Consider the following 55,587-nt stretch of genomic DNA (forward strand, 5'->3'; position numbering starts at 1 on the left):
TACGCGTGTTCGATCTGGGCTCGGGTTACCTGAACCAGACCGCAGGCGGTGCGCCCTCGGACATCGCCGAGCGCTTCGCCGTGAACGTGGGCCGCAACCCGACCAGCATCAGCTACGTCAAGGAAAAAGCGGCGTTTGGCGCCACGGTCATCAAGGACGTGTACCCGAACGGTGTGGAAAAAGAGCTGATCGTGACCTCGCGCGGCGACCGCAAGCTGCAGTGGGTCCGCTTCGACGCAGGCATCACGTCGGGCACGATCGCGCGCACCTTCCAAGAGAGTCGCATGATCGACCCGATCTCGACGGAAGACACCGACAACCACGGCACCGAAAGCTACATGGTGAGCGTCGCCGACTACGCCGGCAAGGGCATCCACAACTTCCTGTACGGCCCGATTGTCTGGCACACCTACGACGCATCGAAGGCCTGCTCGGATGCGAAGGGCGGCTGCAAGCTGCTGAACAACGCGGCATTCGAATACGGCGGCACGTTCAAGGTCCCGGGCAAGCCCTTCCACGCCATGGGCGCGAACATCAACTGATGGTGTGGCCTTCGAGGGGCCAGGGGCGATGACGGCAGAGTAGGGGGTCGCTGCCGGTTTCAAGGACACTTGTAAAGGTGTGAAATGAAACCGGAGGTCGTGGATAGGAACGAGAAGGCAATACAGCCAAGAGTTCACGCTGAGACAGTCAAGCTGGGCCTCGAGGGCAGGGTGTTTGCCATTGTTTTGGATCGACTTCGCTGTCAGTATTTTCAGAATGTGGCGCAGAGTGGTGCTGTCCTTGCTCGCGGCCTGGTCGCTGAGCGTTGTGCTTGTGCATCCCATCGAAGTTCTAGATGGGCAGTCAAGACATTTCCTGCAGGCGCTCACTCTGCATCACCATCATGTCGACGGCACTGTCGTGTTTGATCAGTCGCACGAATCCGTTTCGCATACGGCCGAGCATGACCTGCAAAATTCGGCACTCATTGCCGCCTTGCGCATCTACAACGCAACTTCCGCGAAATCAGCCCCTCTGAGTTCGCAGGACTCTCGATTGGCGGAGCTGCTGCTGCCGCCGCATCGTCGCCCCCCCTGACACCCCTAAACAGAGCAAGTGCGAGCGCCGGCCTGACCGCTGGCTGGCGTTACCACGTCCGCAGATGTACTGCGTACATCAGCGTTCCTCTTCCACGGCTCACGTCCCCGGGTGAAGGCTCGCGGGTGGCACGCCGGTGCAATTAAACATGCAAGAGCGAGCTCTCAAGGGGGGCTTTCATGAATCACCGTTCGAACGAACAGGGCCGACTGAATGCGGATGTATCGGCATATCTCCAGAAATTTCTGAGTAACGAGAAGGAGAATCTTTTTTTCGGCTCATATGCCAGTTTTGCAGCTGCGGAGGCCGCCGTGCCTTCAGGAATTCACATCGGCTACGACGGCGCCCCTGCGGCGGAAGCTATGTACAGCCCCCAAATCTGCACATGGGACTATCCGACGATTTTTTGGATGGCCGATGCGTTCCGCAATGGCATGACGACCGTTTTCGATCTAGGTGGACACGTCGGCATCAAGTACTACGCTTTCCGTCGCGTCATTACTTATCCCGAGCACCTGAGATGGACCGTGAGCGACGTCCCAACTGTCGCGGCCGCAGGTGAGGCTCTCGCGGCCGAAAGGCAATGCAACCATCAGCTCAAGTTCTGCAAGGATTTGGCGGGTGCCAATGGGGTGGATATCCTGCTGTTGTCTGGGAGTCTTCAGTATCTTCCCGTGGAAATGTCCGAAATTCTTAGCCCTTTGACTCGAAAGCCAAGGCGTGTGATTTTGAACATTACCGCTGCGCATGCCAAGCAAACCACCTACACACTCAACAGTATTGGATGTGCCATTTGTCCGTATCGCGTTCAGCTTTCTGACGAAATCATCAGCGAGATTCGGCAACAGGGATATCGGAGAAGGGACATCTGGCGCAACGATGGCAAGCCGATCAAAATTCCGTTTGTTGATGGCGGTGATGAGGCCTTCTACTTTGGCTGCTGTTTCGACCGGATCGACGATCACTGACTGCTGTCGGGCGGGTTCGCGGAGGGCAATCAACGGTGGGGCTTGGACTTCCACATAGGTGTCGGCCTGGCACGGCCGGCGCTAGTGGCCTTCGTCATCGATGTGTCCGCCCGGCGCATTGTGAGCTGGCGCGTGAGCAGCGCTATCCGGGCTCTGATCATGTGGCTGGCTCAAAGGCCCAGCGATTTAACATAATATACATTGTATAAATATCCGCGAGCGCCGGACAAGCGGATAGATCGGCCTGTCCAGCGTCCAGCTACCACTTCCCATCGCTCGGCCGCTTCGCGCGAATCGCGACAGACAGCAGTTCCACCGCATCCGGCCGCTGTCCACGTCGTGCGAAATCGACGGCGGTCATGTTCTGCTGATTTTTCATCAAGGGATCGGCTCCTTCGTCGAGCAGCAGCTTGACGCTTTCCGGCGAACCGTACATGGCCGCCATCATCAGTGGCGTGGTGCCGTTGGGCGACTGCGCGTCGATGAAGGCGTACTTCTCCAGCAGCAGCTTCATGATCTCCACCTGGCCGCTGCTGGCTGCGTAGTGCAGTGCCGTCCAGCCGGGCTTGTTGATGTCCGCATCGCGGGCGATGAGTTGCTTGACCAAGTCCATCTGGCCTTTGATCGCAGCCAGCATCAGCGGGCTCTCATCATTGCCGTTGCGGATTTCCACGTTGATCTGCGGCGACGACAGCAACGCCTCGATGACCCGCGGCGACGGTTCGCGGATGGCGATCAGCAACCCGGTCAGCCCGTGCTCGTCACGCGTATTCGGATCAAAGCCGCGCCGCAGCAAGGACTGCACGCCGCTGGCGTTGTCGCTCCGAACGGCGCGGAAAAAGTCGCTGAAAGAGTCTGCATGTGCAGCAGAAAACAGTGCTACAGCAAAGAGATAGAGGAAGAACCTCGCCAAATTTCTCATGTTCCTTGAACGCCTGCGAACAGGGTCTCGAAGTTGCGGCTCGTTGCCTCGGCGACCGCTTCCACGGACAGGCCGCGCAGTTCGGCGATTTGCTGGGCGACCAGCGGCACGTAGGACGGGTTGTTGGTCTTGCCCCGGTGCGGCACCGGCGCCAGATAGGGACTGTCGGTCTCGATCAGCATCCGCTCGAGTGGGACAAAGGCGGCTACGTCCCGCAGGTCTTGCGCCTTCTTGAAGGTCAGGATGCCCGAGAACGAAATGTAGAAACCCAGGTCGAGCGCCGCGCGCGCCACCTCGGCGGTTTCGGTGAAGCAGTGGAAAACGCCGCCTGCCGCAGCGCCCGACCCGACCTCGCCCTCCTCTTTCAGGATGGCCAGCGTGTCGGCCGACGCTTCGCGGGTGTGGATCACCAAGGGCATCCGCACCTGCTGCGCCGCCCGGATGTGGACGCGGAAGCGCTCTCGTTGCCATTCCATGTCGGCAATGCTGCGACCGCCCTTGCGCTCCTGCATCTGGTAGTAGTCGAGCCCGGTTTCGCCGATGGCGACCACCTTCGGCCGCGCCGCCCGCTGCACCAGGTCTTCGACGGTGGGTTCAGCGATGTCCTCGTTGTCGGGATGCACGCCCACACTGGCCCAGAAGTTGTCGTACTGCACCGCCAGGCGCTGCACATCGTCGAATTCCTCGAGCTTGGTGCAGATGCACAGCGCGCGGTCGACGCGGGCCTCGGCCATGGCGGCACGGATCGCCGGCATCTGAGCGGCGAACTCGGGAAAGCTCAGGTGGCAGTGGGAGTCGGTGAACATGGGAGGCGGCAATGGCAATGGCAATGCGGGCGCGCCGCAGCGCGTCGGCCGCAGGCGCTGCCACCGCAGGAATCAAATGGTTTGGGTGGGCCGGTCCGACGCCATCGAGCCGCCCAGCGCTTCCTCGATGCGGGCCTTCAGCTGGCGCGATTTCTCATCGGCCGGGAAGCGGACGCCGACGCCCGGCGCGCGGCTGCCGGCGGCGCGCGCCGGTGTGATCCAGGCGACCTTGCCGGCCACCGGGTAACGCTGCGGGTCGTCCGGCAGGGTGAGCAGCACATAGACGTCGTCGCCCAACCGGTATTCCCGTGCGGTCGGAATGAAGATGCCGCCTTCGGCGAACAGCGGAATATAGGCCGCATAGAGCGCCCCTTTTTCCTTGATCGCCAACTGGATGACGCTGGGGCGGGCGGGCGCGGGTGTGGCGGTGGGCGTGTTCATGGTCGGCGGCCCGAGTTTAGGGCGCTTCGCGCTTCGCTCACAAGCGCCTCGAGCATCAGGCCCGGATTGAAGGGATGCTCCGCGGTGCGCGCAGCTGCGGCGAGCGACTTGGACCAGCGCGCCAGCACCACCGGCGGCGGTGACGGCGGCAGTTCGGCTTCGGCGAAAAAGCGCGGTGCAGCACCGCTGCCGACCGCCATCAGGTCGTGGCAAATCTTCTGCAAGGCATCGATGGCCTGCGGTGGTGCATGGTCGCTCAAGGCCCCGACCTCGCCGCGCAGCATCGCCTTCGGCAGCAACGACCAGGCCTTGGGCGACTGGCCGCTGCGTGCCAGGCGCAGTGCGTCGTTCGGTCTTCCGCCGGCGGCGCGCAGCAGCGCCGGCGCGTCGGCGGCCGGCACCTGGTGCGCCACCAGCCAGTCGATCGCCTCGGCCTCGCTCGGCCACGGCAGCGTGAAGCCCAGGCACCGGCTGCGAATGGTCGGCAGCAGTTGCCAGGCCGCCTCGCTCGCCAGCACGAAGCGGACGTCCCCGACTGGCTCTTCCAGCGTCTTCAGCAAGGCGTTCGCCGTGATGGCGTTCATGCGCTCGGCCGGATAGACCAACACCACCTTGCCTCGGCCGCGCGCGCTGGTGCGCTGCGCGAAGCCGACCGCATCGCGCATCGCCTCGACACGGATCTCGCGACTGGGCTTGCGCTTCTTGTCCTCGATGTCGGCCTGCGACTTCTCGTCGAGTGGCCAGCCGAGCTCCATCATGGCCACCTCGGGCATGAGCACGCACAGGTCGGCGTGCGTGCGCACCTCGATGGCATGGCAGCTCGGGCAGTGGCCGCAGGCGCCTTGCCCGCTCGGCTGCTCGCACAGCCAGGCGGCGGCCAAGCCCAGGGCCAGGTCGTATTGGCCCAGGCCCGACGGGCCTTGCAGCAGCCAGGCGTGACCACGCTGCCGCAGCAGGTCCGCCAGCGGCCGCGCGAGCCAGGGGGACAGCGGCGTCATGCCAGCACACCCCGCGCGCGCAAGGCCGCCTCGACCTGTTGCCACACCTGCTCGCGGGGGCGATCGGCATCGATGCGGATGAAGCGCTTCGCCGACTCGGCGCGTTCGGCATAGCCGGCGGCGACCCGGCGGAAGAACTCGACCGGCTGCGCCTCGAACTTGTCGGGCAGGCGCGCACCGGCCAGGCGTTGCGCGGCGACCTCGGGCCGGAGATCGAACCACAGCGTGATGTCGGGCTGCAGCAGAACGTCGCCATCGCCGCCCTGCCCGGCCTGCGCCCAGCGCTCCAGCGTCGACAGCACATCAGCGTCGAAGCCGCGGCCGGCGCCCTGGTAGGCAAAGGTGGCGTCGGTGAACCGGTCGCACAGCACGACCTCGCCGCGCGCCAGCGCCGGCGCGATGACCTGCACGATGTGGTCGCGCCGCGCGGCGAAAACCAGCAACGATTCGGTCAGCGCGTCCATCGGCTGCGACAGGATCAACCCGCGCAGCGTCTCGGCCAGCGGCGTGCCGCCCGGCTCTCGCGTGCGCGTGACGCTGCGGCCCGCGGTGCGAAGCAGCGCCTCGATGGCATCGAGGTGGCTCGACTTGCCGGCACCGTCGATGCCTTCGAGCGTGAGGAACAGTCCGCTCATGGCCCGTTGTTCTTCGGTTTGGGCTCGACGCCCCGTTGGTAGCGGTTGACGGCGCGGTTGTGCTCGTCCAGCGAACTGCTGAACTGGCTGGACCCGTCGCCGCGCGAGACAAAGTACAGCGCCTTGCTCGGCGCCGGCTGCACGGCGGCGAGCAGTGCGGCCTTGCCGGGCATCGCGATCGGCGTCGGCGGCAGGCCGTTGCGGGTGTAGGTGTTCCAGGGCGAGTCGGTCTGCAGATCCTTCTTGCGAAGGTTGCCGTCGAAACGCGGCCCCATGCCGTAGATGACCGTGGGGTCGGTCTGCAGCGGCATGCCGACCCGAAGCCGATTGACGAACACGGCCGCGACCTCGGGTCGGTCCTTGGCCTGGCCTGTCTCTTTTTCGACAATGCTGGCGAGGATCAGTGCCTCTTCGGCCGTCTTGAGCGGCAGTTCGCCGGCGCGCGCGGCCCAGGCCGCCTCCAGCTTCTTGTCCATCGCCCGCATCGCGCGCTGCAGCAGGGCCACGTCGGTCGAACCCTTCGAGTAGCTGTAGGTGTCGGGAAAAAATCGCCCTTCGGGATGCATGCCGGGGCGGCCAAGCCGCGCCATCAGCGCCTCGTCGCTCTCGCCCACGGTGTCGGGCTTCAGCTGTTCGGCCTTGGCCAAGGCGGCGCGCACCTGGCGGAAGTTCCAGCCCTCGACCAGCACCAGGCTGCGGGTCGCTTCCTCGCCGCGCACCAGCGTGTTGAGCAGCGTGCGCGGGGTGACGCCGCGCTCCAGTTCGTAGCTGCCGGCACGGATCTGCCGGTCCTGCCCGGAAAAGCGAAACCAGGCATACAGCAACGGCGGCTGCACGCGCGTGCCGGTGGCGGCCACCGCTTCGGCCACGCCACGGGGTGTGGTGCCCGGTTCGACCGACAGGTCGACGCTCGGTGCCGGCAGGTCGAGCGGCCGGTGCACCCACCACAGGCCCCAGGCACCGGCACCCAGCACCACAAGGGCGGCGAGCAGAAAGAGGGTCAGGAAGAATCGACGCAAGCGAAAAACCGAGGGGAAAGAAGAGAAAGGGGACGGACCGAGCCGGCGCCGCGACGGTAGCCCTACAGGCGCCACGCACGGGTGCCGGCCATGATAATTCAGCGATGACCCCTGCCCTTCCGAATGGTGTAACTGCACTTTCCCACCTGGGCGTGATCCGCGCCGAAGGCCCCGATGCCGCCAGCTTCCTGCATGGTCAGTTGACGCAGGACTTCGCACTCCTCAAGCCCGACGAGGCGCGCCTTGCGGCGCTGTGCACCGCCAAGGGCCGGATGATTGCGAGCTTCATCGGCGTGCGTCCTCGGCCAGACCTGGTTCTGCTGGTCTGCAGCCGCGACATCCTGGCGGCGACGCTCAAGCGACTGTCGATGTATGTGCTGCGGGCGAAGGTGAAGCTGAGCGACGCGACGGATGCCGTCGCCCTGTTCGGCCTCGCCGGCACGGCGCTCGCTGCCAATGGCATCGATGCCACATCGCCGCCCGGCACGCGCATCGCGCGCCCTGTGGCTGGCAGCGAGGACGAGTTCGCCATCGTCCCGCTGTATCCCGCCGACGGCGTGCCGCGCGCGCTCTGGCTGGCGCCTGCGGCCGCGCCCCGCCCGGTCGGCGACGAACTCGACGCCGCGCTCTGGCAATGGGGCGAGGTGCGCAGCGGCGTCGCGACGCTGACCACGCCGGTGCTCGACGCCTTCGTTCCGCAGATGCTCAACTACGAGTCGATCGGCGGCGTGAATTTCAAGAAGGGCTGCTATCCCGGCCAGGAAGTCGTGGCCCGCAGCCAGTTCCGCGGCACGCTGAAGCGCCGGGCCTATGTCGCGACTGCCGATGCGCCGGTCGAAGCCGGGCAGGAAGTGTTCGCCGCCGGCGACGCCGACCAGCCGGTCGGCACGGTCGTGCAGGCAGCCCCGGCCCCCGACGGCCGCTGGGCCGCGCTGGTCTCGATGCAGATCGCGGCGCTGGACGGCGGGCCGCTGCACGCCGGCAGCGCAGGCGGCCCCGCGTTGCAGGTCGAGCCCCTGCCCTACCCGCTGCTGGCCGACATCTGAATCAGAGCGCGCGGCGCATGTCGATGTGCGCGATGCCGGCTTCCTCGAAGGGTTCGCCCTCGGGCCGGTAGCCCAGGCGCCGGTAGAAGGCCTCGGCGCTGCACTGCGCATGCAGCGTCACTTCGCGGTCGCCGCGTGAGCGTGCCGCGGCCTCCAACGCACGCAGCACGCTGGCGCCGAGGCCGCCGCCCCGCAGGCTGCGGTGGACTGCCATGCGGCCAATGCGGGCCACGCCGGGTGCTTCCGAAATCAGCCGACCGGTGGCGACGACGCGGCCGAGCCGGTTGCGGGCGACGGCGTGCAAGGCGGTCGCGTCGTGCGCGTCCCATTCCATGTCCTCGGGAACGCGTTGCTCCTTGACGAAGACCGCGCGCCGCAGCCCGCCGGCACCGCTGCCCAGCTTCTGCCAGTCACCCGTCTCGACCGTGTGCAGCGTCTCGCCGGCTTCGTAGCCTTCGAGGATCGTCCGGAGTTCGGCCGGCACCGGCTTCGACGTTTGCGTCGCCGGGTCGGCGAAGACGTAGATCAGTTCGCAGTGCACCAGCAACGCATCGCCGCGGAACAGGGCGCCGTCGAACGCGATCGACGAGGTGCCGATGCGCACGCACTTCAGCGCCACGTCGAGCACGTCGTCCATGCGGGCGGAGGCGCTGAACTCGACCGTGGCCTTCTTCACATACAGGTCACCGTCCAGCGCATGCATCGACTCCTCGTACGGCAGCGCCAGCGCGCGCCAGTAGTCGGTCATCGCGGTGTCGAAGTACATCAGGTAGTGGGCATTGAAGACGATCTTCTGCATGTCCACTTCGGCCCAGCGCACCCGCAGGCGGTGGAAGAATCGGAAGTCCTGGCGTTGTGTGGTCTCGCTCATGGCTTCAGCGCCTCCTTCAGCGCCTGGGCGGCGTCGGCATGTGCCTGCAGTGCCTCGGGAATCGCCCGTCCCATCTTGATGAATTCGTGGATCACGCCGCGGTAGACCTCGAGCTGCACCGGCACGCCGGCCGCACGCAGCTTGTCGGCATAGGCGATGCCTTCGTCGACCAGCGGGTCGGCCTCGGCCAGCCCGATCCAGGCCGGCGCCACGCCGTCGACGTCTTCCGCGTTCAGCGGCGCGAAGCGCCAGTCGTTGCGATCGGCCGGCGTGCGAAGGTACTGGCCGAAGAACCAGCTGATGAGCGGCTCGTCGAGCAGCGGACCGCAGGCGAAGCGTTCGTGCGAAGGCGTGTCCTGGTGCGCGGTGGTGCCGGGGTAGAACAGCAACTGCAGGCCGATCGGGATGCTGGCGTCGCGTGCCATCACGGCGCACACGGCCGCGAGCGTGCCGCCGGCGCTGTCGCCGCCGAGCGCCAGCCGTGTGCCGTCCAGCCCCAGCGATGCGGCCTCGCGCGCCACGAACTGCACGGCATCCCAGGCATCGTCGGCGGCCGTCGGAAACTTGTGCTCGGGCGCAAGGCGGTAGTCGATCGAGATCACGGCGCAGCCACTGCGGCTGGCCAGCACCCGACACAGCGTGTCGTGCGTGGCAATGCTGCCGACAGTGAAACCGCCGCCGTGGAAGAAGACGAGCACTGGCAGCACTTCGGCCGACGGGGCATAGAGGCGCGCCGGCAGCTGAAACCCGTCGCGCGCGGTGATGTGAAAGTCCTCGACCCGCGCCAGCGCCGGCTTCGGCACCTCGAGCACGCCCGCGCCCTTCTCGTACGAGGCCTTGGCTTCGGCTGCCGTCAGTTCATGGAACGGTGGGTGGCCTGCGCGCGCCATGCGTTCGACCACGCTCGCCATCTTCAACGTCAGCATGGGTTGCCTGGCACCGCAATTACGGCAGGAAAAGGTGTTCCTGCCGCGACATCGGCAAGGGTTTTGTTCATGGGCAAGATGGATTCCTGTTGCTAGATTCAGCGCTCCAAATCGTACAGCCCACGCAGACCCACATGGCCCTCATCCAGTACCTGACCCAGATCCAGTTCGAGTTCGGCGCCATCCGCCTGTTGAGCGCCGAGTGCGCGCGTGTCGGCATCGACCGGCCGATGATCGTGACCGACGCCGGCGTTCGCGCCGCGGGCATCCTGCAGACCACGCTCGACGCGCTGGGCGCTCGGGAGGTGTCGGTGTTCGACGCCACGCCGTCGAACCCGACGGAAGCGGCCGTACGCGCGGCCGTCGACCTGTACCGAAGCGGCCGTTGCGACGGACTCATCGCCGTCGGCGGCGGCTCGGCCATCGACTGCGCCAAGGGCGTCGCCATCGCGGCCACGCACGACGGCCCGCTCAAGACCTACGCGACCATCGAAGGCGGCTCGCCGAAGATCACCGAGAACGTCGCGCCGCTGATCGCGGTGCCTACCACCAGCGGCACCGGCAGCGAGGTGGCGCGCGGCGCGATCCTCATCGTGAACGACCACCGCAAGCTCGGCTTCCACAGCTGGCACCTGATGCCGAAAGCCGCCATCTGCGACCCCGAACTGACGCTCGGCCTGCCGCCGCGCCTGACGGCCGCCACCGGCATGGACGCCATCGCCCACTGCATGGAAACCTTCATGTCGGCGGCCTTCAACCCGCCCGCCGACGGCATCGCGCTCGACGGCCTGGAGCGCGCCTGGGGTCACATCGAGCGCGCCACGAAGGACGGCAGCGACCGCGAGGCGCGGCTCAACCTGATGAGTGCGTCGATGCAGGGCGCCATGGCCTTTCAGAAGGGGCTGGGCTGCGTGCATTCGCTCAGCCACAGCCTGGGCGGCGCCGATCCACGGCTGCACCACGGCACGCTCAACGCTCTCTTCCTGCCGGCGGTCATCCGCTTCAACGCGGGCGCCGAATCAGTGCAGAAGGAACAGCGGCTGCAACGCATGGCCCGGGCGATGAACCTCGATTCCGCCGGGGATCTGGGCGAAGCCATCCGCGACATGAGCGCGCGCCTGGGTCTGCCCACCGGCCTGGCCGAGGTCGGCGTGACACCGGCGCTGTTCGACAAGGTCATCGAGGGCGCGATGGCCGACCACTGCCACAAGACCAATCCGCGCCTCGCTACGCGCGAAGACTACCGGCAGATGCTCGAAGCGTCGATGTAGAGCGGCGTCAGAGCGACGCATCGCCGAGCGCTGTCACTCGGCCTTCACGCCAGCGGTCTTGATCACCTGTCCCCACTTGGTGGTCTCCGCGGCGATGAACGCATCGAACTCCTGCGGCGTACTGCCCGCGGGAAAGGTGCCCATCGCATCGAGCTTGGCACGCGTCTCGTCGCTCTTGATGATGCGCGCGATCTCCTCCGCCATCCGCTGCACCACGCCCGGCGGCGTGCCGGCCGGCGCCAGCATGCCGGCCCAGGTGCTGCCGGTGAAGCCCGCGAAACCCTGTTCGATGAAGGTCGGCACGTCGGGCACCGCCGGCAGCCGCTGCTCGCCGGCCACGCCGATGAGACGGACCTTGCCGGCCCGTGCCTGGTTGATCAGCCCGGTCGGCGCGTCGAAGAAGAGCTGGATCTGCCCGCCCATCAAGTCGGTCAGCGCCGGCACGGCACCGCGGTACGGGACGTGGACCATGTAGGTCTTGGTCAGCGCCTTCCACAGTTCGGTCGTGAGGTGTGCCGCGGAGCCGTTGCCCGACGAGCCGAAACTCACCTTGCCCGGATTCGCGCGGGCGTAGTCGATCAGTTGGCGGCCGGTCTTGAAGGGCGCATTGTTGTTCACTGCGGCCAGCAGCGGCGACACGCCCATCAGCGACACGCCCATCAGGTCCTTGCCCGGGTTGTAGGGCAGCTTGCCCGCGTAGAGCGAGGTGTTGGCCGCATAGGCCGCGATGACGACACCGAAGGTGCTGCCGTCGGGCACCGCCTTGGCCACCGCATCGACACCGATCAGGCTGTTGGCGCCAGGCCTGTTGTCGATCACCACCGGCTGAGCCAGGCGCTGCTGAAGGCCGAGCTGCACCAGGCGCGCCATCTGGTCGGTGAAGCCGCCCGGCGTGTAGGGCACGACGATGCGGATCGGGCGGCTCGGCCAGGCGTTCTGCGCCAAGGCAGGCAGGGCAAGCGATGCGGCAGCCGCCGCGGTGGTCAGATGAAAGCGGCGGCGGGTCAGCGATGAAGAAGGCACGAACGATGTCTCCGTTTGGGGAGCATTCATTCTGGAAGCCGAGCTCCCGCCCGCGGCTCGGGGTTTGCCCCGCCTGGGGGCCGATCCCGATCGACCTCGATCAGGGCGACGGTGCGATCGCCTCGGCGTACTCGTACAGCAGGCCCAGCAGTTCCTCGCCGCGCTCGTCGGCCGTCTCGGCTGCGGTGTCGATCTCGGCAAAGAACTGGTCGACGTTGCGGGCGCCGCCCTCGCCTTCCAGGAGCCTCGCGATGCGGTGCGCTTCCCAGCGCTCGGCCTCGTCGGGCGTGAGCGTGTCGCCGAAGTTGCGGGCGCGGTAGCGGAACAGGATTTCTTCGAGCCGTGCATCGTCGAAGCCGGTGCGGGCCAACGCCAGTTCACCCGGCGACAAGCCGCGCAGCTGGTTCAGCCGACGGCGGTCGGCATTGCCGACGAAGCCGCCGTACAGGTCTTCATCGACATCGGGCGCGGCCTCTTTCGGCCGCTCGTAGACCTGCGGCCAGATCGCGCTCATGTCCGGCAGCGACTGCGCGATGGCGGCATGCCGCATCGCCGTGTCGAGGTCGACGTTCCAGCGCGCCGCCATCTCCGGTGCGAGCGTCTTGAGCTTGCCCACCACCATCGGCGACTTGTTCAGGTGAATGCCCTTGATCGGCAGGCGCACCACCCCCTCGGGCAACTCGGCGCTGCGGGTGAACATGCGCTGGCGCAGCGTCGCCACGTCGAGGTCGCGCAGCTCGCTCGGGTCGTGGGCCAGGTCCCAGGCCAGCAGCTCGTTCTTGTTGGTCGGGTGGCTGGCCAGCGGCCACATCACCGCGAGGCAACCGCGCTCGGCCGGAAACATCCCCGAGACGTGGAGGAAGGGCTTGGCACTGTCGCGCGTGGCGGGCAGGCCGAGTTCGTTCGCAACCCGGTCCTTACGGTGCAGGCCGAAGGCGAAGTCGAACAGCTTGGGCTGCCTGTCGCGGATCAGCCGGGCCAGCGCGATGGTGGCGCGCACGTCGGACAGCGCATCGTGTGCCGCCTCGTGCAGCAGCCCGTTGGCGCGTGCCAGGTCGCCCAGCTTGAAGCTCGGCTTGCCGTCTTCCTTCTTCGGCCATTCGATGCCGTCGGGGCGCAGCGCGTAGGTGAGCCGCACCACGTCGAGCAGGTCCCAGCGGCCGCAGTCGTTCTGCCATTCGCGCGCATACGGGTCGATCAGGTTGCGCCAGAACAGGAAGCGGGTGACTTCGTCATCGAAACGGATCGTGTTGTAGCCCACGCCGATGGTGCCGGGCTGCGAGAAGGCCTGCTCGACCGCGGCGGCGAACTGGTGCTCCGGCACGCCGCGCTCCAGCGCCAGTTGCGGCGTGATGCCGGTGATCAGGCAGGCTTCGGGGCTCGGCAGGTAGTCGGGTGCCGGCTGGCAGTACAGCATGAGCGGCTCGCCGACTTCGTTGAGCTCGGCATCGGTGCGGATCGCGGCGAACTGCGACGGCCGGTCGCGCCGCGGCACGGCGCCGAAGGTTTCGTAGTCGTGCCAGAGGAAGGTGTGGGCCATGAAATGCTTGAAGTGGGACGGCGGCGGTCGCCGGCAGGCTGGGAGCCGAGGTGCGACGCGGGCCTGTATTCTCGGCCAACGGGCGCAGCCGGCGCCCGACACATCGAAAGAGCAGGCATGGACAAGTGGCTGGCCGCAGCGATCGACTACATCCCGCGCTGGATGGAACTGCAGATGCGGGTGACCGAGCGGCCGGGGGTCTCGATCGCCATCGACCACCGGCAGCGCCCGGTGCTGCAGCTGGCCCTGGGCCATGCCGATGCGCTGGCGAAGACCCGGCTCACGCCGCAGCATCGCTTTCGGATCGCCTCGCATTCGAAGACCTTCACCGCGGCGGGGATCCTGAGGCTGCGCGAGCGCGGCAAGCTGCAGCTGGACGATGCGGTGGGCCGCTACGTCGAGGGCCTCCATCCGCAGATGGCGGCTGCCACGCTGTCGCAGTTGCTGTCGCACAGTGCCGGCACCGTCCGCGACGGCCCCGACGCCGGCCAGTTCCAGGACCGGCGAGCCTTCCTCTCGCGCGACGAACTGATGGCGCAGCTCCGGGAGCCGCCCGCGCTGGAAGCCAACACCCGTTTCAAGTATTCGAATCACGGCTTCGCGCTGCTGGGCCAGGTGATGGAGGCGCTGACCGGGGAAGCCTATGGCGACTGGATGCAGCGCGAGATCATCGATGCGGCCGGGCTGCGGAACACGCACCCGGACGCAGGGACGGATGCCGCTCGCACGATGGCGCGCGGGCATTCCGGTCGGGTGCTCCTGGGCCGCCGCGTCGTGGTGCCGGGCGATCCACCGACCCATGCGATGGCACCCGCCGCCGGCTTCGTCAGCACCGCGGCCGACGTGTCCGCCTTTTACGCACAGCTGGTGCCGACTGCCCGGCGCAGCGTACTCACGCCGGCGAGCCGCCACGAAATGACGCGACGGCACTGGGCCGTGCCGCACAGCAGCACACCGGCCTGGTATGGCCTCGGCACGATGCAGGGCAGCTTCCAGGGCTGGGACTGGTTCGGCCACACCGGCAGCCTGCAGGGCTTCGTCTCGCGCAGCCTGGCCGTGCCGCAGCAGGCACTGGCGGTGTCGGTGCTCTGCAATTCGCTCGACGGTTTCTCGTGGCCGTGGATGGACGGCATCCTGCAGATCCTGCAGGCCTTCGAGCGCCACGGCGCGCCCACCGCCAAGACACGCGCCTGGTCTGGCCGCTACTGGAGCCTGTGGGGACCGACCGATCTGGTGCCGATGCGCGACCGCGTGTTCGCTGTATCGCCGACCCTGGCCGCCCCTTTCACCGACGCCACGGAACTCACGGTGAACGGGAAGGACCAGGCCCAGATGTCGCTTGCCAATGGCTATGCCAGCCATGGCGAAGCGGCCCGGCTGGTGCGCGACCCGGCGGGCGCGGTGCAGGAAGTCTGGCTGGGCGGCTCGCGGCTGCGGCCCGAAGCCAAGGCGGCGCGTGAGCTTCGCAGCCGCTATGAGCGTTGAGGTCGCCCCTTGCGCGCGGCGACGCGACTTCAGAGCAAGGGCGACGACAGCCGCGCCAGCGCATCGCCCAGGCGGCGCGGAAAACTCTGCGGCCGGTTCAGCCGCACGGCGGCGGCGCTGTGCAGGTCGGCTTCGAATTGGGTGGCGAGCGGGCCGGCCAGCGCCGGGCCGTACACCACCGCCATCACCTCGAAGTTGAGCCGGAAGCTGCGGTTGTCGAAGTTGGCGGTGCCGATCATCGCGCAGTGGTCGTCGATCACCAGCGTCTTGGAATGCAGCATGCGCGCCTTGTATTCCCACACCTTCACGCCGGCGCTGATGAGCTCGTCGTAGTACGAGCGCGCGGCCGCGCTGACGATCGCCGAGTCGCTGCGGCGCGGCACCAGAAGCCGCACGTCCACACCGCGCAGCGCTGCGCTGGTGAGCGCCATCAGTGCCGGTTCGCCCGGCACGAAATACGGCGTCGTCAGCCAGGCGCGCTCGCTGGCCGAATGGATCGCTTCCACATGCATGCGATGGATCGCCTCGAGTGGAGTGTCGGGCCCGCTGGTGACGATCTGCGCCGCGATGCTGCCGGCCTCGGTGCGCGGCAGCATGTGCTCCAGTGACTCGTCGGCCATGCGCCGCGCACTCTCGCCGGTGGCATAGCTCCAGTCTTCCAGGAAGGTGGTCTGGAGCCAGCGCACCGCACTGCCCTCGAGCCTTAGATGCATATCGTGGTACGCGTCGGGCCGGGTGCGGCGGTCTTCCTCGTCGGTGATGTTCACGCCACCGGTAAAGCCGATGCGGCCATCGACAACGACGATCTTGCGGTGGCTGCGGTAGTTGGTCACCGGCCGCAAGCGGCGGCCGATCTTGGTGTCATGGAACAGCGCGACGTGAATGCCGGCCGCGCGCATCGGCGCCATGAAGCGGCGGCCGATGCGCTTGGAGCCCAACGCATCGAGCAGCAGACGCACCGTGACGCCCTGCTGCGCCCGCTCGACCAGCAGGTCGCGCAGCGCGGTGCCGATGCGGTCGGGTTCGAAGATGTAGTACTCGAGGTGCACATGGTGCCGTGCCGAACGGATCGCTTCGAAGATGGCGTCGAAGGTGCGCGCGCCGCCGGACAGCAGTTCGACACTGGTCGCGCTCGACACCGGAATGCCGCAGGCCGCCGTGCCCAGCGCGGCCAGCTGGCGCAGGGCCGGCGGTGCCGTTTGGCTCGCCTCGTGCAGCAGCGCCAGATCGGCCGGCGCCTGGGCGATGGCGCGATTGCGCAGGCGCTTGAGGCGCTGCTTCTTCAGGCGCTGGGGGCCGAGAAAGTAGTAGATGACGAAGCCGGCGAACGGCAGCAGCGCGAGCGACAGGATCCAGCTCATCGTGGACACCGGCGCCCGCTTCTGGATCACGATCCAGACCGACAGTACGGCGATGTAGCCGCTCCAGGCCAGTGACAGGCCGGTTTTCCATTCGTTGCTGAGTTCGGGCAGGATCAAGAGAAGGTGCGGCGTGGTGGCAGGCGGGCAGGCGGCATCGACCCAAAGAAAAAGGCCGGCAGCGCGATGCTACCGGCCTTTGATGGCGAAACGGCCCGGGGCCGTCCGCACGGGGCTTAGCCTGCGGCCGCCTCCTCGGCTTCCGGCTTGGCCTTGCCTTCCTTCTTCGGCAGCGGCTGGATGTCGAGCTGGACTTCGTCCTTGTCGTCGAGGTCGACGGTCAGGCGACCGCCGTCCTGCAGGCGACCGAAGAGCAGTTCGTCGGCCAGTGCACGACGGATCGTGTCCTGGATCAGGCGCTGCATCGGCCGCGCACCCATCAGCGGATCGAAACCCTTCTTCGCCAGATGCTTGCGCAGGCCGTCGGTGAAAGTGACGTCGACCTTCTTTTCGGCCAGCTGCGTCTCGAGCTGCAGCAGGAACTTGTCGACCACCCGAAGGATGATCGATTCGTCCAGCGCCTTAAAGCTGACGGTCGCATCCAGACGGTTGCGGAACTCCGGCGTGAACAGGCGCTTGATGTCGGCCATCTCGTCACCCGATTCGCGCGGGTTGGTGAAGCCGATCGTCGCCTTGTTCATGGTCTCGGCACCCGCATTCGTCGTCATGATGATGATGACGTTGCGGAAGTCGGCCTTGCGTCCGTTGTTGTCCGTCAGCGTGCCGTGGTCCATGACCTGCAGCAGCACGTTGAAGATGTCCGGGTGCGCCTTCTCGATTTCGTCGAGCAGCAGCACGCAGTGCGGCTTCTTCGTGACAGCTTCGGTCAGCAGGCCGCCTTGGTCGAAGCCAACGTAGCCCGGAGGCGCACCGATCAGGCGGCTCACGGCATGGCGTTCCATGTACTCCGACATGTCGAAGCGGATCAGCTCGATGCCCATGATGTAGGCGAGCTGCTTGGCCGCTTCGGTCTTGCCGACGCCGGTGGGGCCGCTGAACAGGAAGGAGCCGATCGGCTTGTCGCCCTTGCCCAGACCCGAACGCGCCATCTTGACCGCGGACGCCAGCACTTCGAGGGCCTTGTCCTGGCCGAACACCACGCTCTTCAGGTCGCGTTCCAGCGTCTGCAGCTTGCCGCGGTCGTCGTTCGAGACATTGGCCGGGGGAATGCGCGCGATCTTCGCGACGATTTCCTCGACTTCGGCCTTGGTGATCGTCTTCTTGCGCTTGCTCGGCGCCAGGATGCGCTGGGCCGCGCCGGCCTCGTCGATCACGTCGATTGCCTTGTCGGGCAGGTGACGGTCGTTGATGTACTTGGCGCTCAGCTCGGCCGCGGCCTGCAGGGCGGCCACGGCGTACTTGACGCCGTGGTGTTCCTCGAAGCGCGACTTCAGGCCCTTCAGGATGTCCACGGTTTCCTGCACCGTCGGCTCGACCACGTCGACCTTCTGGAAGCGACGCGACAGGGCCGCATCCTTCTCGAAGATGCCGCGGTACTCGGTAAACGTGGTGGCGCCGATGCACTTGAGCTGGCCGCTCGAGAGCGCCGGCTTGAGCAGGTTCGACGCATCCAGCGTGCCGCCAGAGGCCGCACCGGCACCGATCAGCGTGTGGATCTCGTCGATGAAGAGCACCGCATTGGGCCGGTCCTTCAGCGACTTGAGCACGCCTTTGAGACGTTGTTCGAAGTCACCGCGGTACTTTGTGCCCGCGAGCAACGCGCCCATGTCGAGCGAGTACACCTGGGCTTCGGCCAGGATTTCCGGCACGTCGCCCTGGGTGATGCGCCAGGCCAGGCCCTCGGCGATGGCGGTCTTGCCCACGCCGGCCTCGCCGACCAGCAGCGGGTTGTTCTTGCGCCGGCGGCAGAGGATCTGGATCACGCGCTCGACCTCGTACTCGCGGCCGATCAGCGGATCGATCTTCCCGTCCTTGGCCATCTGGTTGAGGTTCTGGGTGAACTGCTCCAGCGGCGACGCCTTTTCGTTCTTCTCGCCACCGCCCTCCTCGCCCTCGTTCGAGGACGATTCGGCGCTGCCCTTGGCGGCTTCCGGCGGGTCGCTCTTCTTGATGCCGTGCGCGATGAAGTTCACCACGTCGAGGCGGGTCACGCCTTGCTGGTGGAGGTAGTACACCGCGTGCGAATCCTTCTCGCCGAAGATCGCGACCAGCACGTTGGCGCCGGTCACTTCCTTCTTGCCGTTGCCGGTGGACTGCACATGCATGATGGCGCGCTGGATCACGCGCTGGAAACCGAGCGTCGGCTGGGTGTCGACGTCATCGGTCCCCGCCACTTGCGGGGTGTTGTCCTTGATGAAATTCGTCAGCGACGCGCGGAGGTCGTCGACGTTGGCCGAGCAGGCGCGCAGAACCTCTGCGGCGCTCGGGTTGTCCAGCAAAGCGAGCAACAGGTGCTCAACCGTGATGAACTCGTGGCGCTGTTGCCTGGCCTCGACGAAGGCCATGTGCAAGCTGACTTCCAGTTCCTGGGCAATCATGTGATTTCCTTCTGCCTTGCTGTAAATAACTGATCAGATGGGTCAGAGTACGGTTTATTCAACCGGTTCACTGACGCACTGCAACGGGTGGCCCGCCTGGTGGGCCGCCTCCATCACCTGATTGACCTTGGTGGCGGCCATGTCCCGGGAATAGACCCCGCAGACACCCCGGCCGTCGAGATGGATCTTCAACATGATCTGCGTCGCAGTTTCGCGGTCCTTGTTGAAGAATTCCTGAATGACGACAACCACGAACTCCATGGGGGTGTAGTCGTCGTTCAGCATCACCACCTGAAACATCTGTGGCGGTGCGGTTTTTTGCGGACGGCGCTCCAGGACGACCGAATCGCCGTCGCCTCCCGCAGGCTTCTGAGCCGGCGGTGTGGCGGGTTTCGAGGGGTTTCGGGTTGCCATGAAATTCATTCTATCGAGCGAGCAAGCGCCATGCCGACGCCAGAAGATTTGGCGCCATGTTACGGAGAAAACAAGGGGGCCGAAAAGACGTATTAGCCAAGTTTTACACGCAAGAAAAAGCCCCGGCCGCCGGGAAGGCGTCGGGGCGTTGTGTTTTCGCGAACCGCCGTGCGGCCCGCGCCAGCCTGTGCTTAGGCAGCGACCGACTGGAGCGCCGCGTTCAGCGTGGGACTCGGCCGCATAACGGCTTCGCACTTCTTCGGGTCCACCAGGTAGTAGCCGCCGATGTCGGCCGGCTGGCCCTGCACCGCGGCCAGCTCATCGACGATCTTCTTTTCGCCGCGGCCGAGCGCTTCGGCCAGCGGAGCGAACTTCGCTTGCAGGGCCTTGTCCTCGGTCTGGGCCGCCAGTTCCTGGGCCCAGTACATCGCCAGGTAGAACTGGCTGCCGCGGTTGTCCAACTGGCCGGTCTTGGGCGACGGGTTCTTGTTGTTGTCCAGCAGCTTGCCGGTGGCCGTGTCCAGCGTCTTGGCCAGGATCTTGGCCTGCGCGTTATTCGTCTTGAGGCCCAGGTCTTCCAGCGACACGGCCAGGGCCAGGAATTCGCCCAGTGAATCCCAGCGCAGGTGGTTTTCTTCCACGAGTTGCTTGACGTGCTTGGGCGCAGAACCGCCGGCACCCGTTTCGTACATGCCGCCGCCGGCCATCAGCGGGACGATCGACAGCATCTTGGCGCTGGTGCCCAGTTCCATGATCGGGAACAGGTCGGTCAGGTAGTCGCGCAGGATGTTGCCGGTGACCGAGATGGTGTCCAGGCCGCGGATGACACGTTCCAGCGTGTAACGCATGGCGCGCACCTGCGACATGATCTGGATGTCCAGGCCCTGGGTGTCGTGGTCCTTGAGGTACGTCTGCACCTTCTTGATCATTTCCGCCTCGTGCGGGCGGTACGGGTCGAGCCAGAACAGGGCCGGCATGCCCGAGTTGCGGGCGCGGGTCACGGCCAGCTTGACCCAGTCGCGGATCGGTGCGTCCTTGACCTGGCACATGCGCCAGATGTCGCCGGCTTCGACGTCCTGCGACAGCAGCACCTCGCCGGTGGCGAGGTCGACGATGTTGGCGACGCCATCCTCGGTGACCTCGAAGGTCTTGTCGTGCGAGCCGTATTCCTCGGCCTGCTGGGCCATCAGCCCCACGTTCGGCACCGTGCCCATGGTCACCGGGTCGAAGTTGCCGTTGGTCTTGCAGAAGTTGATGATCTCCTGGTAGATGCGGGCGAAGGTGCTTTCCGGGATGACCGCCTTGGTGTCCTTCGGCTTGCCATCCGCGCCCCACATCTTGCCGCCGATGCGGATCATGGCCGGCATCGAGGCGTCGACGATCACGTCGTTGGGCGCGTGCAGGTTCGTGATGCCCTTGGCCGAATCGACCATCGCCAGCTCGGGGCGGTGCTCGTGGCAGGCGTGCAGGTCACGGATGATCTCTTCCTTCTTGGTCGAAGGCAGCGACTCGATCTTGGTGTACAGATCGACCATGCCGTTGTTGACGTTCACGCCGAGTTCGTCGAACAGCTTGCCGTGCTTCTCGAAGGCTTCCTTGTAGAACACGCGCACGGCGTGGCCGAAGACGATGGGGTGCGACACCTTCATCATCGTGGCCTTCACGTGCAGCGAGAACATCACGCCGGTCGCACGGGCGTCTTCCATCTCGTGCTCATAGAACGCGAGCAGCGCCTTCTTGCTCATGTACATGCTGTCGATGATCTCGCCGGCCAGCAGAGACACCTTCGCCTTGAGCACGGTGGCCTTGCCGCTCTTGCCGACCAGTTCCATCTTGACGTCGCGTGCCTTGTCCAGCGTCATCGACTTTTCGCCGTGATAGAAATCGCCGTGCTTCATGTGCGCCACGTGGCTGCGCGAAGCCATGCTCCACTCGCCCATGCTGTGCGGATTCTTGCGGGCGTATTCCTTGACGGCCTTGGGAGCGCGGCGGTCCGAATTGCCTTCGCGAAGCACCGGGTTCACGGCGCTGCCCAAGCACTTCGAGTAACGGGCGCGAATCGCCTTCTGCTCGTCGGTCTTCGGGTCTTCCGGATAGTCTGGAATCTTGTAGCCGCGTGCTTGCAGTTCCTTGATGGCGCTCGTCAGCTGGTGCACCGACGCACTGATGTTCGGCAGCTTGATGATGTTGGTGTCGGGCAGCAGCGTGAGCTTGCCGAGTTCGGCCAGGTTGTCGGGCACGCGCTGTGCCTCGGTCAGCGATTCCGGGAACTGGCCCAGGATGCGGGCGGCCACGGAGATGTCGCTGGTCGTCACATCGATGCCGGCGGGTGCCGTGAAGGTACGGATGATCGGCAGAAAGGCCTGCGTCGCCAGGAACGGCGCTTCGTCGGTCAACGTGTAGATGATGGTTGGTTTGCTCATGCGGCCTGCATCCTTGATGTCATTGGGTCTGGGTCACCGGCGCCCGCCGGATCGTCGATTATTGTCGCCGCTTGCCAGCCTGTACGCTGCTCGCACGGCGTGCGTCACATGTTGTCGATCATCACCTGCCCGAAACCCGAGCAGCTCACCTGCGTCGCGCCGTCCATCAGGCGTGCGAAGTCGTAGGTGACCTTCTTGCTGAGGATCGATTGGCGCAGCGACTGGATGATCCGGTCGGCGGCCTCCTTCCAGCCGATGTGGCGCAGCATCATCTCGGCCGAGAGGATCTCCGACAGCGGGTTGACGTAGTCCTTGCCGGCGTATTTCGGCGCGGTGCCGTGGGTGGCTTCGAACATCGCCACCGTGTCGCTCAGGTTCGCGCCCGGCGCGATGCCGATGCCGCCGACCTGCGCGGCCAGCGCGTCGGAGAGGTAGTCGCCGTTGAGATTGAGCGTCGCCACCACCGAATACTCGGCCGGGCGCATCAGGATCTGCTGCATGAAGGCGTCGGCCACGCGGTCCTTCACGGTGACGAACTTGCCCGTGCGGGGATTCTTCACCCGCATCCACGGGCCGCCGTCGATGAGTTCGCCACCGAACTCCTTCGCCGCGAGACCATAGCCCCAGTCGCGGAAGGCGCCCTCGGTAAACTTCATGATGTTGCCCTTGTGCACGATCGTCACCGAGGGCTTGTCATGGTCGATCGCGTACTGGATCGCCTTGCGCATCAGGCGCTCGGTGCCTTCGCGCGACACCGGCTTGATGCCGATGCCCGAGGTTTCCGGGAAACGGATGCTCTTGACGCCGAACTCGCTCTGAAGAAGGCCGATGAGACGCTTGGCCTGCTCGCCCCCGGCTTCGAACTCGATGCCCGCATAGATGTCCTCAGAGTTCTCGCGGAACAGCACCATGTTGGTCTTGTGCGGCTCCTTGACCGGGCTGGGCACGCCATCGAAGTACTGGATCGGTCGCAGGCAGACGTACAGATCAAGCGCCTGACGCAATGCCACGTTCAGTGAGCGGATACCCCCGCCCACCGGCGTCGTCAACGGTCCCTTGATCGACACGACGTGCTCGCGTACCGCCTGCACCGTTTCATCGGGCAGCCAGACGCCGGGGCCGTAGAGACGGGTCGCCTTCTCTCCGGCGTAGACCTCCATCCATTGGATCTTCCTGGCACCGCCATAGCTCTTGGCCACCGCCGCATCGACTACGTTGAGCATCACGGGGGTGATGTCGACCCCGATGCCGTCGCCTTCGATGAACGGAATGATCGGCTGATCCGGCACATCGAGCGAATGGGCGGTATTGACGGTGATCTTCTGGCCGGCGGACGGAACCTGGATGTGCTGATAGCGCGACATTGAGTGCAGTTGCTCCTAAGTGACATTTGAGGGTTGAAGAGCGTCAACCTGCGTTAATAGCCTTAGAATTTTAGACGCAAGCAATCAAGTCGAAAGCCGTGTCAACCGCGGTCGATGCGGCTTCGTTGTTTGCTGACCTTCTGCTGGGCGGAAGGCGTAATCACTCAACTCCTCGAGGAATTCCTAAATGAACAAAGCTCTCGCAGTCCTGATCGCCGGCCTTTTTGCTGCAGGCGCCTACGCCCAGACCCCCGCTGCTGAAAAAGCGCCTGTAACCAACACCAAGCCCCAGGCTCGCGCCGAAGCCAAGGTGGCCAGCAAGCCGGCCGGCCAGGTGAAGGCCGGTGCGGGCGGCGACATCAACAAGGTGCCCGAAGGCGGCGCCATCGGCACCGACAAGGCTGCCGTCGCCGGTGAAAAGCGCGCCGAAACGCGTGACACCCGCCGCACCAACAAGGACGGCTCGGTGAAGGCCAAGTCGACCCAAGGCGGCACGCCCAAGTAATTGGGCAACCTCGAAAAAAGCGTTCTTCGGAACGCTTTTTTTTCGCCCGCGTCCAAGTCTCTGCAGCTGCCAGCAAGCCTCTCTCCAATTGGGTACCCTTTCATCTCCCTTTTTCCAGAATTCGAATTCACCGAACATGTTTTCCCGCGCCATTGCCCTGCTCTCGCTGTGCCTTTTGCCTTTTGCAGCACTTTCGCAGGAGGCACAGATGGATCTGCCTCGCGTCAAGTTGTCCGCCGGCATGTATCAGATCGATGCGCAGGTCGCGCAGACACCCGGGCAGCAACAGCTCGGCCTGATGTTCCGCAAAGAGATGCCGCAGGCCGAAGGCATGCTTTTCGCCTTCGAGCAGCCGTCGACGCAGTGTTTCTGGATGAGGAACACGCTGCTGCCGCTGTCGGCCGCGTTCGTGGCCGACGACGGTCGCATCGTCAACATCGTCGACATGCAACCACTCACGCTCGAGTCGCATTGCTCCGAGGAGCCGGTACGCTTCGTCCTGGAAATGAACCAGGGCTGGTTCGCCAAGAAGAACATCAAGAAGAACGCCAAGCTGAGCGGCCCGCCCTTCCAATCCAGGCGCTGACGCTGCGTTGTGCGGTGCCGAGACGAAAAAAAGCCGGCGCGGGGCCGGCTCTCTTGAGGTCGAAGCCCGGACTTAAGCGAAGTTCTTCTGGGCGAAGTCCCAGTTGACCAACTTGGCCAGGAAGGTCTCCACGAACTTCGGGCGCAGGTTGCGGTAGTCGATGTAGTACGCGTGTTCCCAGACGTCGACGGTGAGCAGCGCCTTGTCGGCGGTGGTCAGCGGCGTGCCAGCAGCGCCGGTGTTCACGATGTCCACCGTGCCGTCGGCCTTCTTCACGAGCCAGGTCCAGCCGGAGCCGAAGTTGCCCACGGCCGACTTCACGAAGGCTTCCTTGAAAGCGTCGTAGCTGCCCCACTTGGCATCGATCGCCTTGGCCAATTCACCCGTCGGTGCGCCGCCACCTTGCGGCTTCATGCAGCTCCAGAAGAAGGTGTGATTCCAGATCTGGGCCGAGTTGTTGTAGATGCCGCCGCTGGACTTCTTGACGATCTCCTCGAGCGTCATGCTTTCGAACTCGGTGCCCTTCTGAAGGTTGTTCAGGTTCACCACATACGCATTGTGGTGCTTGCCGTAGTGGTACTCGAGCGTCTCTTTCGAGTATTCGGGCGCCAGGGCGTCGATGGCGTACGGGAGAGGAGGAAGGACATGTTCCATGTTTTTTACTCGTGGGTTGGTTGCGGATGAAGGATTCTAGAAAGGATTCAGTGGCCCTGCGTCGGTGCATGCCGCGAACGCACCGCAAGCACGTTCAGGTCTACGACGCCGTCGGCCAGGCGTGCGCTCAACATGTCCCCGGCGCTGGCCTGTGCAGTGCGGGTCACCGCGCGACCTTGTGCATCCACCAGCCACGCGTAGCCACGCTGCAGGACCTGGGCGGGGTCGAGCAGGCGCAGGCGCGCGTCGAGCCGATCGAGCCGATCGCGATGCTGACGCAGCCCGCCCTGCCAGAGCGCAGGCCAGCCTTGGTGCGCGCTTCGTGCGCGGTGCGCAAGCCGCTCCTGTTGCGACGCGACGGCATAGCGCAGGCGCTGCGCCTCACGCGCCAGCCGCAGATGTTGGCGCAGCACCGCCGACGACGGCCTGCCGAGACGGCCAGCCGCGAGGTCGAGCCGTTGGCCGAGCAGGTCGAGCCGCGCTTCGACCGCGTCCTTCAATTTCTCGGCCATCAGGTCCAACGCACCGAGCCAGACGTCCCGGGGCGCCGAAACCAGCTCCGCCGCAGCTGTGGGTGTGGGGGCGCGCAGGTCGGCGCAGAAATCGGCGATAGTGAAGTCCGTCTCGTGGCCCACGCCGCAGATCACCGGCACCGGGCTGCGTACGATGGCCCGCGCCAGGGTTTCATCATTGAAGGCCCAGAGGTCCTCGATCGAACCGCCGCCGCGCACCAGCACGATGACATCGACCGGTGGCGACAACGCCCAGAGCGACTGCAATGCCTGCACCAGTTCCGCTGGTGCGCCGGCGCCCTGCACCGCAGCTGGCGCGAGCACCACCGGAATGTGCGGCACGCGACGATGCAGTGCCGTCGCCACGTCGTGCAGCGCCGCAGCACCGAGCGAGGTGACCAAGCCCAGGCGGCGCGGCATGGTCGGCAGCGGTCGCTTGCGTGCGGGGTCGAACAGCCCCTCGGCTTCCAGCTTTGCCTTGCGCTGCAGGAACTGCTCGAACAGCGCTCCCTGGCCGGCCCGCGCCAGGCTTTCGACCACCAACTGCAGGTCGCCGCGTGGCTCGTACACGGCCAGCCGGCCGCGCACCTCGACCTGATCACCGTCGCGCGGTGCAAAGTCCATCAGGCTGGCCGCGCGGCGGAACATCGCGCAGCGCAGCTGCCCATTGGCATCCTTCAGCGCGAAGTAGCAATGGCCGCTGGCGGCCCGCGAGAAGCCGGAAATCTCGCCGCGCACAGTGACAGGATTGAAGCGCGCATCGAGCGCATCGGCCACCGCGTGGCACAGCGCGCCGACCTCCCAGGTGCGCGAACGCACAGCCATCGAGGCGTCGCGGTCAACCATGGCGCGGCGCGTTCGGCAGGCTCACTCTTCCACAACCACCGTGGTGCATGCTGCACCTTCTACCATTCGGGTCAGAAAGGCCCAGCTTGTGGTGCAAGCTCTTGATTTGATTGGGAAATTCGGTGCTCAAAATTCGATCGTCCTAACGCGACGCCCTGTTCATGCGGGTCGGCGCAAGTTGCCAACCCGGTTAATCACAAAGTTATCCACAGAATCTGTGCGTCGTTGCCTACAGCGCATCATGGCGGTTTTCGCAGGCTGCGCTCGGTGATAATCGCCGCGCATTTGCAATCCATCGGCCGGAGGATTTCTTGTTTTCCATCATAGTTGCTGCGGGCTGGCCGATCTGGCCGCTGCTCGCCTGTTCGGTCCTGGCCTTGGCCCTGGTGATCGAGCGCTTCACCAGCTTGAAGACCGCGCGAATCCTCCCACCCAAGCTGCTCGACGAAGCCATCAACGTGTCGCGCAATGCCGTCCCCGGGCCCGACGTCGTGACCAAGCTGGAGAAGAACTCCGCGCTGGGCGAAGTGCTCGCTGCCGGCTTCCGGGCGCTGAATGCGAACCCCCGCTGTGCCGAGGAGGACGTCCGCGCCGCCATGGAAGCGTCCGGTCGCACCGTGGCGCACCGGCTGGAGCGCTGGCTCCCGGCGCTGGCCACCATCGCCTCGGCCGCGCCCCTGCTCGGCCTGCTGGGCACCGTGATCGGCATGATCGAAATCTTCGGTTCGCAGTCTCCAGCGGGCGGTGCCGTGGGCTCGGGCAATCCGGCGCAACTGGCGCATGGGATCTCGATCGCGCTTTACAACACCGCCTTCGGGCTGATCGTCGCCATTCCGACGTTGATCTTCTGGCGCTACTTCCGCACGCGGGTCGATGAATACCTGCTGAACCTCGAGCTGGCGGGCGAGCGATTCGCACGGCACCTCAACGCGCTGCGAAAGTGAGCCCGCGATGAAGCCCGGCCGCATGCACTTCCGCCACGGCGCGCGCGACGAGCCGGAAATCAACCTGATCCCGTTCATCGACGTGCTGCTGGTCGTGCTGATCTTCCTGATGCTGTCGACGACCTACAGCAAGTTCACTGAGATGCAGTTGCGCCTGCCGGTCGCCGACGCCGAACCGCAGCGTGACTATCCGAAGGAAGTGATCGTCGCCGTCTCGGCCGACGGCCGCTACTCGATCAACAAGACGGCCCTGCCGGACCGCAGCGTCGAAACGGTCGCCGCTGCGCTCACGGCGGCGGGTGGCACCAAGGACAGCGTGGTGATCATCAGCGCCGATGCCAGTGCCGCGCACCAGGCGGTGATCACCGTGATGGAGGCCGCGCGCCGGGCCGGCATGGTGCAGATCACGTTCGCCACGCAATCCGCCGCGCAGGCGGGGCGCTGAGTTGCCGCTGCAGCGCATCTGGCTCGAACGTGGCGTGATCGCGCGGCTGCTGTGGCCGTTGTCGCAGCTGTTCGGCGCGCTGGCGGCGCTGCGCCGTGCCCTGTACCGAGCCGGTTGGCTGCGCACCGAGCAGGCCGGTGTGCCGGTGGTGGTGGTGGGCAACGTTGTGGCCGGCGGCGCTGGCAAGACACCGGTGGTGATGGCCATCGTCGAGCATCTTCGCCAACGCGGCATGCCGGTCGGCGTGATCTCGCGCGGCTACGGTCGACGCACTGCCGACTGCCGTGCGGTGCTCGGCACCAGTGACCCGCGCGATGTGGGTGACGAACCGGCGCTGGTGCACCGGTCGACCGGCGCTCCGGTGTTCGTGGCGCGGCGCCGCATCGACGCGGCCCGGGCGCTGCGCGCGGCCCATCCCGAGGTGCGCGTGATCCTCAGCGACGACGGCCTGCAGCATCTCGGGTTGGCGCGCGATGTCGAGATCTGCGTGTTCGACGACCGCGGCATCGGCAACGGCTGGCTGCTGCCGGCCGGGCCGCTACGGGAAGCCTGGCCGCGGCGCTGCGACCTGGTGCTTCATACCGGCGCCCGGCCGGCCTTCGCCGGCTACACGGCGCACCGCGCCCTCGCCGACGTGGCGATCACCGTCGATGGCAGCCGCGTGCCGTTGAAGCAGTTGACCGGCCGCCGGCTGATCGCCGTCGCGGGCATCGCCAGGCCAGAGAGTTTTTTCGAGATGCTGCGCGCCGCGGGGCTCGAACCGGGCCGCTGCGTCGCCCTGCCCGACCACCACGACTTCGAGGACTGGACGCTGGTTCCGAGCGATGAAGCAACGGTGCTGTGCACCGAGAAGGACGCGTTGAAACTCTGGCACCGGCAGCCCGACGCGCTGGCCGTCCCCTTGCGTTTCACACCGGCGCCGGCGTTCCTGGCGGCGCTCGATGCAAAGCTATCATCGCTCGATGGACACCAAGCTTCTTGAACTGCTCGTCTGCCCCGTAACCAAGGGCCCGTTGACCTGGGACGCCGAGAAAAAGGAGCTGGTCTCGCGCAGCGCCCGCCTGGCCTATCCGGTCCGCGACGGCATTCCGGTGCTGCTGGAGAACGAGGCGCGAATCCTTTCGGACGACGAACTCGGCCTTTGAACCGGCTGCCCCGCAGCATCGCCGTGCGCCTCCGCACCCTCGCCTCATGCCAATGCCTTTCACCGTTCTGATTCCGGCCCGGCTGGCGTCCACCCGGCTGCCCGACAAGCCGCTGGCGGACATCGGCGGCCTGCCGATGGTCGTGCGGGTGGCGCAGCGCGCGCGGGACTCGGGCGCCGTCCGCGTCGTCGTCGCGGCGGACCACCGCCGCATCGTCGATGCATGCACCGCGCACGGCGTCGAGGCGCTCCTGACGCGCACCGACCACCCCAGCGGCAGCGATCGGCTGGCAGAAGCCTGCACACTGCTGGCGCTGCCCGACGACGCCATCGTGGTGAATGTGCAAGGCGACGAGCCCCTCATCGATCCCACCCTGATCGATGCGGTGGCAACCGCCCTGGCGAAGCAGCAGGACGCCGCAATGAGCACCGCGGCGCACCCCATCGAGTCCGCGGCCGAGTTCGGCAACCCGAACGTGGTGAAGGTGGTGCTCGATGCGCGCGGACACGCGCTGTACTTCAGCCGCGCGCCCATTCCGTGGTGGCGCGACGGGCCGGTGGCCGCGGACGGCCCCGCAGTCCCCTCTGCCCCGGCACCGCTTCGGCATATCGGCATCTATGGCTACCGCGCCGGTTTCATCCGGCAGTTCCCGACACTGACACCCGCGCCCATCGAAGCCACCGAGGCCCTCGAGCAGTTGCGGGCGCTGTGGCACGGCTTCCGCATCGCGGTGCACGTGAGCGAGCACAGCCCGGGGCCGGGTGTCGACACGCCCGACGACCTCGCGCGCGTGCGGGCGCTGTTCGAAGGCCGCTGAAGCCGTCCGCCACCGCATTTTCTTCCAGGATGCGCATGCTATCCTCGATGCAACTCCGCCCTGCCCCTTGCCCTCGTGGCCGGCCCGGCGCGACAGAAATCTAAGAACCGTCCGAGGACACCATGAGACTGATTTTGTTGGGCGCCCCCGGGGCAGGCAAAGGCACGCAAGCCGCATTCATCTGCAAGAAGTACAACATCCCGCAAATCTCGACCGGCGACATGCTGCGCGCCGCCGTCAAGGCAGGCACGCCGCTGGGCCTGGAAGCGAAGGCGGTGATGGCCTCGGGCGCGCTGGTCAGCGACGACCTGATCATCAACCTCGTCAAGGAACGACTGGCGCTGCCCGACTGCGCCAGCGGCTTTCTCTTCGACGGCTTCCCGCGCACCCTTCCCCAGGCCGACGCCATGCGCGCCGCGGGCGTCAAACTCGACTATGTGCTCGAGATCGACGTGCCCTTCGCCGATATCATCGAACGCATGAGCGGACGACGCTCGCATCCGGCGTCCGGCCGGATCTACCACGTCAAGTTCAATCCGCCGAAGGTCGACGGCAAGGACGACCTCACCGGTGAAGAACTGGTGCAGCGCGAGGACGACAAGGAAGAGACAGTGCGCAAGCGCCTCGACGTGTACAGCCAGCAGACCCGTCCGCTGGTCGACTACTACGCCGCCTGGGCCAAGGCCGAGCCGGGCCTGGCACCGAAATACCGGGCGATCAGCGGCGTCGGCACGGTCGACGAAATCACCCAGCGTGCCCTGGCCGCCTTGAGCAGCTGAAGCGGCGCGTAGCGCTCAGGCCGGGCTCGATCGGAGCCCGTAGGCTTGGCCGTCCACGAACAGGTATTCGACCCGCATCACCGCGTCGCCCTGTTCGCCGATGAAGGTGAAGCCCACGGCCGAGACCTTCGTGCCGGGCTTGATTTCCGCCACTTTCCAGGCCGACATGCGCGTCAACGGCGCAAGCTCGAGTTCCCACTGGCGATCGGCGCGCTTGGGCGTCGTGGCCCTGGCCAGCAAGGCGGCACCGTCGATGCTGGCGCTCTGCGCGGGCACCGGCCGCTTGCCGAGATCGGCCGGCACCTTCAACCCGGCGGGCACCTCGATCACCAACTCTGCGTGCGGGTTCTGCCAACGCGAGCGCAGTACCTGGCCCTCGAGGTAGATCGGGCGCTCCTGGTCGAAGCTGCTCCAGCCGTGGTGTGCCCAGGCCGGGGACAACGCCCATGGCGATGCGGCGGCGGCGGCGAGAAAGTGGCGACGGTGCATCGGGGCTCCTTCGATCAATAGGCGATCCAGCGGCCGCAGAAGACGACGGCCAACCAGAGCGCAGTGGACATCAACATCTGTACCCGCGCCGTCGTATCGAGTTTGGACAGAGAGCCGCGGGCATGGAAGCACGCGGCATTGCAACCGGCCGCGACGAGCAGTCCCATCTTCCACAAAAACGCGCGGTTGGCGAGAAGTTCGGCCGGCTGCGTGGCGAACATGAGCAGCCCGGTCGAGGCCGCCACCGCGAAGCCGGTGAGCGCAATCGTCAGCGACAGCCGCGCCAGGGGCACCACCGGGAGCTGCGCCGCGCGGCCGAACACGCGCAACTCCAGCGCCACCAGGTTGCCCAGCAACAAGGCGATGCCGATCACATGCAGCGCCTCCAGCGCCGGGTAGGCCCAGGGGTGCGACTGCAGCGCGCCGAACATGCGCCTCAGCGCGCGCGCGCCGCCAGCAGTTCCAGCATGAGCACGATGCGCGCCTTCACCGGTGACAGCGATCCGGCATCGCGAAGCGCCGGCTCGGGCGCGGCGGGGCGCAAGATCCGCCCCTGGGCACACCGGGTCGCGCGAAGTACCGCGATGCCTGCGGCCTGCGCGCGCAAGGCGGCCGCTTCGACCGCATGGTGCAAGCTACCGTTGCCCGTGGCCGCCAGCACGAGACCGTCGACCGCATGGGCGGCGCCATCGTGCCGCGCCTGCACCAGCGCGTCGACGAGCAGGCCCTGCGCGCCGGCATGGCTCGTCAGGATCTCGACGCGTGGCCAAAGAAAGGCCGGCGTCGCCGCAACCTGCGCGAGCCGGCTCGTCGCGGCATCCCCCGCCTCGGGCCACGGGCGCAGCAAACGCAGGGCGCCCTCCTCCATGTAACCCAGCGGGCCGGCGTCCCCGGAATCAAAGGCATCGGTTCGGTAGGTGTGGATTTTCTGCACATCGGCCGCACGGTGCACGGTGCCGGCACACACCACGATGACCCCTCGAGCACGAGGCTCACCGGCCAGGCTGATCGCATCGCGCAGATTCTGCGGACCGTCGGGCGACAGCGCACTCGCGGGCCGCATGGCGCAGGTGAGCACCACCGGCTTGACGGGTGCCAACACCGAATCGAGGAAGAACGCGGTCTCTTCCAGTGTGTCGGTGCCATGCGTGATCACGATGCCGTCGATGTCCTCGGACATCAGGGCCTCGGCGCAACGGACGGCCAGCTGCTGCCAGACCTCGAAGGCCATGTCCTTGCTGTCGAGTTGCGCCACCTGCTCGGCCGTGATCCGCAGACCGGCCGGCAGCCCAAGCCCCTGCAGCAGCACATCCACCCCGACCTCGCCGGCGATGTAGCCGATGTTGTCGGCCTCGGAAAGCGCGCGCCCGGCGATCGTCCCACCGGTGCCGAGCACCAGCACGCGACGTCCTGTCTCCAAACTTTTGTTCGCCATGTCTTGCCAAAGCCGTAAAACTGTTTAAAAATACAGCTACTGGATATGCAACCAGTGCCAAGGAGTTTCACATGCAGTTCGCAGTCAAGCTTACCGCCCGTCAGCAGCAAATTCTGGACTTGATCCGCAGCACCATTGCGCAGACCGGTGCGCCGCCGACGCGTGCCGAGATCGCGGCCGAACTGGGTTTCAAGTCGGCGAACGCCGCTGAAGAACATCTGCAGGCGCTGGCTCGCAAGGGCGCGATCGAACTGCTCAGCGGCACCTCCCGCGGCATCCGCCTCAAGGGCGATGCCCTGCGCTCGCTCAACGAATCGCGCGACAACCAGTTCTCGTTGTCGCTGCCGGGCATGGCACAGCTGGCGCTGCCACTCATCGGCCGTGTGGCCGCGGGTTCGCCGATCCTGGCGCAAGAGCACGTCGACCAGACCTACTACGTCGAAAACACCTTGTTTCAGCACCAGCCGGACTACCTGCTCAAGGTGCGTGGCATGTCGATGCGCGACGCCGGCATCATGGACGGCGACTTGCTCGCCGTCCAAGCCACCAAGGAAGCGCGCAACGGCCAGATCGTGGTGGCACGCCTGGGTGACGAGGTCACCGTCAAGCGCCTCAAGCGCCACAAGCAAGTGATCGAGCTGCATGCCGAAAACCCCGACTATCCGACCATCGTGGTTCAACCGGGCGAGCCCTTCGAGATCGAAGGCCTGGCCGTCGGGCTGATCCGCAACACCATGCTGATGTAGTGCATCGCACGGGCTTCGACAGGTGGCGGGCGTATGGCATTGAGGCCATCACCCTGACGCAGCCCCAACAAGCAATCCTGCCTGTGTTCAACCTCTGACTCTGGAGTTCGCATGGGAATCGCTTTGCTCACTTTCGTCGATCTGCTCACCCCGCTGCAATCGCTGGCCAGCCGCTGGCTCCCCGAGCGCCGCACCCGGCGCAGCCGCACCGGGCTCGACCTTCAAGCCGACCTGCGCTATGTGGCCGTGCGGCCTGCGTGCGGGCAGCGTGCCGTGACGCCGCTGGAGGGGCTCGCGCAAAATTCGGCTGTCACGCGCGCGCTGCGCGTGGTCCGCACGGTAGATGCGCACCAACCGGGCCGCCGGGCGGGTCGTGTCGTGATCTCCGGTCGCATGGCCGATGTCTGCGCTGAGCTCGACCGTCTGGCAGCGCTCGAAGCGGCCGACACCGTTCGCGGTACGCGTCCGCTGCACTGACGGTACGCAGTACGCACTGCCGGGTGCAGAGCGCGCCCGACCCGCTCGTCGCTCGCGTGCGGCCGCCCGACGCCGACGTGCATTCGTGGCTTCGGTCGTCGCTGCACGGGTTCGCACCACCCCGGAGTACGAGCTCGCTGTGACGCGAGGCACAATGGCACGCCATGAACATTGTGATCCTCGACGACTACCAGGACGCGGTACGCAAACTGCAGTGCGCCGCCAAACTCGATGCCTACGCGGCGAAGGTCTACACCAATACCGTCAAGGGCATCGGCCAGCTGTCGGTGCGCTTGAAAGACGCCGACGTGATCGTTCTGATCCGCGAGCGCACCCAGATTTCCCGCCAGCTGGTCGAGAAGCTGCCCAAGCTCAAGCTGATCTCCCAGACCGGCCGGGTCGGCAATCACATCGACGTCACCGCCTGCACCGAGCAAGGCGTGGCAGTGGCCGAAGGCAGCGGCTCGCCGCTCGCACCGGCCGAGCTGACCTGGGCGCTGATCATGGCGGCGATGCGCCGTCTGCCGCAGTACATCAGCAACCTCAAACACGGCGCCTGGCAACAATCCGGCCTCAAGTCGGCATCGATGCCGCCGAATTTCGGCCTGGGCTCGGTGCTCAAGGGCAAGACGCTCTGCATCTGGGGCTACGGCCGTATCGGGCAGCTGGTCGCGCGCTACGGCCAGGCCTTCGGGATGCAGGTGGTGATCTGGGGCCGCGAGCAGAGCCGCGACCTCGCGCGTTCGGATGGTTTCCAGGTGGCGCCCAGTCGCGAGGCATTCTTCAGCGCGGCCGACGTGCTGAGCGTGCACCTGCGGATGAACGACAGCACGCGTGGCATCGTCACCCTGGAGGACCTCTCGCGAATGAAGCCGACGGCGCTGTTCGTCAACACCTCGCGGGCCGAACTGGTCGAGCCGGACGCGCTGCTCGCGTCGCTGAACCGCGGCCGCCCCGGGATGGCGGCGGTGGATGTCTTCGAGAGCGAGCCCCCCTTGCAAGGCCACGCGCTGCTGCGGCTGGAGAACTGCATCTGCACGCCGCACATCGGTTACGTCGAGCAGGACAGCTACGAGCAGTATTTCGGCCAGGCCTTCGACAACGTGGTGAGCTTCGTCAAAGGGAATCCCACCAACATCGTGAACCCGGGGGCGCTGCAGGTTCGCCGCTGAGGAGGGTGCGGCCGCGGCCTGCGGCGGCGCGCCGTCTCAACCGCTTCGTTCAGCGCCGGCGCCGCGGCCTGGGCGCGATCTCGGCTTCGATGGTCGGGTCGAACAACTCCAGATCGAGCCTGAGGTCCGGCAGCGGCATTTCCTCGGTCGTGGGCGAGGCGGTGAAGCGCTTCTCCGGCTCCAGCTCTCCCGGCAGGGTTTCCAAGGTCTCGAGCGACGTGTTGTCGAAAGACAGTGCGTCGTCTTCGCCAGCACGCTCGCGCGCTTCTGGCCGCGGCACGGCCCTCGCACGCGGGTCATCGTTCGACGACGATGCGGTCGCGTTGGCATTGGCATTGGCATTGACGGCGCCCGGGTGGGCGGCGATGACAGTGTCGTGCGCCAGTGTCTCGTCGATGGCACCGTACAGCGAGGGCAGCGGCGCATCGGGCGCGTTGTGATCCTCGGGCCGGGCGCCCGATTCGGCCGGATGATCCAACGGCAGGGGCTGCGTCGGTTCGAGCTTGGCGTCGCGCGTATCGAGGAATGACAACGGTGTGATCGGAGTCGGTGGTGCGCTGTCGGGGTCGATCACTTCCTTGGCCACCGAATACAGCAGCAGCAATTCGCGGTAGGCCGCCAGGTCGAAACTCTCGTCACCCTGCAGCTCGGGCTTGCGGAACACCAGTTCCTCGATGAGCCCCAGCGTGCCGGTCCGGGGCCATTGCGCCTCGATGCGGGCCAGCGTCGATGGGTAGTGTTCGAGGCCGCGGCCGACTTCCGAAAAATGGTCGAAGTCCGGAACGGATGCGTTGAAGGCGCGTTCAAATTCCTGGCCGACGCGCGCATAGTCATCACGCCGGTCCAGCGAGTGGTAGATGCGCAGCAGGTCGAGGTAGGCCAGCGCACTCGTCTCCGGGTTGTCAGCGATGTGTTCGCTCAGCACCGCGATCGCCTGGTCGTGCTGACCGAGTGAGACGAAGAAGTCCGATTGCTGCTGCACGTCGAACAGTTCCTCGGTGTTCACGTAGCGGGTCGGCGTGCTGTCGTCTTCCGTCAGCGGCGGCAGCGTTTCAGCCGCCTCGTTGCCCTCGTTGCCCTCGTTGCCCTCGTCGATGCCGACAAAAGGCGTACCGAACGGACCGGTCTTGAGCGCGGCAGAGCCACCGGCGAAGGGCATGCCGCCGCCCACGGGTGCCGGCGGCGGCCGGGCCATGGCGTCGTCCTTCACCCCGGCGTCGCCCCACCACGCCGGACCGCTGGCTCGACGCGCGACACGCCAGAGCAGCACGAGGCCGATCAGCGTCAGCAGCAGCAACAGGCACAAGACGTAGACCAGCGGGTTGCGGTAGCGGCTGTCGCGGGCGTCGGCCAGTTCGCTGCGCATCTCCATCAGCAGTCGCTGGTTCTGCGCGCTCTGCTCGCGCAGGGAAGCCAATGTGGCCTCGAGCGCCTTCATGCGGTCATTGGCGCGCTGAAGCTCTTCGGTGTTGGCGGCGGCACGGGCGGCCAGCGCGGCCGCGGCCGCCGCTGCCGCTTCCGGGTTGGCCAGAGCGCCGGAGGCGGCAATGGCCGGATTGCGCACCGCGGCCGGATCGAGCGCATCGAGCTGCAGACGCGGCCCGCTGCTCGCCGGCGATGCGGGCGCCGGCGTCGACGCGGCGGGTGCCCGGGGTGCGGCGGCGGGTCGTGATGCCGCGGCACGCGCCGCCGGAGCGCTGGTGGTCGGCGCTGCCGCGGAGCCACCCACCCTGGTGCGCGGTGCCGCACGGCGCTCCGCAGCCACAGGGGCGCCAACGGACGACGCCGATGGCACGGCGCGCGGCAGGCCGGGCAGCACCGGCGGCGATGCAGGTTCGACCGGCATGTCGGCGAAGAGCACGAACTGGCGCGTCGAGCTGGCTTGGCAACCCGCGCGCACGGTGATCTGGATAACCGGCTCCTCGACCGCGACGGTCGAGCGCACATGCATCCGGGTCTGGCCAGGCCGGGTGCCGGGCTCGAGCGATACCGTCACGCGCCTGTCGTCGACGCGCGCGTTCCCCTGCATCACCTCCGCTTCGGCACACAGCGACTCACCGCCCTCGCCGTCTGCAAGGGTCACAGGCACGATCAGGTCGAGCGGCCGCCCGATCCAGACCGCCCCTTGCGGCGGTCCGAGCGTCAGCGCGGCCGCAGGGATGGCGAAGCCGAGTAAAAACAGGGGCGTCGTGCGACGAAGAAGTTGCAAGATGGACCGGAAAGGCAATCTAAAGTAAACACATTCTGACACGATTGTTATCTGGCTTTTTACATACCCGAACATTTAACAAATGACTGTGAATTTTTCAAAGATGGCGGTGGTGGGTGCAGGCGCCATGGGCCGAGGCATCGCCCAGATCGCAGCCCAGGCAGGCAGCGACGTGCTGCTGTTCGACAGCTTCGACGGCGCTGCGGTGCGCGGGCGTGACGCCGTGCTCGCCCAATGGCAGAAGCTCCACGAGAAAGGCAAGTTCGACGCGGCGCAACTGCAGGCATGGTCGGGGCGGCTCGTCGCCGTCGACGCGCTGACCGAGCTCGCGGGTTGCAATCTGGTGGTCGAAGCCGTGGTGGAGGACATTCAGGTCAAGCGTACGCTGTTCCGCGAGCTGGAGGGCATTGTTGGCACCGAGGCGACGCTCGCAACCAACACCTCGTCGCTGTCCGTCACGGCGATTGCGGCCGGCATGGCGCACCCGGAACGACTGGCCGGCTTCCACTTCTTCAACCCCGTGCCGCTCATGAAGGTGGTCGAGGTCGTCGCCGGCTTCAAGACCGCCCCGGCGGTGTGCGAGCGGCTGGCCGGCTACGCGCGCCAGATGGGCCACAGCGCCGTCCAGGCGCAGGACACGCCCGGCTTCATCGTCAACCATGCGGGCCGCGGTTTCGGCACGGAAGCGCTGCGCATCGTCGGCGAAGGCGTGGCCGATTTCGCCACCATCGACCGCATCCTGAAGGACCAGGCCGGCTTCCGCCTCGGCCCCTTCGAGCTGATGGACCTGACCGCGCTCGACGTGTCGCATCCGGTGATGGAGTCGATCTACCGCCAGTACTACGAAGAGCCGCGCTACCGGCCGAGCGTGATCACCGCGCAGCGGCTGGTCGCGGGCGCGCTGGGCCGCAAGACCGGCGAAGGCTTCTACCGCTACGTCGACGGCGTCGCGCAGACCACGCCCGAAGCGCCGGCGCCGCGCCTGGACGGGCCGATCAGCGTATGGGTGTCGCCGCGCGCCGCGCGCCGTGCCGAGCTGCTGAAGCTGATCCACACGCTCGGCGCGCAGATCGACGCCGGTGCGGTGCCCTCGCCCACCGCGCTAATTCTGGTCGCCCCGCTGGGCTTCGACGTGACGACGGTCGCGGCCGTCGAGCGCCTGGATGCGACGCGCACCGTCGGCATCGACATGATGATCGACGATGCCGCCACCAAGCGCCGCGTGCTGGCCACCAACCCGGCCACGCGGCGCGACATGCGCGATGCTGCGCACGCCCTCTTCGCCAGCGACGGCAAGGCGGTGAGCGTGGTCCGCGACAGCGGCGGCTTCGTCACGCAACGCGTCATCGGCACCATCGTCAACATCGCGGCCGACATGTGCCAGCAGCGCGTGTGTTCGCCGGCCGACCTCGAGACCGCCGTGCGCCTCGGCCTGGGCTACCCTCAAGGTCCGCTCGCGATGGGCGACCTGTACGGCCCGACCAACATGCTCGAGGTGCTGTTCAACCTCCAGACCGTGTATGGCGACCCGCGCTACCGCCCGAGCCCGTGGCTGCGCCGCCGCGGCGCACTGGGCCTGAGCCTGATGCATGAAGAAGAATGAAAACGAGACGACCATGACCGCCGAACTCCGAAGCACGACCGAAGGCAGCACGATGGTGCTGACCATCTGCAACCCCTCCCTGCGCAACGCGCTCGACCCCGCGATCTACGCCGCCGGCATCGAGGCGCTCAACGGTGCGGAGAACAGCAGCGAGATCCGCAGCGTCGTGATCGTCGGCGAAGGCGCATGGTTCTGCGCCGGTGGTTCGCTGCAGCGACTGCAGGCCAACCGCCAGCAGTCGCCGTCGGTACAGGTCGAGTCCATCGAAGGCCTCCACAACTGGATCGACTCGATCCGCACCTTTCCCAAGCCGGTGATCGCGGCGGTCGAAGGCGCGGCCGCTGGGGCGGGCTTTTCGCTCACCCTGGCCTGCGACCTGGTCGTGGCGGCGCGCGACGCGGTCTTCGCTGCGTCGTACGTCAACGTCGGGCTGTCGCCGGACGGCGGCATGAGCTGGCATCTGGCGCAGGCGCTCCCGCGCCAACTGGCGACGGAGTGGCTGATGGGCGGCGAGCGCATTGCCGCAACACGGCTGCATGCCGCCGGCATCGTCAATGAGTTGGCCGACAACGGCCAGGCGCTGTCGACCGCGTTGCGCCTCGCTGCGCGCCTCGATGCCAAGGCGCCGAACGCGATCGCCAGCATGAAGGAACTGCTCAACGAAGCACGGAGCGCGACGCTGTCGGCGCATCTTGCGCAGGAGCGCGACCACTTCGTGCGCAACCTCCATCACGCCAATGCGGGCATCGGCATCGCGGCCTTCCTCGCGAAAGAAACGCCGCGCTACGAGTGACGCCACGCGTCGCTCCCGAGACACCTTTGCAGCCCCTCAGTCGCCGACAGGACAGCCCCATGGACGAGCCCATTCTTACCATCGACGAACGCGAAGCGATCAACAGCGGTCGCTGGTTCTCATCCCTTTCACCCTCGCTGCGGCACGACATCCTCCGATGCGCATTTGTCAGACGTCACAAGGACGGCGACCTCTTGGCCGCCCGCGGCGACCCGCCCGAAGGATGGATCGCGTGCGCCAAGGGCGCCGTGCGCGTGAGCTCGACGACGGTGTCGGGCAAGCAGGTGACGCTGACCTACGTGGAGCCCGGCATCTGGTTCGGCGACGTGGCGATGTTCGACGGCGACCGTCGCACGCACGATGCGTATGCGCACGGCGACACCACCACGCTCAACGTGGCGCGTGCCGACTTCCACAAGATCCTCGCCACGCACGTGGAGCTGTACGAAGCGCTGATGCGTCTGCAAGCGCGTCGCATCCGCCAGCTGTTCGGCCTGGTCGAGGACCTCAACACCCTCCCCTTGCGGGCCCGGCTCGCCAAGCAGCTGACGCACCTGGTGCGCAGCTACGGCGTACCCAGCCTGGCCGACGGCAGCCAGATGCGCATCGGCCTGCATCTGGCGCAGGAAGAGCTCGCGCAACTGCTCGGCGCGTCGCGCCAGCGGGTCAATCAGGAGCTCAAGGCGATGGAGCGCGAGAACGTGCTGCGCATCGAACCGGGCGGCTTGGTCGTGCTCGACCGTGCCGGGCTGATGCGCATCGCGGAGGCCGACCTCTAACCTTTCGTTGCGCCCCATGACCCAGGACTTCAGCAGCTTCATCGGGACGCGCGCTGTCGCGCCGCAACACAGCTTCGACGCCGGTGCGCTGGCTGCTTGGCTCGACGCGAACCTCGAAGGCTTCCAGGGTCCGCTGACGGTCGAAATGTTCAAGGGCGGGCAGTCGAACCCGACCTACAAGCTCATCACACCCGGCCAGAGCTACGTGATGCGCGCCAAGCCAGGGCCGGTGGCCAAGCTGCTGCCCTCGGCGCATGCGGTGGAGCGCGAGTTCAAGGTAATGCAAGGGTTGGAGGGCAGCGACGTGCCGGTGCCGCGCATGCTGTGCCTGTGCGAGGACGAATCCGTCATCGGTCGCGCCTTCTACGTGATGGAATTCAAGAGCGGCCGCGTGCTGTGGGACCAGTCCCTGCCCGGCATGGAGAAGGCCGAACGCGCAGCGATCTACGACGAACTCAACCGCGTCATCGCCGCCCTGCACACGGTGAAGTTCGCCGAGCGCGGGCTGGCCGATTACGGCAAGCCCGGCAACTACTTTGAGCGCCAGGTCGGCCGTTGGAGCAAGCAGTACGTGGCGTCGGTCACGCAGCCAATCCCCGAGATGGACCGCCTGATGGACTGGCTGCCGGCACACATTCCGGCCACCGCGCGCGACGCGTCGATGACCTCGATCGTGCATGGCGACTACCGGCTCGACAACGTGATGTTCCACCCCACCGAACCACGCGCCATCGCCGTGCTCGACTGGGAACTGTCGACGCTCGGGCATCCGCTGGCCGACTTCAGCTACCACTGCATGGCCTGGCACATCCCGCCGGGCGCCTTCCGCGGGCTGGGCGGCGTCGACGTCGCGAGCCTCGGCATCCCGACCGAGGCCGAGTACATCCGCCGCTACTGCGAACGCACCGGCATCACCACGCCCGAGGCGCTGGCACCCGACTGGAATTTCTACCTTGCCTACAACCTGTTTCGCATTGCCGCCATCCTGCAGGGCATCGCGAAGCGGGTCGAGGCTGGCACCGCATCGAGCGAACAGGCGGTGGCATCGGGCCGCGGCGCGCGGCCCATGGCGGAGATGGCCTGGGCCTTCGCACAGAAGGCCTGAGCCTCCGCACTTCGCACCGCCAGACGATCGACTCTCACCCTAGGAGACACTATGGACTTCGAATATTCGGCCAAGACCAAAGCCTTGCAAGCGCGCGTCAGCGCCTTCATGGACGCACACATCTATCCGAACGAAGCGGCCTGCGTCGCCGAACTCGCTGCCAACACCACGGCCGGCAAGCGCTGGACCCCGCTGCAGACCATCGAAAAGCTCAAGGCGAAGGCCAAGGCCGACGGCCTGTGGAACCTGTTCCTGCCGGTCGACAGCGCCTCCGCCTCGGGCTACGAAGGCGCGGGCCTCACCAACCAGGAGTACGCACCCCTGGCCGAGATCATGGGCCGCGTGCCATGGGCCAGCGAGGTCTTCAACTGCTCGGCGCCGGACACCGGCAACATGGAGACCATCGCCCGCTACGGCTCGGAACAGATCAAGGCGCGCTGGCTCAAGCCGCTGCTCGAAGGCGAGATCCGCTCGGCCTTCGCCATGACCGAACCCGACGTCGCGTCGAGCGACGCAACCAACGTGGCGACCCGCATCGAGCGGGACGGCAACGACTACGTCATCAACGGCCGCAAATGGTGGATCTCCGGCGCTGCCGATCCGCGCTGCGCGGTCTTCATCACCATGGGCAAGACCAATCCCGAAGCGCCACGGCATTCACAGCAGAGCATGGTGATCGTGCCAGCGAATGCCAAGGGCATCACGGTGTTGCGCCCACTCAATGTGATGGGCTACGACGATGCGCCACACGGCCATGTCGAGATGACCTTCGAGAACGTGCGCGTGCCCGTCGACAACATGCTGCTCGGCGAGGGGCGCGGCTTCGAGATCGCCCAGGGCCGCCTCGGCCCGGGACGCATCCACCACTGCATGCGCCTGATCGGCCTGGCCGAGCGCGCGCTCGAGCTGATGTGCCGACGCGCCTCCTCGCGCGTGGCCTTCGGCAAGACGGTGGCTTCGCAGACCGTGACGCAGGAGCGCATCGCCGAGGCGCGCTGCAAGATCGACATGGCGCGCCTGCTCACGCTCAAGGCCGCGTGGCTGATGGACGTGGCCGGCAACAAGGTCGCCAAGAACGAGATCGCGATGATCAAGGTGGTCGCGCCGAGCATGGCCTGCCAGGTGATCGACTGGGCCATGCAGGTGCACGGCGGCGGCGGCATGTGCGACGACTTCCCGCTCGCCTTCGCCTATGCGCATGCGCGCACGCTGCGTTTCGCCGATGGCCCGGACGAAGTGCACCGCAACGCGATCGCCAAGTGGGAGCTCGGTCGCTACGCGGTCGACAAGAAGGACATCGAAGCGCCCGTCACGCGCTTCTGAGCGCGCGCTACAGCTTCTTCTGCAGGAACATCGCGGCGCCGAAGGCCGGGTCGAGCTGGTAACCGGCGAAGCCTTCGCGCTCGTAGGCCCGCAGCGCCGATGCATTGCCCTGCAGCACCTCCAGCGTCAGCTTGCAGGCGCCGCGCGCCAGCGCTTCCTGCTCGACGCACGCCAGCATGCGCTGCGTTATGCGCTGCCCGCGGTGACTCGCCCGCACCACGACGTCGTGGATGTTGACCAGCGGCCGGCAGGCGAAGGTGGAAAAGCCTTCGATGCAGTTGACCAGCCCCACCGGTTGTGCGCCGTCGAAGGCCAGCACGCTGAAGGCTTGCGGGCGCGCCGCGAGCGCCGCGGTCAAACCGGCCATCACCTCCGGCGCGAGCGGTGTGCCGCCGCCGGCCGGGTCGCGGGCATAGGCGTCGAGCAGTTGGACCAGCGCAGCGGCATGCGCCGGGTCGGCATAGTTGGCAAGCAGGATGTCGATCACACAGGCTCCAGGGGTTGTAGCGGACCGGCGGGCAATGCCAGCAGGTCGAGGCCGCGGGTGGTGATGTTCTCCCCCCAATCGCCCCGCCAGACGCCCAGGCTGGCGACCAGGCGAATCGCCGGTTCGCTGAACTTCGAGAAGCTGTGCAGGGTGCTGCTATGCACTGCCAACACCGAACGGCCGGCGTTCATTCGTCGAGGGTGGCGGCCAGCCGGCGCGCACAGCGCTCGGCCTGCGCCGCATCGCGGGCCTCGACCATCACCCGCACCAGCGGCTCGGTGCCGCTGGCCCGGATCAGCACCCGACCGTCGTCGCCGAGCTCTTGCTCGGTGCGCTGCGTCTCGGCCTTGAGTGCCACATTCGACGCCCAGTCCTGGCCTTCGCGCAGGCGAACGTTGATCAGCGTCTGCGGGAACAGCACGACGTCGGCCAGCAACTCGCCCACCGTCTTGCCGCTGCGTTGGCAGGCCTGCAGCACCTGCAGCGCACTCACGATGCCGTCACCGGTGGTGTGGCGATCGAGTGCCAGCAGGTGGCCCGATCCTTCGCCGCCCAGCAGCCAGCCGCGCTTTTCGAGCTCTTCGAGCACATAGCGGTCACCGACCTTGGTGCGCACGAACGCGATGCCGTGGCTGCGCAGTGCCACTTCGACCGCCTTGTTGGTCATGAGGGTGCCCACCACGCCCTGCGGCGTCTCGCCGCGCGCGATGCGCTCGCGCACCATCAGGTAGAGCAGTTCGTCGCCGTTGAACAGGCGGCCGGTGGCATCGACCAGTTGAAGGCGGTCGGCATCGCCGTCGAGCGCGATGCCGTAGTCGGCGCCCTGCGCCTTCACCGCCTCGATCAGGGCCTGCGGATGCGTCGCGCCCACGCCCTTGTTGATGTTCAAGCCATCGGGTGCGCAGCCGATGCTGCTGACCTCCGCACCCAGTTCATGGAACACGTTGGGCGCCACCTGGTAGGCCGCGCCGTGGGCCGCGTCGACCACCAGTTTGAGCCCGCGCAGGCTCAGGTCGTGCGCGAAGGTGCTCTTGCAGAATTCGATGTAGCGGCCGGCCGCGTCGCTGAGACGGCGCGCCTTGCCCAGTTGTGCGGAGTCGGCCCAGACCGGCGCCTCCTGCAGTGCCGCCTCCACCGCCTCTTCCCACGCATCGTCGAGCTTGGTGCCCTGGGCACTGAAGAACTTGATGCCGTTGTCGGGGTAGGCGTTGTGGCTGGCGCTGATCACCACGCCCAGGCTGGCGCGCTGGGCGCGCGTCAGGTAGGCCACGCCGGGCGTCGGCAGCGGGCCGAGCAGTACGACGTCGACGCCAGCCGAGTTGAAACCGGATTCGAGCGCCGATTCCAGCATGTAGCCCGAGATGCGCGTGTCCTTGCCGATCAGCACCGTCGGGCGGTTTTCGGTCTTCTTGAGCACGCGGCCCACGGCATGCGCCAGGCGCAGCACGAAGTCGGGCGTGATGGGTGGCTGGCCCACCGTGCCGCGGATGCCGTCGGTGCCGAAATACTGTCGTGTCATGTCGTTGTTTTTTCTTCGGGAAAGTCGTGTCGTTCCGACGCGTGCATCGTGCGCCAGACGGCCAGCGCCGCAACGGTATCGCGCACATCATGCACGCGCACGATCACGGCGCCGCGCTCCACCGCCAGCAGCGCGGCGGCCACGCTCGAGACCATCCTGGCACCGGCCGCCTCGATGCCCGTGGCGGCGCCGAGCGAGGACTTGCGCGACCAGCCGGCCAGCACCGGGTAGCCCGCATGGAGCAGCTCGCGTTGCCGCGCCAGCAAGGCGAAATTCTGTGCCACCGTCTTGCCGAAACCGATGCCGGGGTCGAGCACGATGCGCGAGGGCGCGACCTGCAGATCGCGCAGCGCACTGGCTCGTTCCATCAGGAATTCAGCAACCGCCGGCACCACGTCGCCGGTCATCGGCGCGACCTGCATCGTCTGCGGGTCGCGGTGCATGTGCATCAGGCAGACGCCACACGACGGATGCTGCGCCACCACCGCCAGCGCGCCCGGCTGGCGCAGCGCCCAGATGTCGTTGACGATGTCGGCGCCGAGGTCCAGCACCGCGTGCATGAGCTCGGGCTTGTAGGTGTCGACGGACAGCGGCACGCCGAGGCGCACGGCCTCGCGCACCACGGGTAACACCCGCGCGAGCTCGTCGTCCAGCGACACCGCCGGGCTCCCGGGACGGGTGGACTCACCGCCGATGTCGAGCATGTCCGCGCCCTGCCTGATCAGTTCTTCGCAATGCTGCAGCGCAGCCTGCGTCGAGGCATGCGCGCCACCATCCGAGAAGGAGTCGGGCGTGACGTTGACGATGCCCATCACCTGCGGCCGTGCCAGATCGATCAGGAACCGGCTGGTGCGCCAGCTCGTCGTCATCGCGCCGCTCCAAGAAAAAACGGGGCCCAAGGCCCCGTCGGTCTGCACCCTTGCATCGGTGCTCAAGCGGCGGTGGGCGCCGGGTCAGGGTTGACCGCCGGCGTGCCGCCGCTGCCGCCATTGTTGTTCGACGGCGGGATGCGTGGCGTCCAGTCCTTCGGCGGACGGGGTTCGCGGCCGGCCATGATGTCGTCGAGCTGTTCCGAGTCGATGGTTTCCCATTCGAGCAGGGCCTTGGCCATCGCGTGCATCTTGTCGCTGTTCTGTTCGATCAGTCGGCGGGCCAGGTTGTACTGCTCGTCGATGATGCGGCGCACTTCGCTGTCGACCTTTTCCATGGTCTGTTCGCTCATGTTCGTGGTCTTGGTGACCGAGCGGCCCAGGAACACTTCGCCCTCGTTTTCGGCATAGACCATCGGGCCCAGCGCGTCGGTCATGCCGTAGCGCGTGACCATGTCGCGGGCGATGGAGGTCGCACGTTCGAAGTCGTTGCTGGCGCCGGTGGTCATCTGGTTCATGAACACTTCTTCGGCGATGCGGCCACCGAACAACATGCTGATCTGGTTGAGCATGTATTCGCGGTCGTAGCTGTAGCGGTCTTGGGCCGGTAGGCTCATCGTCACACCCAGCGCGCGGCCGCGCGGGATGATGGTGACCTTGTGCACCGGGTCGCACTTGGGCAGCAGCTTGCCGATGAGAGCGTGGCCCGACTCGTGGTAGGCCGTGTTGCGGCGCTCTTCCTCGGGCATGACCATGCTCTTGCGCTCGGGGCCCATGAAGATCTTGTCCTTGGCCTTCTCGAAGTCCTGCATCTCGACCACGCGTGCATTGCGGCGCGCGGCCATCAAGGCCGCCTCGTTGCAGAGGTTGGCCAAATCGGCGCCGGACATACCAGGCGTGCCGCGGGCGATGATGCTCGGGTTCACGTCCTGGCCGAGCGGCACCTTGCGCATGTGCACATTCAGGATCTGCTCGCGGCCACGGATGTCCGGCAACGTGACGTAGACCTGGCGGTCGAAACGACCTGGGCGCAGCAAGGCGGCGTCCAGGATGTCCGGACGGTTGGTAGCGGCCACGACGATCACGCCGAGGTTGGTCTCGAAGCCATCCATCTCGACCAGCATCTGGTTGAGCGTCTGCTCGCGTTCGTCGTTACCGCCGCCGAGGCCGGCACCGCGCTGACGGCCGACCGCGTCGATTTCGTCGATGAAGATGATGCAGGGGGCGTTCTTCTTGGCGTTCTCGAACATGTCGCGCACACGGGCCGCACCCACGCCAACGAACATCTCGACGAAATCGGAACCGGAGATCGAGAAGAAGGGAACCTTGGCCTCGCCGGCGATGGACTTGGCCAGCAGGGTCTTGCCGGTGCCCGGAGGGCCGACCAGCAGCAGGCCGCGCGGAATGCGCCCGCCCAGTTTCTGGAAGCGTTGCGGATCCTTCAGGAAGTCGACGACTTCCTTGACCTCTTCCTTGGCCTCGTCGCAGCCTGCGACATCGGCGAAGGTGACCGTGTTGTTGTTCTCATCCATCATGCGGGCCTTGCTCTTGCCGAAGCTGAATGCCCCGCCCTTGCCGCCGCCCTGCATCTGGCGCATGAAGTAGACCCAGACACCGATCAACAGCAGCATCGGCCCCCAGCTGACCAGCAGCGTCATGAGGAGCGAGCCTTCTTCGCGCGGCTTGACGTCGAACTTGACGTTGTTGGCGATCAGGTCGCCGACGAGGCCGCGGTCGAGGTAGGTGGCGGTGGTGCGGATGCGGCGATCGTCGTTGGTGACCGCGACGATCTCGCTGCCGCCCTGGCCTTCCTGGATCGTGGCACTCTTGATGCGGTTACCGCGCACTTCCTCGAGGAAGTCGGAGTAGCCGATGTTGCCGGCCCCGGCGGCACCGCGGGTGTCGAACTGCTTGAACACAGTGAACAGCACCATTGCAATGACGAGCCAGACGGCAACTTTGGAAAACCACTGATTGTTCAAACGAAGCTCCAGTCAAAAGCGCGTGACACGGAAATGAAAATCCGCCGGTGCCACGCAATTGACGCTCATTTTAGGCTTTTCAAGCTGCGAAACCTCGTGATTTCCCTCAAGCAGCCACAGCAAAGGCGCGGGTTTGCAGACGCGAGCCCGGCGTATCAATTCGTATCGGTGCTTCGCAGGCCGATGCCGACCAGAAAAGTCTCGGACGATTTGTCCCGCGAGGCCTTCGGCTTAATCGGCTTGACCACGCGGAAGTTCTCCTTGAACAGCTGGGTCAGTTCAGCGTAGCCGCCGCCGTGAAAGACCTTGGCGACCAGCGCGCCCTCGGGCTTCAGGTGTGCCCGCGCGAAGTCGACCGCAAGTTCCACCAGGTGGCTGATGCGGGCGGCGTCGGCCGACGAGATGCCCGAGAGATTCGGCGCCATGTCCGATACGACCACATCGGCCTTGCGTCCAGCCAAAATTTCTTCCACTCGGGACAGGACAGCCTCCTCCCGGAAATCGCCCTGCAGGAAGGTCACGCCCTCGATCGGCTCCATCGGCAGGAGGTCCAGCGCGATGATGGTTCCGTCCAGCGTGCCAGCCGCCGCACCGCCCGGCGACAGGCGTCGGCGGGCGTACTGGCTCCAGGCGCCGGGGGTCGAGCCCAGGTCCACCACCAGGTGGCCTGGCCGGATGAGCCCGAGGGTCTCGTCGATCTCCTTGAGCTTGTACGCGGCGCGCGCCCGGTAGCCTTCCCGGGTCGCGAGCTTGACCCAGGGGTCGTTGATATGGTCGTGCAGCCAGGCCTTGTTGACCTTCTTGCCGGTTGTTTTGGTGCTCATCGGCGGGGTCGCAGTGGGTTCGCTTGGCGAGGGTTCGCGATAATACGGCCATGACAGCCATTCAACTTACCCCTGCGCAGCGCAAGGTGCACCGCGCCGAAGCCCATCACCTCGATCCGATCGTCATGGTCGGTGGCGACGGACTCACCCCGGCTGTCAAGAAGGAGGCCGATGCCGCCCTCAAGGCACACGGCCTGATCAAGATCCGCGTGTTCTCGGACGACCGGGTCGCCCGGGAAGCCATGCTGACCACCCTTGCCGACGAACTCGACGCCGCACCGATCCAGCACATCGGCAAACTGCTGGTGCTCTGGCGTCCGAAGGCCGAGAAGGTCAAGGACGTCGACGAAGACCGCATGCCCGGCCCGCGCGACGTGAAGATCGTCAAATACAGCAAGCGCTTCGGGCAGCGCCCCGAAATCAAGACGCTGCGCGTGCTGGGCAACCAACGCCTGACGCCCGGTGGCACCATCAAGCGCGCCAAGCCGAAGCGGCCGCTGTCGGCCAAGAAGCGAAACCAGGCGGATTGATGCCGACCCGCCAGGCCGCGGGGCGGCAGCGCCACATCCTCTGCATGAAATGGGGCACGAAGTACGGCCCCGACTACGTCAATCGTCTCTATGCGATGGTGCGTCGACATCTGACCGGCGACTTCAACTTCGTCTGCCTGACCGACGATGCGAAGGGCATCCGCAGCGAGGTGCAGTGCCTGCCCATTCCGCCGCTCGACCTGGAGGTCCCGGCGGGCCAGCCGGACCGCGCCTGGAAAAAGCTCACCACCTTCGAGCCAGACCTGCATGGCCTGCGCGGCACCGCCCTCTTCCTCGACCTCGACGTGGTGGTGGTCGGCAGCCTCGATGCCTTCTTCGAGCAGCCGGGTCAATTCCTGATCATCCACGACTACGCCCGGCCGTGGCGCACGGAGCGCATCACCGGCAACTCGTCGGTCTATCGCTTCGAACTGGGGGCGCATGCCGACGTGCTGGCGCACTTCCGCGCCAACATGGACGCGGTGCAGGCCGAGTTCCGCAACGAGCAGGCCTATCTGTCGGACTTCCTGCACGCCCAAGGTCAACTGCAGTACTGGCCCGACGCCTGGTGCCCGAGCTTCAAGTACCACGGCATTCCGACCTGGCCGACGAATTACTGGCAGGAGCCCTTCGTGCCCGAGGGCGCGCGCGTTATGGTGTTCCACGGCGAATGCAATCCGCCCGACGCACTGGCCGGGCGTCGCAACCGGGCCTTCCGGTTCATTCGCCCGGCGCGCTGGATCGCGAAGTACTGGACCGCCTGATCAAGCCTTGTCGCGGCGCCCCATGCGCCACAACAGCGCACCGGTGCAGGCCCACTGCGCCAGGTACATGCCACTGCCCGCCGCATGCCAGAACTGGAGGTTGTCGCGCGCCAAGATGCGCGGCGCCGCCGCGTACTGCTGCAAAAGCGCCAGCAGCAACGCAGCCAGGATGAGGCCGATGGCGGTGCGCGTCGCGGTGTCGAAGCCGGCATCGGCCTTCTGCCGGAAATGCACCAGCAGGATCAGTCCACAGGCGATCGCGATCCAGCTCTGCGCCTCGAACAACTGACCGGCGAAATTTCCGGCCGCCACCGGGTTGCCGAGCCGCGCGAACAGCATCGGCACGACCAGAAAGCCGATGGTGCTCAGGCTGCCCCACCAGAAGGCGGCCAGCAGGAGCGCGATGCGGTCTTTCATGCGCCGCTCACAGGTACTTGACCGCCACGATCTCGTAGTTCTTGACGCCGCCCGGTGCCTGCACCGCGGCAGTGTCACCTTCTTCCTTGCCGATCAAAGCGCGCGCGATCGGGCTGGAGATGTTGATCAAACCCTGCTTCAGGTCGGCCTCGTCCTCGCCGACGATCTGATAGGTCACCGCTTCGCCGGTGCTTTCTTCCTCGAGTTCGACTGTGGCACCGAAGACGATTTTGCCGCCGGCGTCGAGCGAGGTCGGGTCGATGATCTGCGCGGCCGACAGCTTGCCTTCGATCTCCTGGATGCGGCCTTCGATGAAGCCCTGGCGGTCCTTGGCGACCTCGTATTCGGCGTTCTCGCTCAGGTCGCCCTGGGCGCGTGCCTCGGAGATCGCGTTGATCACCCATGGGCGATCGACCGTCTTCAGACGGTGCAGTTCTTCGCGCAGCTTCTCTGCGCCGCGCTTGGTCACGGGAATGGTGTTCATGTTCTGTTGCTCCAGAAAACGAAACCGCCGAACGCTGCCGTTCGGCGGTGCATGTTGGGAGAGGGACTCAGACGAGTCTACGTCCGGTCAGCCGGCTCAGGATGGCGAGCGGGCTCGAGCCTGGATTGTATTGCCTGGCCGCCGGCAGGTGCAGCGTCTGTTCCAGCATGTACTGGCCCGACATCACGGCATGCGAGGTCTGGTCGGAAAAGCACACCCACACCGAGCCGGCCGGGAACGGCACGGTTTGCTGCGGACCGTTCTGCTGGTAGTCGACGTCCGACTTCATGGCGTCGTGCAGCTGCAGCATCAGATGGTCGTACTCGCTGCGCAGCGATTTGGTCACGCGCAGCGCGCGCAAGGCCTTCGCCTGCCAGCGCGAATATGGCTTGGCGCGCGGCAGGAAGCGCTTGGCGACCGTCTCGAAAGGCTCACCCACGCGCCAGACGCGCGGCAGGCCGTCGGGGTTGGCGTTGGTAAACACGCGCAGGATGCGCTCGCCGTAGTTGGGCCGCGACGGGAAGGCGTCGACGTGCATGCGCTTGTCATCGGCGCGCCAGGACTGCACGCGCGTCTCGACCTGCGCCGGCCGGTAGCTTGTCGGCGCCAGGCGCAAGGCCGGTGTGTAGTGCGGCAGCAGGCCATGGATGAGCTGCGTGGCTTGCGCGCGGAAGCGCCCGACCATCGCCGCCGTGGCGCGCTGCACCGCCTCGTCGCCGGCCACACCCTTGAGCGTGCCCGTTGCATCGAGACTGATGTTGCGCACCTTCGGTGCCAGCAGGTTCGGCGTCAGCAGGCTGCGCTCGTGGGGTTGCAGGTCGAAGGCGAGCTTCGGGAAGTACAGCACCTTGCCGGCCTCGAGCGCGGCGATCCAGTCGTCGTTCGGTGTGGCCGCTGCCCAGTCGGCCAGGTCGAGTTCGACGAGCTGCGTCTCCATTGCCGACCTCAGGCCTGCGCCAATTGCGCGTGCATCTCCTGCACAGAGATCACGCTGAGCTCGTCCATGTGGCGCATGCCTTCGACGGCAGCCTCCGCGCCGAAGATGGTGGTGATGGTGGTCACGCGCGCGGCCAGCGACGAGGTACGGATCAGCCGCGAATCGGTGATCGCGTTGCGGCGCTCTTCCACGGTGTTGACGACCATCGCGATCTCGTTGTTCTTGATCATGTCCACGATGTGCGGCCGGCCTTCGGTCACCTTGTTCACGGTGGCGCAGGCGATGCCTGCGGCGGCGATGGCGGCCGAGGTGCCCTTGGTGGCGATCAGCTCGAAGCCCAGCTTGGCCAGGCCACGCGCGACTTCCACCGCACGCGCCTTGTCGTTGTTCTTGACCGAGATGAAGACCTTGCCCGACTTCGGCAGCACCGTGCCCGCGCCCAACTGCGACTTCACGAAAGCTTCGCCGAAGGTCTTGCCCACGCCCATCACTTCGCCGGTCGACTTCATCTCGGGGCCGAGGATGGTGTCCACGCCCGGGAACTTGACGAAGGGGAACACGGCTTCCTTCACGCTGAAGTATGGCGGCGTCACTTCCTTCGTGACGCCCTGCGACTTCAGCGACTGGCCCGCCATGCAGCGGGCCGCGACCTTGGCCAATTGGATGCCGGTGGCCTTGCTCACGTAAGGCACAGTGCGGGAAGCTCGCGGGTTCACTTCGAGCACGTAGATGACGTCCTTGCCGTCCTTCTGCTGGATGGCGAACTGCACGTTCATCAGGCCGACCACGTTCAGCGCCTCGGCCATGGCCGCGCTCTGCCGCTTGAGTTCGGCGATGGTCTCCTGGCTCAGACTGTAGGGCGGCAGCGAGCAGGCCGAGTCGCCCGAGTGCACGCCTGCCTGTTCGATGTGTTCCATCACGCCGCCGATCAGCGTGCCGCCTTCGGCATCGCGGATGCAGTCGACGTCGCATTCGACCGCGTCGTTCAGGAAGCGGTCGAGCAGCACCGGCGAGTCGTTGCTCACCTTGACCGCTTCGCGCATGTAGCGCTCGAGGTCGCGCTGCTCGTGCACGATTTCCATCGCGCGGCCGCCGAGCACGTAGCTCGGGCGGACGACCAGCGGGTAACCCAGTGCAGCAGCCTTCTCGAGCGCTTCGGGTTCGGCACGCGCCGTCGCGTTCGGCGGCTGGCGCAGGCCGAGCTTGTGCAGCAGTTGCTGGAAGCGCTCGCGGTCTTCGGCCGCATCGATCATGTCCGGCGAGGTGCCGATGATGGGCACGCCATTCGCTTCGAGGTCGAGCGCGAGCTTCAACGGCGTCTGGCCGCCGTACTGCACGATCACGCCGAGCGGCTTCTCCTTGTCGACGATCTCGAGCACGTCCTCGAGCGTCAGCGGCTCGAAGTACAGGCGGTCGCTGGTGTCGTAGTCGGTCGACACGGTTTCCGGATTGCAGTTGACCATGATGGTCTCGTAGCCGTCTTCGCGCAGGGCGAGCGCAGCGTGCACGCAGCAGTAGTCGAACTCGATGCCCTGTCCGATGCGGTTGGGTCCGCCACCGAGCACCATGATCTTCTTCTTGTCCGTCGGGTCGGCTTCGCACTCGTCTTCGTAGGTCGAGTACATGTACGCGGTGTTGGTCGCGAACTCGGCCGCGCAGGTGTCCACGCGCTTGTAGACCGGGCGCACGCCCAGGGCGCGGCGCTTCTCGCGGATCGCGGTGTCGGTGGTCTTCAACTGGCGCGCCAGGCGGCGGTCGGAGAAACCCTTCTTCTTCAGCGCGAGCAGCGTGTCCTTGTCGATCTCGTCGAGCGACTTGGTTTCCAGCTCGAGCTCGATCTTCACGATCTCTTCGATCTGCACCAGGAACCACGGGTCGATCTTGGTCAGGGCGAACACTTCGTCCACGCTCAGGCCCATGGCGAAGGCATCGCCCACGTACCAGATGCGTTCGGGGCCGGGCTCGCCCAGTTCTTTCTCGAGCACTTCGCGGTCCTGCGTCTTTTCGTTCAGGCCATCGACGCCGACCTCGAGGCCGCGCAGGGCCTTCTGGAAAGATTCCTGGAAGGTGCGACCCATGGCCATCACCTCGCCCACCGACTTCATCTGCGTCGTCAGGCGCGAGTCGGCCTGCGGGAATTTCTCGAATGCAAAGCGTGGGATCTTGGTGACCACGTAGTCGATCGACGGTTCGAACGACGCGGGCGTGGCACCGCCCGTGATGTCGTTGCGCAGCTCGTCGAGCGTGTAGCCGACGGCCAGCTTCGCCGCGACCTTGGCGATCGGGAAGCCCGTGGCCTTCGACGCCAGTGCCGACGAACGCGACACGCGCGGATTCATCTCGATGACGACCATGCGGCCGTCCTTCGGGTTGATGGAGAACTGCACGTTCGAGCCACCGGTGTCCACGCCGATCTCGCGCAAGACGGCCAGCGAGGCATTGCGCAAGATCTGGTATTCCTTGTCGCTGAGCGTCTGGGCCGGCGCCACCGTGATCGAGTCGCCGGTGTGCACGCCCATCGGGTCCAGGTTCTCGATCGAGCAGACGATGATGCAGTTGTCCGCCGTGTCGCGGACCACTTCCATCTCGTATTCCTTCCAGCCGAGCAGCGATTCTTCGATCAGCAGTTCGTTGGTCGGCGAGGCTTCGAGGCCGCGCTTGCAGATGGTCTCGAACTCGTCCGGGTTGTAAGCGATGCCGCCGCCAGTGCCGCCGAGCGTGAAGCTCGGGCGGATCACGGTCGGGAAGCCGAGCGTCTTCTGGACGACCCATGCTTCCTCCATCGAGTGGGCGATGCCGGAGCGTGCCGAACCCAGGCCGATCTTGGTCATCGCGTCCTTGAACTTCAGGCGGTCCTCGGCCTTGTCGATGGCTTCGGGCTTGGCGCCGATCAGCTCGACCTTGTACTTCTCGAGCACGCCGTGGTGCCACAGGTCGAGCGCGCAGTTCAGCGCGGTCTGGCCGCCCATGGTCGGCAGGATCGCGTCGGGGCGTTCCTTGGCGATGATCTTCTCGACCGTCTGCCAGGTGATGGGCTCGATGTAGGTGACGTCGGCCGTGGCCGGGTCGGTCATGATCGTCGCGGGGTTGCTGTTGATCAGGATGACCTTGTAGCCCTCTTCGCGCAGCGCCTTGCAGGCCTGCACGCCGGAGTAGTCGAACTCGCAGGCTTGGCCGATGATGATCGGGCCGGCGCCGATGATGAGGATGCTCTTGAGATCTGTGCGCTTAGGCATTCTTGTTTCCTGCTTTGTGCTTTTCCATCAATGCCGTGAAGCGATCGAACAGGTAGCCGATGTCGTGCGGGCCGGGCGAGGCTTCCGGGTGTCCCTGGAAGCAGAAGGCCGGCTTGTCGGTGCGGGCCAGGCCCTGCAGCGTGTTGTCGAACAGGCTGATGTGCGTGGGTCGCAGCGTGGCGGGCAACGACTTCTCGTCGACCGCGAAGCCGTGGTTCTGGCTGGTGATGCTGACGCGGCCGTTGTCGAGGTCTTTCACCGGGTGGTTCGCGCCGTGGTGGCCGAATTTCATCTTGAACGTCTTTGCGCCCGAAGCCAGTGCCATGATCTGGTGGCCCAGGCAGATGCCGAAGGTCGGGATGCCGGTCTCGATCAGTTCCTTGACGGCGCTGATCGCGTAGTCGCAAGGCTCCGGGTCACCAGGACCGTTGGCCAGGAAGATGCCATCGGGCTTGAGCTTGAGCACGTCGGCCGCAGGCGTCTGCGCCGGCACCACGGTGATGCGCGCGCCGCGCTGCGCGATCATGCGCAGGATGTTCTTCTTGACGCCGTAGTCGAAGGCGACGACGTGGAACTTCGGCGTGATCTGCACGCCGTAGCCCGACCCCAGCTTCCACTCGGTCTGGTTCCATTCGTAGGTCTGCTGCACCGACACCACCTTGGCGAGGTCGAGCCCGGCCATGTTCGGCGCGGCCTTGGCGGTAGCGATGGCCTTGTCGATCTGCCCCTGCGACACCGCCTCGCCGGCAGCCAGGCCCAGGATGCAGCCGTTCTGTGCGCCATGCGTGCGCAGGTGGCGTGTCAGCTTGCGCGTGTCGATGTTGGCGATGGCCACCGTGTTACCGCGTACCAGGTATTCGCTGAGCGTGGCGGTCTGGCGGAAATTCGACGCCAGAAGGGGCAGATCCTTGATGATCAGCCCGGCAGCATGGATCTTGTCGGCCTCGATGTCCTCTTCGTTGACGCCGTAGTTGCCGATGTGCGGATACGTGAGCGTCACGATCTGCTGGCAATAGCTCGGGTCGG

The 55,587-nt window shown here is 66.3% G+C and carries 55 protein-coding genes and 1 pseudogene (1 of these 56 only partly in view); 24 read left to right on the forward strand and 32 right to left on the reverse strand.

Features of this window, described 5'->3' with window-relative positions:
- The 3 genes and pseudogenes from ACSFBE_RS16255 to ACSFBE_RS16265 all read left to right on the forward strand — a co-directional run.
- Positions 1-542: pseudogene (locus tag ACSFBE_RS16255) on the forward strand (hypothetical protein); the annotation flags it as partial.
- Positions 543-723: 181 nt separating this feature from the next.
- Complete coding sequence (locus ACSFBE_RS16260) at positions 724-1,080, forward strand: hypothetical protein (protein WP_435491446.1); 357 nt, start codon at positions 724-726, stop codon at positions 1,078-1,080.
- A gap of 179 nt (positions 1,081-1,259) precedes the next feature.
- On the forward strand, positions 1,260-2,048 hold the full coding sequence (locus ACSFBE_RS16265; RefSeq protein ID WP_435491447.1) for a methyltransferase, TIGR04325 family: 789 nt from the start codon (positions 1,260-1,262) through the stop codon (positions 2,046-2,048).
- A gap of 259 nt (positions 2,049-2,307) precedes the next feature.
- Here the strand turns inward: ACSFBE_RS16265 and ACSFBE_RS16270 are convergent, their stop codons facing one another.
- The 6 genes from ACSFBE_RS16270 to mltG form a co-directional block, all read right to left on the reverse strand.
- Entirely contained in the window at positions 2,308-2,970 is a 663-nt protein-coding gene (locus tag ACSFBE_RS16270) for an ankyrin repeat domain-containing protein (RefSeq protein ID WP_435491448.1), read from the reverse strand.
- On the reverse strand, positions 2,967-3,776 hold the full coding sequence (locus tag ACSFBE_RS16275; protein WP_435491449.1) for a TatD family hydrolase: 810 nt from the start codon (positions 3,774-3,776) through the stop codon (positions 2,967-2,969). Before ACSFBE_RS16275 ends, ACSFBE_RS16270 begins: the two co-directional genes overlap by 4 nt.
- 72 nt (positions 3,777-3,848) lie before the next feature.
- The gene (locus ACSFBE_RS16280) at positions 3,849-4,217 is read right to left on the reverse strand and encodes a PilZ domain-containing protein (protein ID WP_435491450.1); all 369 of its coding nucleotides are present in this window, start codon (positions 4,215-4,217) and stop codon (positions 3,849-3,851) included.
- A complete protein-coding gene (locus ACSFBE_RS16285) occupies positions 4,214-5,215 on the reverse strand; it encodes a DNA polymerase III subunit delta' (RefSeq protein WP_435491451.1) in 1,002 nt (333 codons plus the stop codon). The genes ACSFBE_RS16280 and ACSFBE_RS16285 overlap by 4 nt, the downstream gene beginning before the upstream one ends.
- On the reverse strand, positions 5,212-5,850 hold the full coding sequence (gene tmk / locus ACSFBE_RS16290; protein ID WP_435491452.1) for a dTMP kinase: 639 nt from the start codon (positions 5,848-5,850) through the stop codon (positions 5,212-5,214). The genes ACSFBE_RS16285 and tmk overlap by 4 nt, the downstream gene beginning before the upstream one ends.
- Positions 5,847-6,869 carry an endolytic transglycosylase MltG gene (mltG, locus tag ACSFBE_RS16295; RefSeq protein ID WP_435491453.1) on the reverse strand — a complete coding sequence of 341 codons (1,023 nt, stop codon included), beginning with the start codon at positions 6,867-6,869 and terminating at the stop codon, positions 5,847-5,849. The genes tmk and mltG overlap by 4 nt, the downstream gene beginning before the upstream one ends.
- Before the next feature lie 104 nt (positions 6,870-6,973).
- On the opposite strand from mltG, the gene ygfZ reads away from it, so the two are divergent.
- Complete coding sequence (ygfZ, locus tag ACSFBE_RS16300; protein WP_435491454.1) at positions 6,974-7,915, forward strand: CAF17-like 4Fe-4S cluster assembly/insertion protein YgfZ; 942 nt, start codon at positions 6,974-6,976, stop codon at positions 7,913-7,915.
- Position 7,916: 1 nt separating this feature from the next.
- Here the strand turns inward: ygfZ and ACSFBE_RS16305 are convergent, their stop codons facing one another.
- Together ACSFBE_RS16305 and ACSFBE_RS16310 are read right to left on the reverse strand one after the other, a co-directional pair.
- Complete coding sequence (locus tag ACSFBE_RS16305; protein WP_435491455.1) at positions 7,917-8,786, reverse strand: YbgC/FadM family acyl-CoA thioesterase; 870 nt, start codon at positions 8,784-8,786, stop codon at positions 7,917-7,919.
- Positions 8,783-9,712 (reverse strand): alpha/beta hydrolase, encoded by a 930-nt coding sequence (locus tag ACSFBE_RS16310; protein ID WP_435491456.1) that lies wholly within the window; start codon positions 9,710-9,712, stop codon positions 8,783-8,785. The genes ACSFBE_RS16305 and ACSFBE_RS16310 overlap by 4 nt, the downstream gene beginning before the upstream one ends.
- A gap of 134 nt (positions 9,713-9,846) precedes the next feature.
- Here ACSFBE_RS16310 and ACSFBE_RS16315 point away from each other — a divergent pair, with 134 nt between their 5' ends.
- Positions 9,847-10,983, forward strand: a complete 1,137-nt coding sequence (locus ACSFBE_RS16315; protein ID WP_435491457.1) for an iron-containing alcohol dehydrogenase — start codon at positions 9,847-9,849, stop codon at positions 10,981-10,983.
- A 33-nt stretch (positions 10,984-11,016) separates the two neighbouring features.
- Here ACSFBE_RS16315 and ACSFBE_RS16320 read toward each other — a convergent pair whose 3' ends face one another.
- Entirely contained in the window at positions 11,017-12,006 is a 990-nt protein-coding gene (locus tag ACSFBE_RS16320) for a tripartite tricarboxylate transporter substrate binding protein (RefSeq protein ID WP_435491458.1), read from the reverse strand.
- Between the two features lie 100 nt (positions 12,007-12,106).
- A complete protein-coding gene (gene sbcB / locus ACSFBE_RS16325) occupies positions 12,107-13,546 on the reverse strand; it encodes an exodeoxyribonuclease I (protein ID WP_435491459.1) in 1,440 nt (479 codons plus the stop codon).
- 117 nt (positions 13,547-13,663) lie between these two features.
- Between sbcB and ACSFBE_RS16330 the strand changes: the two genes are divergently transcribed.
- Positions 13,664-15,031, forward strand: a complete 1,368-nt coding sequence (locus ACSFBE_RS16330; RefSeq protein WP_435491460.1) for a serine hydrolase domain-containing protein — start codon at positions 13,664-13,666, stop codon at positions 15,029-15,031.
- A 29-nt stretch (positions 15,032-15,060) separates the two neighbouring features.
- Here the strand turns inward: ACSFBE_RS16330 and cls are convergent, their stop codons facing one another.
- The 5 genes from cls to icd form a co-directional block, all read right to left on the reverse strand.
- On the reverse strand, positions 15,061-16,509 hold the full coding sequence (cls, locus tag ACSFBE_RS16335; protein WP_435491461.1) for a cardiolipin synthase: 1,449 nt from the start codon (positions 16,507-16,509) through the stop codon (positions 15,061-15,063).
- Between the two features lie 116 nt (positions 16,510-16,625).
- Positions 16,626-18,947, reverse strand: coding sequence for an ATP-dependent Clp protease ATP-binding subunit ClpA (gene clpA / locus ACSFBE_RS16340; RefSeq protein WP_435491462.1), 2,322 nt, complete (start codon positions 18,945-18,947; stop codon positions 16,626-16,628).
- A gap of 54 nt (positions 18,948-19,001) precedes the next feature.
- Positions 19,002-19,361 (reverse strand): ATP-dependent Clp protease adapter ClpS, encoded by a 360-nt coding sequence (gene clpS, locus ACSFBE_RS16345; protein ID WP_435491463.1) that lies wholly within the window; start codon positions 19,359-19,361, stop codon positions 19,002-19,004.
- Between the two features lie 191 nt (positions 19,362-19,552).
- The gene (locus tag ACSFBE_RS16350; protein WP_435491464.1) at positions 19,553-21,784 is read right to left on the reverse strand and encodes an NADP-dependent isocitrate dehydrogenase; all 2,232 of its coding nucleotides are present in this window, start codon (positions 21,782-21,784) and stop codon (positions 19,553-19,555) included.
- 104 nt (positions 21,785-21,888) lie between these two features.
- Entirely contained in the window at positions 21,889-23,148 is a 1,260-nt protein-coding gene (gene icd / locus ACSFBE_RS16355; RefSeq protein WP_435491465.1) for an NADP-dependent isocitrate dehydrogenase, read from the reverse strand.
- A 187-nt stretch (positions 23,149-23,335) separates the two neighbouring features.
- Here icd and ACSFBE_RS16360 point away from each other — a divergent pair, with 187 nt between their 5' ends.
- Both ACSFBE_RS16360 and ACSFBE_RS16365 read left to right on the forward strand, forming a co-directional pair.
- Positions 23,336-23,653 carry a cell envelope biogenesis protein TolA gene (locus tag ACSFBE_RS16360; protein WP_435491466.1) on the forward strand — a complete coding sequence of 106 codons (318 nt, stop codon included), beginning with the start codon at positions 23,336-23,338 and terminating at the stop codon, positions 23,651-23,653.
- A 136-nt stretch (positions 23,654-23,789) separates the two neighbouring features.
- The gene (locus tag ACSFBE_RS16365) at positions 23,790-24,239 is read left to right on the forward strand and encodes a DUF192 domain-containing protein (protein WP_435491467.1); all 450 of its coding nucleotides are present in this window, start codon (positions 23,790-23,792) and stop codon (positions 24,237-24,239) included.
- Positions 24,240-24,311: 72 nt separating this feature from the next.
- Here the strand turns inward: ACSFBE_RS16365 and ACSFBE_RS16370 are convergent, their stop codons facing one another.
- Positions 24,312-24,893 (reverse strand): superoxide dismutase, encoded by a 582-nt coding sequence (locus ACSFBE_RS16370; protein ID WP_435491468.1) that lies wholly within the window; start codon positions 24,891-24,893, stop codon positions 24,312-24,314.
- Between the two features lie 47 nt (positions 24,894-24,940).
- Positions 24,941-26,251: an exodeoxyribonuclease VII large subunit gene (xseA, locus tag ACSFBE_RS16375; protein WP_435491469.1), complete on the reverse strand. Its 1,311-nt coding sequence runs from the start codon at positions 26,249-26,251 to the stop codon at positions 24,941-24,943.
- A gap of 311 nt (positions 26,252-26,562) precedes the next feature.
- On the opposite strand from xseA, the gene ACSFBE_RS16380 reads away from it, so the two are divergent.
- From ACSFBE_RS16380 to adk, 6 genes are all read left to right on the forward strand, one after another.
- Positions 26,563-27,195: a MotA/TolQ/ExbB proton channel family protein gene (locus ACSFBE_RS16380; RefSeq protein WP_435491470.1), complete on the forward strand. Its 633-nt coding sequence runs from the start codon at positions 26,563-26,565 to the stop codon at positions 27,193-27,195.
- 22 nt (positions 27,196-27,217) lie between these two features.
- A complete protein-coding gene (locus tag ACSFBE_RS16385) occupies positions 27,218-27,640 on the forward strand; it encodes an ExbD/TolR family protein (protein ID WP_435491726.1) in 423 nt (140 codons plus the stop codon).
- Position 27,641: 1 nt separating this feature from the next.
- On the forward strand, positions 27,642-28,622 hold the full coding sequence (gene lpxK, locus ACSFBE_RS16390; RefSeq protein ID WP_435491471.1) for a tetraacyldisaccharide 4'-kinase: 981 nt from the start codon (positions 27,642-27,644) through the stop codon (positions 28,620-28,622).
- Complete coding sequence (locus tag ACSFBE_RS16395) at positions 28,603-28,785, forward strand: Trm112 family protein (protein ID WP_435491472.1); 183 nt, start codon at positions 28,603-28,605, stop codon at positions 28,783-28,785. Before lpxK ends, ACSFBE_RS16395 begins: the two co-directional genes overlap by 20 nt.
- 52 nt (positions 28,786-28,837) lie before the next feature.
- Positions 28,838-29,602 carry a 3-deoxy-manno-octulosonate cytidylyltransferase gene (gene kdsB / locus ACSFBE_RS16400; RefSeq protein WP_435491473.1) on the forward strand — a complete coding sequence of 255 codons (765 nt, stop codon included), beginning with the start codon at positions 28,838-28,840 and terminating at the stop codon, positions 29,600-29,602.
- A 122-nt stretch (positions 29,603-29,724) separates the two neighbouring features.
- Positions 29,725-30,381 carry an adenylate kinase gene (adk, locus tag ACSFBE_RS16405; protein ID WP_435491474.1) on the forward strand — a complete coding sequence of 219 codons (657 nt, stop codon included), beginning with the start codon at positions 29,725-29,727 and terminating at the stop codon, positions 30,379-30,381.
- Positions 30,382-30,396: 15 nt separating this feature from the next.
- Here the strand turns inward: adk and ACSFBE_RS16410 are convergent, their stop codons facing one another.
- The 3 genes from ACSFBE_RS16410 to ACSFBE_RS16420 are packed head-to-tail and all read right to left on the reverse strand — an operon-like array spanning position 30,397 to position 32,305.
- Positions 30,397-30,870: a DUF6152 family protein gene (locus ACSFBE_RS16410; RefSeq protein ID WP_435491475.1), complete on the reverse strand. Its 474-nt coding sequence runs from the start codon at positions 30,868-30,870 to the stop codon at positions 30,397-30,399.
- Between the two features lie 14 nt (positions 30,871-30,884).
- Entirely contained in the window at positions 30,885-31,301 is a 417-nt protein-coding gene (locus ACSFBE_RS16415) for a hypothetical protein (RefSeq protein WP_435491476.1), read from the reverse strand.
- Between the two features lie 5 nt (positions 31,302-31,306).
- Positions 31,307-32,305, reverse strand: a complete 999-nt coding sequence (locus tag ACSFBE_RS16420; RefSeq protein WP_435491477.1) for an asparaginase — start codon at positions 32,303-32,305, stop codon at positions 31,307-31,309.
- 71 nt (positions 32,306-32,376) lie between these two features.
- Here ACSFBE_RS16420 and lexA point away from each other — a divergent pair, with 71 nt between their 5' ends.
- The 3 genes from lexA to ACSFBE_RS16435 all read left to right on the forward strand — a co-directional run bounded on the left by lexA (position 32,377) and on the right by ACSFBE_RS16435 (position 34,700).
- Positions 32,377-33,051: a transcriptional repressor LexA gene (gene lexA / locus ACSFBE_RS16425; RefSeq protein ID WP_435491478.1), complete on the forward strand. Its 675-nt coding sequence runs from the start codon at positions 32,377-32,379 to the stop codon at positions 33,049-33,051.
- A 111-nt stretch (positions 33,052-33,162) separates the two neighbouring features.
- The gene (locus ACSFBE_RS16430) at positions 33,163-33,528 is read left to right on the forward strand and encodes a hypothetical protein (protein WP_435491479.1); all 366 of its coding nucleotides are present in this window, start codon (positions 33,163-33,165) and stop codon (positions 33,526-33,528) included.
- 164 nt (positions 33,529-33,692) lie between these two features.
- Complete coding sequence (locus ACSFBE_RS16435; RefSeq protein ID WP_435491480.1) at positions 33,693-34,700, forward strand: D-2-hydroxyacid dehydrogenase family protein; 1,008 nt, start codon at positions 33,693-33,695, stop codon at positions 34,698-34,700.
- Positions 34,701-34,749: 49 nt separating this feature from the next.
- Here ACSFBE_RS16435 and ACSFBE_RS16440 read toward each other — a convergent pair whose 3' ends face one another.
- Positions 34,750-36,909 (reverse strand): type IV pilus assembly protein FimV, encoded by a 2,160-nt coding sequence (locus tag ACSFBE_RS16440; protein ID WP_435491481.1) that lies wholly within the window; start codon positions 36,907-36,909, stop codon positions 34,750-34,752.
- Positions 36,910-36,991: 82 nt separating this feature from the next.
- On the opposite strand from ACSFBE_RS16440, the gene ACSFBE_RS16445 reads away from it, so the two are divergent.
- Genes ACSFBE_RS16445 through ACSFBE_RS16465 form a run of 5 tightly spaced genes read left to right on the forward strand, consistent with a single transcriptional unit; the run spans position 36,992 to position 42,512 of the window.
- Positions 36,992-38,512, forward strand: a complete 1,521-nt coding sequence (locus ACSFBE_RS16445) for a 3-hydroxyacyl-CoA dehydrogenase (RefSeq protein ID WP_435491482.1) — start codon at positions 36,992-36,994, stop codon at positions 38,510-38,512.
- 13 nt (positions 38,513-38,525) lie between these two features.
- Complete coding sequence (locus tag ACSFBE_RS16450) at positions 38,526-39,305, forward strand: oxepin-CoA hydrolase, alternative type (protein WP_435491727.1); 780 nt, start codon at positions 38,526-38,528, stop codon at positions 39,303-39,305.
- A 59-nt stretch (positions 39,306-39,364) separates the two neighbouring features.
- The gene (locus tag ACSFBE_RS16455; RefSeq protein ID WP_435491483.1) at positions 39,365-40,084 is read left to right on the forward strand and encodes a Crp/Fnr family transcriptional regulator; all 720 of its coding nucleotides are present in this window, start codon (positions 39,365-39,367) and stop codon (positions 40,082-40,084) included.
- Between the two features lie 16 nt (positions 40,085-40,100).
- On the forward strand, positions 40,101-41,189 hold the full coding sequence (locus tag ACSFBE_RS16460) for a phosphotransferase (protein ID WP_435491484.1): 1,089 nt from the start codon (positions 40,101-40,103) through the stop codon (positions 41,187-41,189).
- Between the two features lie 51 nt (positions 41,190-41,240).
- Positions 41,241-42,512 (forward strand): acyl-CoA dehydrogenase family protein, encoded by a 1,272-nt coding sequence (locus ACSFBE_RS16465; RefSeq protein ID WP_435491485.1) that lies wholly within the window; start codon positions 41,241-41,243, stop codon positions 42,510-42,512.
- Between the two features lie 7 nt (positions 42,513-42,519).
- Here ACSFBE_RS16465 and ACSFBE_RS16470 read toward each other — a convergent pair whose 3' ends face one another.
- The 6 genes from ACSFBE_RS16470 to ACSFBE_RS16495 form a co-directional block, all read right to left on the reverse strand.
- On the reverse strand, positions 42,520-42,999 hold the full coding sequence (locus ACSFBE_RS16470; RefSeq protein WP_435491486.1) for a GNAT family N-acetyltransferase: 480 nt from the start codon (positions 42,997-42,999) through the stop codon (positions 42,520-42,522).
- Complete coding sequence (locus tag ACSFBE_RS16475; RefSeq protein WP_435491487.1) at positions 42,996-43,190, reverse strand: hypothetical protein; 195 nt, start codon at positions 43,188-43,190, stop codon at positions 42,996-42,998. Before ACSFBE_RS16475 ends, ACSFBE_RS16470 begins: the two co-directional genes overlap by 4 nt.
- Positions 43,187-44,518 (reverse strand): phosphoglucosamine mutase, encoded by a 1,332-nt coding sequence (glmM, locus tag ACSFBE_RS16480; protein ID WP_435491488.1) that lies wholly within the window; start codon positions 44,516-44,518, stop codon positions 43,187-43,189. The genes ACSFBE_RS16475 and glmM overlap by 4 nt, the downstream gene beginning before the upstream one ends.
- A complete protein-coding gene (gene folP, locus ACSFBE_RS16485; protein WP_435491489.1) occupies positions 44,515-45,387 on the reverse strand; it encodes a dihydropteroate synthase in 873 nt (290 codons plus the stop codon). Before folP ends, glmM begins: the two co-directional genes overlap by 4 nt.
- 62 nt (positions 45,388-45,449) lie before the next feature.
- A complete protein-coding gene (ftsH, locus tag ACSFBE_RS16490) occupies positions 45,450-47,369 on the reverse strand; it encodes an ATP-dependent zinc metalloprotease FtsH (protein WP_435491490.1) in 1,920 nt (639 codons plus the stop codon).
- Positions 47,370-47,524: 155 nt separating this feature from the next.
- The gene (locus ACSFBE_RS16495) at positions 47,525-48,193 is read right to left on the reverse strand and encodes an RlmE family RNA methyltransferase (protein ID WP_435491491.1); all 669 of its coding nucleotides are present in this window, start codon (positions 48,191-48,193) and stop codon (positions 47,525-47,527) included.
- Between the two features lie 50 nt (positions 48,194-48,243).
- On the opposite strand from ACSFBE_RS16495, the gene ACSFBE_RS16500 reads away from it, so the two are divergent.
- Both ACSFBE_RS16500 and ACSFBE_RS16505 read left to right on the forward strand, forming a co-directional pair.
- Positions 48,244-48,723: a YhbY family RNA-binding protein gene (locus ACSFBE_RS16500; RefSeq protein WP_435491492.1), complete on the forward strand. Its 480-nt coding sequence runs from the start codon at positions 48,244-48,246 to the stop codon at positions 48,721-48,723.
- On the forward strand, positions 48,723-49,487 hold the full coding sequence (locus ACSFBE_RS16505) for a glycosyltransferase (RefSeq protein ID WP_435491493.1): 765 nt from the start codon (positions 48,723-48,725) through the stop codon (positions 49,485-49,487). The genes ACSFBE_RS16500 and ACSFBE_RS16505 overlap by 1 nt, the downstream gene beginning before the upstream one ends.
- Here ACSFBE_RS16505 and ACSFBE_RS16510 read toward each other — a convergent pair whose 3' ends face one another.
- The 5 genes from ACSFBE_RS16510 to carA all read right to left on the reverse strand — a co-directional run.
- A complete protein-coding gene (locus ACSFBE_RS16510) occupies positions 49,488-49,904 on the reverse strand; it encodes a DUF4149 domain-containing protein (RefSeq protein WP_435491494.1) in 417 nt (138 codons plus the stop codon). It lies immediately after the preceding gene.
- A 7-nt stretch (positions 49,905-49,911) separates the two neighbouring features.
- Positions 49,912-50,388 (reverse strand): transcription elongation factor GreA, encoded by a 477-nt coding sequence (gene greA, locus ACSFBE_RS16515; RefSeq protein WP_435491495.1) that lies wholly within the window; start codon positions 50,386-50,388, stop codon positions 49,912-49,914.
- A gap of 67 nt (positions 50,389-50,455) precedes the next feature.
- Positions 50,456-51,325: a Kdo hydroxylase KdoO gene (locus ACSFBE_RS16520; protein WP_435491496.1), complete on the reverse strand. Its 870-nt coding sequence runs from the start codon at positions 51,323-51,325 to the stop codon at positions 50,456-50,458.
- An 8-nt stretch (positions 51,326-51,333) separates the two neighbouring features.
- Entirely contained in the window at positions 51,334-54,561 is a 3,228-nt protein-coding gene (gene carB, locus ACSFBE_RS16525) for a carbamoyl-phosphate synthase large subunit (RefSeq protein WP_435491497.1), read from the reverse strand.
- Positions 54,554-55,587, reverse strand: partial view of a glutamine-hydrolyzing carbamoyl-phosphate synthase small subunit gene (gene carA / locus ACSFBE_RS16530; protein WP_435491498.1) — the 3' portion only. It continues 151 nt past the right edge of the window; the window shows 1,034 of its 1,185 coding nt (coding positions 152-1,185); the start codon falls outside the window, past its right edge; its stop codon occupies positions 54,554-54,556. Before carA ends, carB begins: the two co-directional genes overlap by 8 nt.

Source organism: Variovorax sucrosi (assembly GCF_051216635.1).
Lineage (GTDB): Bacteria > Pseudomonadota > Gammaproteobacteria > Burkholderiales > Burkholderiaceae_C > Variovorax.

Bases quoted from the DNA above. Each gene is read 5' to 3' on its own strand.
- ACSFBE_RS16265 (WP_435491447.1), top strand. From the start codon at position 1,260: ATGAATCACCGTTCGAACGAACAGGGCCGACTGAATGCGGATGTATCG.
- ACSFBE_RS16270 (WP_435491448.1), bottom strand. From the start codon at position 2,970: ATGAGAAATTTGGCGAGGTTCTTCCTCTATCTCTTTGCTGTAGCACTG.
- ACSFBE_RS16275 (WP_435491449.1), bottom strand. From the start codon at position 3,776: ATGTTCACCGACTCCCACTGCCACCTGAGCTTTCCCGAGTTCGCCGCT.
- ACSFBE_RS16280 (WP_435491450.1), bottom strand. From the start codon at position 4,217: ATGAACACGCCCACCGCCACACCCGCGCCCGCCCGCCCCAGCGTCATC.
- ACSFBE_RS16285 (WP_435491451.1), bottom strand. From the start codon at position 5,215: ATGACGCCGCTGTCCCCCTGGCTCGCGCGGCCGCTGGCGGACCTGCTG.
- tmk (WP_435491452.1), bottom strand. From the start codon at position 5,850: ATGAGCGGACTGTTCCTCACGCTCGAAGGCATCGACGGTGCCGGCAAG.
- ygfZ (WP_435491454.1), top strand. From the start codon at position 6,974: ATGACCCCTGCCCTTCCGAATGGTGTAACTGCACTTTCCCACCTGGGC.
- ACSFBE_RS16305 (WP_435491455.1), bottom strand. From the start codon at position 8,786: ATGAGCGAGACCACACAACGCCAGGACTTCCGATTCTTCCACCGCCTG.
- ACSFBE_RS16310 (WP_435491456.1), bottom strand. From the start codon at position 9,712: ATGCTGACGTTGAAGATGGCGAGCGTGGTCGAACGCATGGCGCGCGCA.
- ACSFBE_RS16315 (WP_435491457.1), top strand. From the start codon at position 9,847: ATGGCCCTCATCCAGTACCTGACCCAGATCCAGTTCGAGTTCGGCGCC.
- sbcB (WP_435491459.1), bottom strand. From the start codon at position 13,546: ATGGCCCACACCTTCCTCTGGCACGACTACGAAACCTTCGGCGCCGTG.
- ACSFBE_RS16330 (WP_435491460.1), top strand. From the start codon at position 13,664: ATGGACAAGTGGCTGGCCGCAGCGATCGACTACATCCCGCGCTGGATG.
- clpA (WP_435491462.1), bottom strand. From the start codon at position 18,947: ATGATTGCCCAGGAACTGGAAGTCAGCTTGCACATGGCCTTCGTCGAG.
- clpS (WP_435491463.1), bottom strand. From the start codon at position 19,361: ATGGCAACCCGAAACCCCTCGAAACCCGCCACACCGCCGGCTCAGAAG.
- ACSFBE_RS16350 (WP_435491464.1), bottom strand. From the start codon at position 21,784: ATGAGCAAACCAACCATCATCTACACGTTGACCGACGAAGCGCCGTTC.
- icd (WP_435491465.1), bottom strand. From the start codon at position 23,148: ATGTCGCGCTATCAGCACATCCAGGTTCCGTCCGCCGGCCAGAAGATC.
- ACSFBE_RS16360 (WP_435491466.1), top strand. From the start codon at position 23,336: ATGAACAAAGCTCTCGCAGTCCTGATCGCCGGCCTTTTTGCTGCAGGC.
- ACSFBE_RS16365 (WP_435491467.1), top strand. From the start codon at position 23,790: ATGTTTTCCCGCGCCATTGCCCTGCTCTCGCTGTGCCTTTTGCCTTTT.
- ACSFBE_RS16370 (WP_435491468.1), bottom strand. From the start codon at position 24,893: ATGGAACATGTCCTTCCTCCTCTCCCGTACGCCATCGACGCCCTGGCG.
- xseA (WP_435491469.1), bottom strand. From the start codon at position 26,251: ATGGTTGACCGCGACGCCTCGATGGCTGTGCGTTCGCGCACCTGGGAG.
- ACSFBE_RS16385 (WP_435491726.1), top strand. From the start codon at position 27,218: ATGCACTTCCGCCACGGCGCGCGCGACGAGCCGGAAATCAACCTGATC.
- ACSFBE_RS16395 (WP_435491472.1), top strand. From the start codon at position 28,603: ATGGACACCAAGCTTCTTGAACTGCTCGTCTGCCCCGTAACCAAGGGC.
- kdsB (WP_435491473.1), top strand. From the start codon at position 28,838: ATGCCTTTCACCGTTCTGATTCCGGCCCGGCTGGCGTCCACCCGGCTG.
- adk (WP_435491474.1), top strand. From the start codon at position 29,725: ATGAGACTGATTTTGTTGGGCGCCCCCGGGGCAGGCAAAGGCACGCAA.
- ACSFBE_RS16410 (WP_435491475.1), bottom strand. From the start codon at position 30,870: ATGCACCGTCGCCACTTTCTCGCCGCCGCCGCCGCATCGCCATGGGCG.
- ACSFBE_RS16415 (WP_435491476.1), bottom strand. From the start codon at position 31,301: ATGTTCGGCGCGCTGCAGTCGCACCCCTGGGCCTACCCGGCGCTGGAG.
- ACSFBE_RS16420 (WP_435491477.1), bottom strand. From the start codon at position 32,305: ATGGCGAACAAAAGTTTGGAGACAGGACGTCGCGTGCTGGTGCTCGGC.
- lexA (WP_435491478.1), top strand. From the start codon at position 32,377: ATGCAGTTCGCAGTCAAGCTTACCGCCCGTCAGCAGCAAATTCTGGAC.
- ACSFBE_RS16430 (WP_435491479.1), top strand. From the start codon at position 33,163: ATGGGAATCGCTTTGCTCACTTTCGTCGATCTGCTCACCCCGCTGCAA.
- ACSFBE_RS16435 (WP_435491480.1), top strand. From the start codon at position 33,693: ATGAACATTGTGATCCTCGACGACTACCAGGACGCGGTACGCAAACTG.
- ACSFBE_RS16445 (WP_435491482.1), top strand. From the start codon at position 36,992: ATGACTGTGAATTTTTCAAAGATGGCGGTGGTGGGTGCAGGCGCCATG.
- ACSFBE_RS16450 (WP_435491727.1), top strand. From the start codon at position 38,526: ATGACCGCCGAACTCCGAAGCACGACCGAAGGCAGCACGATGGTGCTG.
- ACSFBE_RS16455 (WP_435491483.1), top strand. From the start codon at position 39,365: ATGGACGAGCCCATTCTTACCATCGACGAACGCGAAGCGATCAACAGC.
- ACSFBE_RS16460 (WP_435491484.1), top strand. From the start codon at position 40,101: ATGACCCAGGACTTCAGCAGCTTCATCGGGACGCGCGCTGTCGCGCCG.
- ACSFBE_RS16465 (WP_435491485.1), top strand. From the start codon at position 41,241: ATGGACTTCGAATATTCGGCCAAGACCAAAGCCTTGCAAGCGCGCGTC.
- ACSFBE_RS16475 (WP_435491487.1), bottom strand. From the start codon at position 43,190: ATGAACGCCGGCCGTTCGGTGTTGGCAGTGCATAGCAGCACCCTGCAC.
- glmM (WP_435491488.1), bottom strand. From the start codon at position 44,518: ATGACACGACAGTATTTCGGCACCGACGGCATCCGCGGCACGGTGGGC.
- folP (WP_435491489.1), bottom strand. From the start codon at position 45,387: ATGACGACGAGCTGGCGCACCAGCCGGTTCCTGATCGATCTGGCACGG.
- ACSFBE_RS16495 (WP_435491491.1), bottom strand. From the start codon at position 48,193: ATGAGCACCAAAACAACCGGCAAGAAGGTCAACAAGGCCTGGCTGCAC.
- ACSFBE_RS16500 (WP_435491492.1), top strand. From the start codon at position 48,244: ATGACAGCCATTCAACTTACCCCTGCGCAGCGCAAGGTGCACCGCGCC.
- ACSFBE_RS16505 (WP_435491493.1), top strand. From the start codon at position 48,723: ATGCCGACCCGCCAGGCCGCGGGGCGGCAGCGCCACATCCTCTGCATG.
- ACSFBE_RS16510 (WP_435491494.1), bottom strand. From the start codon at position 49,904: ATGAAAGACCGCATCGCGCTCCTGCTGGCCGCCTTCTGGTGGGGCAGC.
- greA (WP_435491495.1), bottom strand. From the start codon at position 50,388: ATGAACACCATTCCCGTGACCAAGCGCGGCGCAGAGAAGCTGCGCGAA.
- ACSFBE_RS16520 (WP_435491496.1), bottom strand. From the start codon at position 51,325: ATGGAGACGCAGCTCGTCGAACTCGACCTGGCCGACTGGGCAGCGGCC.
- carB (WP_435491497.1), bottom strand. From the start codon at position 54,561: ATGCCTAAGCGCACAGATCTCAAGAGCATCCTCATCATCGGCGCCGGC.